The sequence below is a fragment of the Planctobacterium marinum genome, assembly GCF_020687805.1.
In the GTDB taxonomy this organism is placed as follows: Bacteria; Pseudomonadota; Gammaproteobacteria; order Enterobacterales; family Alteromonadaceae; genus Planctobacterium; species Planctobacterium marinum.
Genome location: NZ_JAJEWQ010000001.1, coordinates 1114602 through 1172272 on the forward strand (window position 1 = coordinate 1114602; position 57671 = coordinate 1172272).

The window sequence follows — 57671 nt, forward strand, 5'->3', positions numbered from 1 at the left end:
AATCCAAAGAGATCAAACTGTTGTTGACTTCTGATAACTCACTATAAAAAGCCTCAGCTGTAGCAACAGCATCTGAATCTGCAGTGATAGCTGCTGAAACAAAGCTTTCAGAAACACTTTTAAGTAAAGCTACTCGCTTTTCTGCCAATTGAAGTTTCGGATAATCATTTGATTCCAATGAACTCAATAATGCGCTGGAAGCTAAGCCATTAACTGTCACGCTGATCAAAAAAATCAAAAAACATATCACTCCAACAGTAGGAATAATATAAATACGTGCGGCAATACTATTGATTGTAAACTTTGGCTTGGCCATTTGATTTTCGTTCCTGAAATTGTCCCGGGAAAGGTAACAATCTTGAGGCACACCTAAAATCACAGATAGTTCAGAAAACATAGCCAAAAGTTCAAATTAAAGTAAAAGTTAAAAATCCCCCTTAAATTCGGTAACAATACAAACCAAAGTGCAATTTTTTACACTCATAATAATTTGAATTCAACTCAAGGAATAACGAACCAATACTAGAATTTTAAAAATTGTGATCGTTGCAACATAAATAAGATATCAACAATTTTAACTGTTAATATTTATGCAATAAAAAACAACGCCAAATGCGAATAAGTTAGGTAGGAAAATAAATCCAGGAACAGATAAGATGGGCTCAATTTGAATTTAAGCTTAATTCAGGCCAATATTGAGCTTATTAGCATTCAGGTTTAATATCCGTATTAGTTTGATAAGCTTTTCTGACTTCACCGGGTGGTTTTCCGATGATCTTTTTAAATGCACGCGAGAATGCAGCTTCTGACTGATAGCCTACGTCTAAAGCAATAGAGAGCACGGTATCTTTAGTCAATTGCAATCTGGCATATGCCAACGACATACGCCACTCGCTTAAATAATCCATTGGGGTGTTACCAACCAAACGCTTAAACTCCTGAACAAAACTCGTCCTGGACATCCCAATACTCTGCGCAAGCCCTTCCAAAGACCAGTGTTTTTCAGGAGAATCGTGGATTAAAGATAATGATTTCCCAATACGATCATCCTCTAAAGCACCCAGCCAGCCCAATTTTTTACCGTTTAAACTCTTTAGATATTGACGCATTGCCGTAATGACCAGAACCTCGGACAATCGGGTAACCACGGCTTCCGCTCCAACACCGATAATTTTCGATTCACCGTTTAACAAATGATTTAAACTCTCTACGATACTTATTGCTTCACGATTGTCAGCGTCTATTTTGATATATGTAGGTAGGATACCGAGAAGTTTAATAGTCAGCGGATGTTGAAACAGCAATACACCACAAATCATTTTTGTCTGCGCGCCACCACCACCAAACGTCAATGTCTCATAACGTGCAGAAACAGCTTTTATTGGTAAAGCATTTAGATTGGTATACTGTTGACAAGTACCATCAGAAAGTCGATGACCTTCGCCTTTAGGAAACAGTATAAAATCCCCCGTACTCAAATCAAATGTTTCACCTTCAATCTCAAAATGACTCTTTCCACTAAGCACAAGGTGAAACATCATACAGTTCGGCATGGCGGGCAAATCTATACTCCATGGACTGGAAAAACTAGAATCCGTAAAAAAAGCCCGCTCCATCTTTAAACTATCAAGAAGCTTTCCGATTGTTTCATCACTAATATGAGTTTCAATTCGTTTTTTATATTCGAACGTCATACTGCTTCCCAAATCCTTTCTGAGTTAAGAAAGTAAATGATTGAATAGTAGCTTCGATACGATGAATGAGAACGGTTATAACACCAACAGAAATCCAGTCATAATCGCGGCAACAGTTCGAATATTATTCCAAAAAGTCCATTTTTCAAGGTATATTTGCCAATAATTAGGGCTGTTGGTCTGGCCATGTTCTGACTGTAGCGTTTTATTTAATGGCACATTTTTAATGACGGTTACAAATGTTGTACCTAGCAAAAAAACCACACCAGCAACAATATCACCAGTATTTCCAAACAAAATAAAATACAGAGAAGCAATTGCTGATCCCATAAAAAACAACAAAAAGACAGGATTTATAATCTGCTTGTTTATTTCCACCATTACCACTGCACCATTGTCTGATCTTTTTAAAACATTCATAACAGTGTTTGAAAACACAAAATACAAGCCAATCATTGTTAGCATGGCAAGTTTCAATACTGCTTCTACAATCGGTATTCCATCAACTGCCATAGTGTTACCCTTCCTTTAGAAAATACGCAGCATTATCAATGATAAACTGACTGAAATTTTTTGGCTGCCTGCCAAGAGCCTCTGTAATTCCATTTTTTATACTCTCATTTCGTCCATCGAGCACCTCTGTGAATAGATAGCTGAGCGCATCTATAGTGTTTTTTTCAACACCACTCCTTGCCAGGTTATTTTGGTATGCAGACAAACTAACTTGCTCAAAAGTGATAACTCGGTTCATTCTTTGACTAAAGCGCTCCGCAATTTGTGCAAAGCTCAATAATTCTGGACCTGTAACTTCGTATAATTTGCCATTGTGTTTGTCCGTAGTTAACGCTGCCACTACTATCTCAGCGATGTCGTCAATATCGACAAAAGGTTCTTTTGTCTCTCCGACAGGTAAGGCAATTTTGGATTGCTGAATATATTGCCTGAATAACCCTTCACTAAAATTTTGGTTAAACCAGGCGGCACGAACAATTGTCCAGCTGATGCCTGATTGTTTGACTATATTTTCAGATAGTTTCGCCGCAGGCTCGCCTCTTCCGGAAAGTAGCACGACACGCTGTACCCCTTTAATCTTTGCCAGAGCAATGAATTGCGAAATATCTTCAGGAGCTTTGGGTACCGCCAGATCAGGGTAATAAGTTATATAAACTTGTTTAATTCCGGTAAGTACTTTGGCCCACGTTACAGGTTCGTCCCAATTAAAATAAACGTGCGATGATCGGGAAGCACATCTGGGAGAATATCCCATTTCCCGCAATTTTTGTTCGACCCGAACACCCGTTTTTCCTGTAGCGCCGATAATCAGATGTTCATTAGATAATTTAACCATAGCATTCAGTTCACTAAAAAAGACAAATAGTTATTTTATTTTACTGCTCCCCTATCAAAATTTATTGCTTAGAGTTCAACAAACATTGCAGAACGGTTGTTTAATTGAGCGAGTAGTATTTCAGTGTTTAATCCAGGCCCAAAATAGCGTCATATTCATTTTCGTCGCGACAGACCAGGTCCATGGTTTTTAGTACTAAAAGATAATCAGCACCGTTTTCAGGTACGCAGTGCAGGTCATGTATTTGCACTGGTTTAATAGCAACAGGCTCTTTTACAGCGCCTGATTTTGACAGGTTAAAACCACCCAACTCTGACATAATGTTTTCCTCGTTTTTAAATCATAAATCACAAGAAAAATATTAAATAATCAGAGACTTAAAGCAATATTATACGATTATTTAATAACCACCAAACCCTGACTCATAGCGCAGTATGGTGGCTTTTTGTTTAGGGGTTTTTCGAGCAGATTTGGGATTATCAAATACATTGCTAGTTGCTCACCAATAACAATGGTCTACAGGCCCTTATGACGTGTTTACAGACGAAATACCTTTACGGAAGAATCTAAAGAAACGGACACCTTGTCCAGCTCCTGACTTGAATGCGTCAATTGTTTTGCAATGCTGGCAGTTTCATTGGTTAACTCGTTGATACCTTCCACGTTTTCTTCCAGGTCAGCCACCACCGTCGATTGTTCTGTAGTGGAATTTGCCACCAGCACTGTTTGCTCCAGGATATCCATAACATTACTACTGATTTTCTGTAATGCCTGTTTAGCCTTATCCGCATATTCAACAACAAAATCGCTGCGTTCACGGCCTTTTTTAATGGCTTCAACAGCTTTGCCAGAGTCGTTTTGCAGACGATTAATCACCGTCTGAATTTCCTCGGTGGAATCAGTAGAGCGATTTGCCAATTTGCGCACTTCATCCGCCACAACGGCAAAACCACGGCCTTGCTCCCCAGCCCTGGCGGCCTCAATCGCGGCATTTAAGGCCAGTAGGTTAGTTTGTTCTGAAATCCCTCTGATGGTATCCAGCATTGCACTGATATGATTCACTGATACAGCCAGGGACTGCACCACATCCGTGACTCCGTGCAGTTCATCAGCCAAGCCTGAAATATAAACCCGGGTTTTAGCGACAATATCTTCGCCTTCGTGACACGTCAGTTTTGCTTTTTCGGCCAGGTCAGCACTAATAGCCGAATTGCTTTCCACCTCTTTTACCGTAACGCTGAGTTCATTAATGGCGGTGGCCACCTGTGAAGTACGATCTCGTTGAAACAGACAGTTGTCACCGGTGCTTTTTGCCAGTTCAGCGGTAGCTTTAGAGGATATGGTCAGCGCTTTTGAGTTTTGCTGAAGATTAATCACCGCATTTTTGACTCCTTTCAGGAACACATCAAAGCTGCTGGCAATTTGTGCCAGTTCATCATTGCCTTTTAATCCTATTTGTTCTGACACCGACATAGTGCTTGCTGCTCTGGCCATGGCTTCCCTGATGTGCCCCACCCGAATGCGCAGCTTATTGGCAACAAAAAAGCAAACCAATACACAAAATAAAAGCGACATCCCCAGAATCAGCACTGTGCTGCGCAATGATTTCTCGTATGCTTCGGTACTTTCAGCGTTTAGTTTTTTAGCCTGTTGCAGTAAGGTATCCAGGATGTCGTTGTTGGCTTTGCGCATCGCAATATAGGAATTGGCGTATTGTCGATAATAACCACTGGCCGCTTCCATATCTTCTCTGGACAAGGCATCCAACATGGGATTTAGCTCCGTTACCACCATATTTTCGAAAATATCTGTCAGTGCAAGCGCCTTCTGTTTGAGCCTCTCATCCACCTGAGTTTCCACGGCTCTTGCCAGTTCTTTACGCATGATGGGAATGTCTTCTATTTTAGTTTCTTCAACCCGGGTATGAATGCCTCTTGCATCTTTGAGTGGCGTCATTTGTAAGAACATCATATCTATTCCCACCCGCATACGTGGGATCCTTGATGCAATTGTAGCAACAGCCCGCATCGGCTCAGCGGTATTCAGATACAATTGCTCAGTATGGTGAATTAGCCGGGATTGATAGACTGCACCAATCACTCCAATGCCCAGCATGGCAGCACAAGGAATCAATATGGCCAATAACAACTGATTTCGAATGGTAATGTTGGATAAATTCATGGACACCTCACAACCTATACTAAAAATTGCAAATACCAGAGCCTGTTAAGTTTTGATTGTTTGTAAAACGCTGCTCTCAACAGAGAAAAAACAGCGCCCAACACTCACTAACTAACGGCTAAACAGAGCAGCACCAGGGCTGCCGCCGAGAAGATAAACCACAAGGGCAATACAAACTTGAACCAACGTGTCCATGAAATGCCCGCCGTGGCCAGATAAGCCAACAGGGTGCCAGAGGTGGGGGTCAGCAAATTGGTAATGCCGTTACCAAATAAAAACGCTGTGACGGTTTGCTGAGAAGTAACACCAGAAAGTTGCCCCAAAGGGCTCAGAATTGGAATACTTACGGCCGCCTGTCCGGATGTTGATGGGATCAACACATCCAGTAATAACTGGCTAACAAACATACCGGTAACAGCGGCGTATTTATTCCCTTCGCCAATGAAGCCAGACATCCAGTTCACTATGGTATCCAACACATAAGCATCACTGAGCACGATTGCCACTGCCGAAGCTACACCAATTAAAAAGCTGGCTAACAGCACTTTTTTCATGCCCTCAACAAACACTTGGGCGGCTTCCGATGGCTTGTAACCACTGATCAGGGCCAACAGAATACTGATCAGAATGTAATAACTGGTGATTTCCTGATGCTTCCATTGCCATTGATTGGAGGCGATGGCCAAAAAGATAATGCTGATAAACATCACTGCCAGCATCAACACATGACGAAACGGAATGGTAAAATGAGGGGTATCTATACTTATCTGAGAAACTGAATTAGCTTTGCGCAATTTATAGATCATAAAGCCAACACCCAGCATCAGAAACACCACAAAATAAACGCTGCGCTGCATTGCACCGCTAAAAATGGGCAATCCCACCAGTGGTTGCGCTATCGTGAGAGGCAGCGGATTCAGAATAGAGGCGATGTAGCCCACCTTCACTGAAATTGTCAAAATGGCAAAACCGTATATGGGATCCAGCCCAACCTTTCTGGATAGCGCCACCATAATGGGGATCACCAACAAATACTCAGATGCCAGCCCTAGCATGGTACTGCCAAAACTAAATACCGTCATCAGAATGATGGTAAGTGCAAATATATTACCCTTAACCAGTCCGATAAGTTTGTGTAAACCGTTATCAATAGCGCCAGATGATGTGAGAATGCCAAACATGCCGCCAATCACTAACACCATAAAGATAAGCCCGGAAGCCTTATCCAGCCCTTTGGGTATAGCCTGCAACAGATCGGCAACACTGGCCGGAGTAGCGCCCTCAATATCCTCTTTATCCCTCACCGACAATAAATGGCTTAAGGAGGTATCTTTTTCAATGAGCTGAAAGGTGCCGGGAATAACCACCTTACCATCGCGTTGATAGCTCCCCGAGTCCACCAGGTAAGTGAGCGCACCGGCAATAAGTAAAATAAATAACAGAATAACCAGCGGATTTCCTTTTACAGAAGGCTCCTTTGCTACCTGACTGTCAGTATCAACGGCACTTTGACTTTTCATTAGGGAAATCTCACTCATATCAATACACCCACCCGGGATATTTAAAACAACTATCTAAAATCACAAAACGAAACTTTGCGGATGGGTTTAAAATAACCCACCCGCCGTGGTTTCGGCTTTAAAAGCGATAACTCACCTTGGTATACATAAATCGACCAATGGCGTTGTAAGTGTTTTGATCAAAATTAATATTGGCATTGGTTCTGGATGTAGGTGGTTGTTTATCACCGATATTGTTCACCCCTACAGTCCATGTCCATTGCTCATCAAACTCATATACTGCATTAATGTTGTGATACACAGTAGTACGTATGTGCAGCTCCTCACCCTGGAAGGTTTCTGTTGTATCACCGATATGGCGCAGCGAGTAAGCTAACGTCATAGGCCCTCTCTCATATCTTGTCGAGAATGAACTGCGCCATTCAGGATAAGCTTCGCGGCTGCGCGCTTGCCCCAACTTGTCATCCACCACGGTTGAACCATCAGACAGTACCGAGGTTTCTTCATAAGTGCTTAATTTTGAAATGGTTAAACTGAAATCCCAGTCACCCTGCCAGAATGAATCGGTATAGCGGATCACGCTATCCACTCCAGCCACTTTGAGGCTGTTCAGGTTGATAGGACCGTCGATAATTTCCAAGATTTCGCCACTGCCATCACGGGTAATTGAGTCACAGGCCCGCCCGGTATTAGCACAGGTATCCAGAATGCTTTGTGCCCCCACAGTGGTAATAGAGTTATCGATTTCAATATCAAACCAATCCAGGGTAATGCTAAAACCGTCAATTGACGCCGGTTCGTAAACGATACCATAGGAAATGTTTTCTGACGTTTCAGGTTGCAGTAAACGATTGCCCCCGGTTCTTAATTGCACGTTGGAATCGGGCTGAACATAGGAAGCGGGTACACCTGCACACCCCACCGAGGAATTATTGCCGGAGCACGGATCAATTACCGCAGAAAAAGTAAAGCGCTCCCCTTCATATAACTCAAGAATTGACGGTGCTCTAAACCCCTCAGCCCAGGTGGCACGCAAAGAGACATCTTGGACGGGCTTGTATTGAATACCCGCTTTACTGTTCGTCGTGCTACCAAAGGTACTGTAGTCTGAATATCGGGTAGCAACAGATAACTCTAAATACTCTGCCATGGTAACTTCGCGCAATAAAGGGATCGCCAGTTCGACATAGGCTTCTTTCAGATTGTAACTGCCATCTGTGCCGTAGCGCGGCGATGAGGAGGTAGTTCGGTAAGTGTTGAGTAAGGGCGCATCATTAATTGTACTGTCAGGGGTATCCACCCCTTCTTCCCGACGGTATTCGATACCGGCCGCCAGAGCCACTTCACCGGCGGGTAACTCAAACAACACACCCGAGATGTTAGCGGTAAAATCCAGTTGTTTTGCTTCGTTCTCGTCTCTTCCGGTAAAATTGATGTAATCAATCACTTCATCAGACAACGGGTTAAACAAATTAATCGGTACACAACCCTGGGCCAAACTGCCTACATCAACATCAAAAGCAGATGCGTCACAGGCTTGTAAACCCAATGCCAGTTTATCTAAATGCAATTGATTGTATGAAGTAAACTCACCTTTGTTACTGGCCACCGACAAAAACGCATCCCAACTCCAGAAATCGCCCAGGTCCACCTCACCTTCAAGGCCAACACCAAAACGCAGCGTTTCCACAACCTGTGCATTAACCCGATAATCATTTTCAGTGATAAAGGAAGTATGCTGAAAATCACTGCCACTAAACTCCACACCAAATGGATTAACCAGCGGATTATTAGGGATAGAAAATCCTCTGGAGCCTCTTACCACAGATAACACAGGGGAAAACTGCTGGTCAGATTCGCGACGATTGTACAGTGCTTCGACGCGCATTTCGGTACTGTCAAAGGGTATGATGGCTTGCAGGTAAGTAGAGAACAACTCCTGTGGCCCTACTACGTAGTTATTATCGTAGCGATTGTAGGTGTCACCAGAAGTGGCCGCACGCCAGGAATCCAGGTCACTGCCATCCTGACCAGCGTTTCGGGTGATCCCAAGTGTCGGAATCTCGAAATCTAATACTGATGCTAAATTAGCTTCTCTGAAAAGCCCTTCTGGTGTTCCAGATGATAAACCGTTAAGAGGAACTGCTGTTAATTCCCGAGCTTGAGTGTAAACCGGCTCACTGTCTGAATAGCTCATCGAAAAGAGTACATTGGCATCACCGATGTCATTGCCCCAGAGCATATCCAGGTTCAGCGTTTCTTTGTCACCATGACTGGTTTCGCCATAATAAGTTGATATCTCGGCTCCCACATATTCATCATGGGTGTAAATGTTCATTACGCCGGCAATAGCATCCGCACCGTAAATTGCCGTAGCGCCGTCTTGCAACACTTCAACCCGCTTTACAATCGCCTTAGGAATGGTATTTAAATCAACAAAATCCCTAAAACCCCGGGTACCGGCACCATTTACCCATCGGTGGCCATTTACCAGAATCAGCGAGCGGTTTTCACCTAAACTACGCAAATTCAAACTACTTGAACCATGACTGGTGCCCGCTGAACCATTGCCGTTCAGACTGGCACCCACTGAGGGTAACTCCTGCAGAATTTCTCCCAGAGAAACAACACCTTTTTGATTCAAATCTTTCAGCGAAATATCCTGCACAGGACTGGGTGAATCACTACTTCTTTTGATGCGGCTCCCTGTCACCTGAACCCGCTCTGGTGCATCTTCATGGTTTTGACCATGCTCAGCAGCAGAAGTACTTTCCTGAGCGAATACGCTGTTGTTTAATCCCAGCAAAATACTCAGGGCAATGATACTCAACCGAGGTTTACGTACGTTCATTTTCTAACTCCGATTTGGTTGTGTTGTTTTTCTGTTCGTTTCACCGATTAAACCGAATATAGAAAACGCAAAAACCTCATGCAATAAAATTAATTTACATCATAACTTGATAACTTTTCGTTATACACAAAAAGTCAGTGAGCTTAAGCCAATCTCACTAATTAAGGATAACAATTACCCACAACCTCCATACCGGTCTCTCGTTAAACATTGAAACTCAACTTACACTGGCGATAACTTTTTATCATAAATCAATCAATATAAATCATATTATTGAATAGAAATATGAGAGGGCTAACCTAAATAGTACGATTAACAACCAGTGTTTTTCTTTATTAAAAATACTGGCATAAACGCAGTTATCGGCACTGAAAAAGCAACCATTGCAGGCCACAACAATAACCTGACAACGCACAGTGTGGAATGACTAAAACACCTGAATAAGGTGGCGTAAGACATTTTAGTTAGGTAGTAGCAAATGGAAAATAGTGTTATTCAAGACAGTGGTAATCCCCAATTTAACGAGGGGATGAAAAGCTTTGCAATCATCCAACCTGAAACTGATGAATCTGTCATTCCGCTGCTTATTGACAGTCCACACAGTGGCCGTGTTTTACCCGACAACTTTAAAACCAGTGCCTCTAACAACGCACTGTTATCCGGATGGGACGCCTGGATAGATGAGCTATTTGGTGATTGTAGCTATTTTGGCGCCACCCTTATCCATCAACACATATCCAGAATGGTGATTGATTTAAATCGCAAGTACGACGATATTAATCCTGAATTACTCAGCGACAACGCTGCAACAAGTGGACTGGCTATTAACCCTAGCGCATACAGCACAAGAGGCATGGGACTTATCCGTCAATTTGCATTGCCTGGCATTCCTGTCAGTGAGGGAAAGCTGTCCGCTCAGGAAGTAAAAAGCAGAATTGATGACTATTACTTCCCCTATCACAACGCGATAGAAAGCAAACTAACCAACTTCAGGCAACGATTTGGTGCTGCCTGGCATATTGATTGCCACTCCATGAAATCCATTGGCAATGCCATGAATATTGATGCGGGCCTGCCGCGTGCAGATATTGTGCTTAGCGACAGAGACGGCGCTACGGGTGATCCAGCGCTGATGAATTTAATGGCTTACCACTTTCGTGACCTGGGTTATCAGGTTGCATTAAATAACCCCTACAAAGGTGGCTACCTGGTACAAGCTTATTCTGATCCCCAAAACCGTATTTATTCAATGCAAATTGAATTAAACCGGGCCCTGTACATGAACGAACAAGCGTTCAGCAAGAAGCCTGAGTACGAAGCTCTCAAAGCTGATATCAATAACGTTTTACAGCAAGCCGCAACCTATGTAAAACAGGCGATATCTTAGCAATGTCACTCGCAAACCGATTAATAAGTGCAGTTATGCTTTTGCTCGCCTTCACTGCGAGTGCCAACCAGAAGGACATTACTTTTGCCTTCGCAGAGCAGCCCCCCTATGTAGTGCTAGACAAAAACGGATACCCCTCCGGAGACTATGTTGAGCTGGCAATGGCAGTAGCGAAAGCACTGAAACTCAACTTCGAGTTCTGGAGTTGCCCTTTTGAACGCTGCCTTGAGCTCATCAAAAATGCAAAAGCAGACATTATGATTGGCCTCGAAAAACACCCGGAAATGCAGCGCTATATGAGTTTTATCGCATTTTCAGATAGCCCCTCTGAAACCCTGTATGCATATTATCAAAAAAGCTCACAGCCCTTTTCTCTAAACCTTGACGATTATCTTGAAGTAAGGCCAAGAAACCTGCCAGGCGGAGCACTGTATTTTCATCATAATGGTAATAATATCAGCTATTACAAAAGCCTCAGCGCCACCACCATTCCTCAATACTTCAGGTTACTGGCTTCCGGTAAAATAGACATGATAGTCAGCGCCAAAAGCATAGGTGATTATCTGTTAAAACAACCTTTGGCAACACAGGATGTATACGCGTTCCCAATCAGTAACGCCACCTGGCAAACTGTGCCGATGATAGGCATAGCCCGTAATTCGCCACTTCATCAGCAAATGCAGGATCTACAAGAGCAGTTTAACAGACTACGTTCTAAAACCGTTGCGAAGAATGATTTTGCTTATGCTGATATAGGTCAGTAGCATCCGGTATTATTTCGTTGCTGGACGCAGGCATATCACTTAACATCGGCAAAGGCTGGAATCCCATACACCAGAAAAGCAGAGCGTATCACGAGACTTTTATGAAACTAAACAGCAACTTAAACCTCAAAAGTCTGGAAGCCTTTACCACAATCGTAGAGACAGGTTCGGCAACTGAAGCTGCGCGTGTTCTGGGCTTAACGCAACCGGGTATCAGCCGACAACTGGCCAGCCTGGAAGAAGTTGTGGGGTTTCAGTTGTTTTATCGTGAAAAGAGTCGCTTACTGCCCACCGAAGAAGCCCATATTCTCTATCAGGAAGTCAGCTTATTCCTCAATGGTGCGAACCGCCTGACAGAGCTGGCGCACAATCTGTTTTTCTCCAACTCGGGAACCTTGAGAATTGTTGCTCCCAGCTCTTTTATCACCGGTCCGCTGCAAGACATAATCGCCAAGTTCATCGTAAATAATCCAATGGTAAAGTTTGTACTGGATACACAAAGCCCGGCCTCCGCCAGAGAGCTGATTGCCAGACGCTCGGTAGATTGTGGTTTTGTACAATTACCCGAAGAACACCCCGGCATAAAGACCGAACCATTAATCGAAAGTAAGGCGGTTTGTGTATTGTCAAAAGACCATCCACTGGCCAGCCTGGAAAAGATCTCCATTGAAAATCTGCGAGGCCAAAACCTGATCGTACTGGGCAAAGGCAGAAGCTCGCGGGAACGCATCGACGTGGAATTCAGAAAGCTCAATGCCCGCATGAAAATCATCCTCGAAGCACACACTGTCGCCGTCGCCTGTAGCTTCGCCAAAAAAGAATTGGGTATCGCCCTGGTCAATGAACTACTGGCACAACAATACCTGAACGACGACCTCGTAGCCCGTCCCTTGCTGCCCACCATCAAATACAGCTACGGCTTCGCCACTTCTGAGCAAGGTAAAATGAGCCGCCTTACCGAATCATTTTTAAAATTCTGCCAGTCGGAGTTTAAAACAATGGGGCAAGTAGTACCTTAAAATCAACGTGGAAATGTTTATCATAACGAGCAACCGAGCACCTTTTAAAAAACTCAGCGTTTAATAGCCAAAGACGAAATCGCATACCTTTTTGAGATTTAACCCTATAACCTACTGAAATGATGACATCTAGCCTGTGGTGAGCCAACTGATAGGCTTTCCCGTGCTCAGCAGTTGTTGCAATTATTGCAACAACTGCATCTCTGGTTGACTTTTCCAGCTAAATTGGTGTCCGAATTTATTTAACCACTACACTCCCATCTGGTTGTACTCTTCGGCCGATAGGACAACAGCATTACCTTTTGTTCTAATTTCTACGAATTCAGATTGCACTTTTTTTCAGTAACTCGTCGAAATTCGCTACTGCTTCGTTGGTTTCAAATGTGAACTTCATGTACTCCCCATAAAGGTCCTCTACAGTACCCCATAAACGATAAATTCCAAATTCATTGATGTGAATAACAGCCCTAATCAAATCATATTTTGATTTGATTAATCATTGAAATCACATCACAATATGATTTGATTAATAAATTAATCGCATCAAGGGTGGTATATGTGGATATGGCAACAGGCTGATTGGCCGTCATTTAAATGGGATAAGAGCGCTATTGATGTATTGCTCAGAGAGGCGCGTTTTAAACAAGGCGTGCTGTTGGGCAAGATGAGTAGTCAATCGATACAGCCGGTACAATCCATGCTGGATACACTATTGGCCAATATCGTTCACTCCAGTGCAATTGAGGGAGAAAAACTTAACGCATTCTCTGTACGTTCATCATTGGCAAATAAACTGGGATTAACTGAAGAAAAGCCCTTCCCGACTACGCAGCAAACCGACGGCCTTGCAGAGATCATGCTGGATGCGGTAAACAACCTGGATACACCATTAACCCTTGAGCGTATTTTATACTGGCATACGCGATTGTTCCCAGAAGGCCATTCTTTGCTCAATCCAGTCGAGGGTGGCCGATTACGTGGTACCCAATTACGCGGAGATGCTCCCATGCAAGTGGTATCGGGTAGAATTGATAAACCAGTGGTGCACTTTGAAGCACCTGAACGAGAACGTCTTGATAAAGACCTTAAGCAATTTATTCAGTGGTTTAACGATTCAAGGCAAGACAAAGACCTCGATCCGTTGTTACGCGCTGCCATCACTCACCTGTGGTTTGTAACCCTGCATCCGCTTGATGATGGTAATGGGCGAATAACGCGATTGCTAACAGATTTAGCGCTTGCGCAAGCAGAGCAACAATCAGTGCGCTTTTATGCCATGTCGGTAGGCATCATGGAACACCGAAAAAGCTATTATGAAATTCTGGAACTAACCCAAAGAGGCAATCTGGATATCACCCCCTGGCTTACCTGGTTTTTCAACACACTCGATTCCACTTTTGACAGCGTATTACAAGATATAGAACGCACAGTGTTTAAAACCAACTTTTGGCGCAGTGTCGATATTGCCCAATTAGCTAAAGAGCAGGTAAAAGTGCTCAACCGAATGCTGGATGGTGATTTTGCTGATGGTATCAATACTTCGCAATATCACAAAGTAGCTAAGGTGAGTAAACCGACAGCCACACGCCATTTGGCCGCGCTTGTAGAAAAGCGCTGCTTGCAAAAATCTGGCGCTGGGCGCAGCACCCGCTATCAACTTATAAACATTGAGTTCCTGAAAAGGTGTTTATAGTAAAGGCGAGCACAGAACTAATTTGGCCAGAAGACTGAACTACTCTGAAGATATTTTGCTCTTTAAGGCAAAGTAGATTTACGTATTCAATAAGTCTATTGATAAGCAATCAGTATCTAAGATAGAAGAACACTTATTACAATTCCCTGACATTACAGATTTGAGGTTAAATATTTACTCTCAGACAAGTTGGAACTATTGATCAAGGCACATTAACCTTAACTAGCGATTTAACCTCACTATCAGAATTTCCCCAGTAACCTATACAATGACGGTGACTGAATGATTATTATAGTATTTACACATAGGGCAAGAAATGTTGCCTATTTCACACGATTGCCATAGCATAAAACGCTAAGTTAGACGGTATTCATGATTTACAAACAAGTTTAAAAATAAGGACGTTCAGTGATACCCAGCTACCAAGACTTTATGCGCCCACTTCTGGAATTTGCCGAGCAGGCAAATGGCGAGGAAGTTAAACTCAGTGACGCAGTAAACCAGCTTGCTGACAGATTCAACTTGACCGACGCCGAACGCGAAGAAACCCTGCCCAGCGGCAGGCAAAGCATTGTTGCTAACCGCGTAGGATGGGCCAAAACCTACCTGGCAAAAGCCGAACTGCTTGAAAGTATCCGCCGTGGCCACTTCGTGATCACCGAAAGAGGCAAACATGCCTTAGCCAACCCAAACACCAAAATTGACAATGACTATCTAAAACAATTTGATGAATTTGTGGCTTTCGCCAATAAAAGCAACGGATCAGAACCCAGCAATGATGCATTAACCACTGAATTTGCGGAGAGCCAAATAACCCCAGACGAAGCATTACGCAAAGCTTATAAAACCATCAATGAAGCTCTCGCTGCTGAAATACTAGATAAAACCAGAGAAGTCCCCCCCGACTTTTTCGAAAATTTACTTATCGAATTGTTAGTCGCCATGGGATATGGGGGTGCAGGCGACAGTGCGGCACATGCACTAGGAAAAACGGGCGACAACGGCGTTGACGGTGTGATAGATCAAGACCCTCTTGGCGTTGATCAAATCTACATCCAAGCCAAGCGCTATGCTGAAGGGAACAATGTAAGTGCTGGTGATATTCGAGATTTCTTTGGAGCACTCAACCTCAAAAAAGCCCACAAAGGTATTTTTATCACCACCTCCAACTTTACCGCCTCAGCAATACAAACAGCAAAAGACCTTGGCACCCGAATAGTGCTAATCGACGGCAAAGAGCTTGCCAGATTAATGCTGCGATATAACATTGGTGCCAGAGATGAGCAGGTCCTGCACCTTAAAAGAATTGATGAAGAATTTTTTGAAAATTAGGCCCTAACCTAACACAAAATCAATGGATAAATAGAAAATGATAGAACTTGGACAATTTAAAGAACACAGTAATAAGGTTTGGGAAATTGCGAATTTATTGCGTGGACCGTACAGACCTCCTCAGTACCGCAGAGTAATGATCCCTCTTACAGTTTTAAAACGTTTAGATTCTGTTTTACTTGAAACCAAACAGCAAGTTATAGAGCAATATGAAAAGCTGGTAAAAGCCAACCAAGATGAAGACACTATCGAGCAAATCATCTTCCAAAAATTTGATCTTAAGTTTTATAACACTTCAAATTTCACCTTTAAGACTTTACTGGATGATCCCGATAAACTTGCTGCTAACCTTAATAAATTTATTGCTGGTTTCTCAAAAAGAGCTCGTGACATCATTGAAAAATTCAGCTTTGCCGAAGAGATCGAAAAGTTAGACGATGCTAACCGTCTCTACGAGGTGGTTAAAGCAATGGCTGATATAGATTTGCACCCAGACAGAGTACCAAACGATAAAATGGGTAATGTCTTTGAAGATCTCGTTAGACGATTTAATGAACAGGCTAACGAAGAAGCTGGTGACCACTATACACCTAGAGAAGTGGTTAAATTGATGGTTAATTTGCTTTTCACCGGCGAAGAACAAATCCATAAAGCCGGTAAAGTAATTAAAATTTACGATCCAGCATGCGGTACTGGTGGCATATTATCTGAATCAGAACGCACTATCCTCGAAGACCTGAATAGCGACGCTAACGTTGAGTTGTTTGGTCAAGAATACAATGCTGAGTCATATGCAATTTGTGGCTCTGATTTGATGATCAAAGGCGAAGATGTCAACAACGTTGTATACGGAAACACGTTAGGCACAGGCAAGTTTAAAGAAGGTTATGCAGATGGTGATGGCCACCCTGATGAAAAGTTTCATTACATGGCTGCAAACCCTCCTTTTGGCGTGGAGTGGAAACCAGAGAAAGACAACGTAACAAAAGAACACAATCAATTTGGTTTCAACGGAAGATTTGGTCCTGGCTTACCACGCATTAATGATGGCGCATTGCTATTTTTGATGCACATGATGTCAAAAATGGAACGTCCACCAAAATCATACAAGCTCCCTGCACCAGGCGGTGTTGACGGTGGCAGAGGCTCACGCGTAGCCGTTATATTTAACGGTTCACCAATGTTTACAGGGGATGCCGGTGGCGGTGAGAGCAATATCAGACGCTACATTATTGAAAATGACATGTTAGAAGCCATTGTCGGCATGCCTGATCAAATGTTTTATAACACCGGCATTTATACCTATATCTGGATTGTAACTAACCGTAAAGAGCCTAGAAGACAAGGTAAAGTTCAGCTGATCAATGCCATCGACTATGCGTGGAAGATGAAAAAAAGCTTGGGTGATAAACGCAAGAAAATTGGCGAAGGTCCAGTCAATGGAGATGTGAACGAACCTGATCATATTTCTGAAATCACAAAGCTCTATGCCAACTTTGAAGATGGTATAACTCGAACTTTAAATCAAATAGGAACTAACTTAGATAGCCCGAAAGATAAAAAGCGTGATAAAGATAGAGATATTTTTGTTTCAAAAATATTTAATAATCAGGACTTTGGCTATTTTAAAGTTACTGTTGAAAGACCGCTAAGATTAAACTTTATTGTTAATGATGAGCGTATTGAACGAGTCAAAAACTCTGACTTTTTCTTAAACTTAGCTACTTCAGCTAAACGCAAAGATAAAGCAGCTATAGCTGATGAAATTGCTGCTGGAAAGGCTGACCAAGAAGAGCTGCTAAGAATTTTAAGTGAAGCTCAAAAATTGTACGCAAATGGTGAGTTAGTAAAAGATAGAAAAGTTATTGAGAACCAACTTAAAAAGCTGTTTGCTAGCTCAGAATTAAAATTCGATGCAGCAATGAAAAAGGCACTACTTGCAGATGGCGCTTTAGCAGAAAAAGACCCTACTGCCCAACCTTGTTTAGATTCTAAGGGGCAACCTGAGCCTGATTCTGACTTAAGAGATTACGAGAATATCCCATTTCCGGGTGGCATATTAATTAACGGCAAACGAGATGAAGTGAACCCATTAATTGATTTACCGCTTCCGCTTGATTACGAAACGAAGAAAAACAAAGGTAAAATAGACATTTCTAAGCTATTAGAACTAGCCCAAGAGCATTGCGAGAAGTTTTTAGCTAAAGAGGTTTTACCATACAGAGATGATGCCTGGATAGACTATTCCAAAATAAAAGTGGGCTATGAAATATCATTTAACCGTCACTTTTACGATTACATAGAGCCAAGACCACTAAAAGATATTGAAGGTGAAATTAAAGCATTAGAAAAAGAAATCATGAAAATGATTTCGGAGGTAATTTAATGGAACTCGCTAAATACAACAATTTAGTGCCCAGTGACATTATTGAGGGACTAGACCTTCCTGAGCATTGGAGGAAAATCAGATTTCGACATTTATTCACTTTCGACAGAGGCTTAGGCATCACCAAAGCTAATTTGAAAGACGAAGGAATACCATGTGTTAACTATGGTGAAATTCATTCTAAATTAGGTTTTGAAGTAATCCCAGAAAGAGATCAACTCAAATTTGTTGATAAAGAGTACCTCGAAACAAACGAGAATGCTTTGATAAATAAAGGGGACTTTGTTTTTGCGGATACCTCAGAGGATTTAGAAGGTTCGGGGAATTTTACTTATTTAAATAGTGATGAAACGACTTTTGCAGGCTACCACACTGTAATAGCGAGGCTTCAAGCTAATGAGCTACCTAGGTACTTAGCTTATCTATTTCATTCAGAACCCTTTCGAACTCAAATTCGTCAAAGAGTTACAGGTGTAAAGGTTTTTAGTATCACACAAGCCATATTAAAGTCTTGCTTTGTATGGTTGCCTCCCAAAGAAGAGCAGTTACAGATCATTAATTATTTAGATAATAAAACAAAAAAAGTAGATGCTCTAATAAAAAAGAAGTCAGAAGTAATCGAAAAGCTTTCTGAACAAAAAATTTCTTTAACACGTCAGTTCACTACGCAAGGTTTAAATGAAAACGTTACAAAACGTGATTCGGGAATACGATGGTACGGTAAAATGCCTGAACATTGGAAAATCAGACGGTTAAAGTTTTTAGCTAAAATCCAAAACGGTTGTGATTATAAACATATTGAAGTTTTTGATCATGAGTTTGGGTATCCAGTATATGGTTCTGGTGGAGCGTTCAGAAAAGCAAGCGAGTATATACATCAAGGACCATCTTTACTCTTTGGCAGAAAAGGGACTATTGATAAGCCGCTCTTGGTGTATGAAAAATTTTGGACTGTGGACACAATGTTTTATTCAATTATCGGAGAAGATGTTGACCCAGAATATTTATACTACATAGCTTCATGTTTCGAATTTAATTATATTGCGACACAAACAGCTTTACCGAGTATCACGCAGAGTGATCTGGGGAGCTATTTTGTTTGCTTTCCACCCTTTGAAGAACAAAAAGAAATTTCCCAATATATAAAAGGTTCAGTCACAAAAATTGACTCACTGATTGACGTAAATCAAAGAGCCATTGAGAACTTAAAAAGCTACAAAAAAGAGCTTATTAATGCAGCGGTCACAGGACTAATTGACGTCCGAGATTTGGTCTTAAATAGGGATAATTAGTGCCATGGCAGTGGATGCAAACAAATATTTCAGGGGATTGAAGGCATACTTAAACACCAATGCCTATGAAATAACTAAGCGAGACGGAGGGCGTGTTGTTTTAGAAGAAAAAATCTTCCTTGCAGGTGGTGCAGAGCGTAAGCAAAAAGTGCGTTTGGCATTTAGCGGAGAAATACTTGCGCTCAAACTGGATTTGAAAAATCAAAAAGGTAACACAGATCCCCTATTTCATTTCTTAGAAGACGATGCTCGGCCTTGGTCTAAACGATGTGACTTTGTTATTTTCCAGCTTTATCGCAATAAATTGTCGGTTTATTGTATTGAGTTTAAATCGGCTTCTTTACCTGAGAGCTTAGTTGACCAACTTTCAGCGACAGAATCTTGGTGCAAAGCCGTTCAGGCAATTATCAGTTTATACACCAATGAAAAGAAGCGCCTTCATCTTAAAAAGTTTGTATTTTCAACAATGGATGATCCCAGTCGTTTTGTTGATGATGAAGGTTATATTATTAGAGATCATAGTATTCGCCATTACCACTACGATGATTTGAATGGTATGAAATTAGAAGAGTTAGACAATCAATGCCCTGTGCTAGTTGGGTAAGGAAGTACGATGAAAAAACATACGGAAGCTCGATTTGAAGATGCAATAGAAGCCTGCCTACTAGAGAAACATCTTTACGAGCAGGGTAATAGTAAAGAGTTTGATACTGAAAAAGCACTTGAACCACAACGAGTTGTTCGCTTTGTTCAAACTACACAACCTAAGGTATGGTCTGCGCTAGAAACAATACATGGTGAAGGTACACCTAATTTAATCGTCGATACACTGGCCAAAGAGTTAAATACCCGAGGTACGCTAAAAGTTCTTCGACATGGTTTTAAGTGTTACGGCAAGAAAATTAAAATGGCGTTTTTTGCGCCAAATAACAACAAAAATGAAGAAACTTGGGCTTTATACAAAAACAATATTTTAAGTGTTACACGCCAGCTTTATTACTCTAACTTACACAGAAACTCATTGGATGTCGTTCTATTCCTCAACGGTGTGCCAATTGTCACTATGGAGCTTAAAAACGAGCTTTCAGGTCAGGACGTTGAACACGCTAAGCGACAATACAAGCATGATCGTGACCCTAAAGAGCTAATTTTCGAATTTAAAAAACGCACCTTGGTTCACTTCGCAGTTGATACCCAGCTTGTTTTTATGGCAACAAGGCTTAATGGTGATAAAACGTTCTTTTTACCCTTTAATAAAGGCTGTAACCACGGAGCTGGCAATCCTGAGAGCCAAAATGATTCTTATAAGACATCTTACCTGTGGGAGCAAACACTTAGCAAAGACAGCATATTAGATATTCTTGGTCGCTTTATGCATCTTCAAGTTGAGGAAAAGCGAGTTCTCACCGATAAAGGCATTAAGAAAGTCACTAAAGAAACCATGATTTTCCCCCGTTACCACCAATTGGATGCAGTTAGGAGCTTAATAAAACATGCTTACCAAGTTGGGCCAGGCCGTAACTACCTAGTTGAACACTCGGCAGGTTCAGGTAAATCTAATTCAATTGCTTGGTTAGCACACCGTTTAAGTAGTTTACATAACGAAGAAGAGAATAGAATTTTTGATTCGGTTATTGTGGTTACTGATAGACGAGTTTTAGATCAGCAGTTACAAAACACCATATATCAATTTGAACACAAACAAGGTGTTGTTGAGAAAATTGATGAAGATACACGACAGCTTGTAAATGCATTGGTTAATGGTACGCCAATAATCATAACCACTTTACAAAAATTCCCATTTGTTACGGAAACAATAGAAAAGCTGAATGAAGAAAACCAGCTAAATGGTGAGTTGCAGTTTAGCACTGCTGGAAAATGTTTTGCCGTAATTGTTGATGAAGCTCATAGCTCTCAATCTGGCGAATCTGCGATGGAATTAAAAGGTGTATTAAACAAGTATGGCGTTGAACAAGAAGCTGCGAAATATGTCGTTGAAAATGATTTAAGCGATGACGCTTTCGACAATTTTGAAGATGTTTGTCGAGAGATGATGAAACGTGGCAAGCAGCCTAACATTAGTTTCTTTGCTTTTACCGCAACACCAAAATACAAAACCAAGCATGTATTTAATGAGCCTAGCCCGGTCACAGGGGAAGTACCTTTCCACAAGTATTCAATGAGGCAAGCAATTGAAGAAAAGTTCATCCTTGATGTCCTTAAAAACTACACGACATATAAAGCATATTTCGGCATCGCCAAATCGTCAGAGAACGACCCTCATGTCGAGAGAAAAAAAGCAGCCAAAGCACTAGCGAGAAACTTAAATAGTCACCCGACCAATTTATACCAGAAAACTGAAGTGATGGTTGAGCACTTCAGACAGCATGTAAGACATAAAATTGGTGGCAGAGCAAAAGCAATGGTTGTAACGAGTTCTCGTTTACAAGCCGTCGAATACAAGAAAATGTTTGATCATTACATTCAAGAAAAAGGATATGATGATGTGAAGTCATTGGTCGCTTTTTCAGGCACTGTTTGTGATCCAAAAATTCCAAGTAAAGAATATACCGAAGTAGGACTAAATGGGGGTATTAAAGAAAGCGAACTTCCAGAGCAATTTGATACCGACGAATATCAATTGCTATTAGTAGCAGAAAAATATCAAACTGGCTTTGACCAACCTTTGCTTCACACAATGTATGTGGATAAGAAGTTGTCAGGCATACAAGCTGTTCAAACCCTTTCTCGCCTAAATAGAATGTGTGCGGGCAAAGAAGACACCTTTGTATTAGATTTCCAAAATAAAAGGGAAGATATTTTTAGGGCGTTTAAAGACTTCTATGAAGAGGTAAAAGCTGAAGAATTGACAGACCCACAACACTTGTATCGTCTTCAAGATCAAATTAATGAGGCTGGTATTATCTTTCAAGAAGAAGTAACTCGATTCTGTGATGTTTACTTCCAGCCAAGAAGGCAAGAAACGAAAACAGATCATGCTAAATTCAACAATATTCTTGATAAGGCCGTTGAGCGCTTTAAAGAATTAGATGAAGCTGAGCGATCTGAGTTTAAAGGATTATTAGTTGATTTTCGTAACCTGTATGCCTTTATGTCTCAGGTTATTCCTTACCAAGACTCAGACTTAGAGCAGTTATATACATACGCCCGTTTTCTTTTAACTAAGCTGCCCAGAAAAGCGAGTGGTCCAGATTATCACATCGAAGATGATGTTGAATTACAATATTACCGATTACAAAAAATAAGCGAAGGTCAAATAAACCTCAATAATGGTGAAGCTAAGCCCCTAAAAGGCCCTTCAGATGTAGGAACAGGTCAACAAGGCGAAGGTATGATTCGTTTATCTGAGCTTGTTGATTTACTTAATGATCGCTTTGGAACTGATTTCACTCAAGCTGACCAATTGTTTTTCGACCAGATTCAGCAAGAGGCTGTAGAAAGTGAAAAATTACAGCTTGCTGCACTAGCAAACAATATAGATGACTTCAGGTATGTATTTAATAAGGCATTTAGCAGCCTTGTTATAGACCGGATGGATGGCAATGAAGAAATTTTTAATAAACTAATGGGAGACGCTGAATTTAGAGGGCTAGCTTCTGAGCACCTGCTTCACAAAGTTTATGATTCATTGAAATCAAGCAAGTCCCAATCAAAAGAACCATTACCTCTTCAGTTTGGGAATAAAAATCTCTATCGCACACATCAGATTGAGTCACTTCACAATGTAACAAAGTTAGCGTCAATCACTATAACAACTGATATCCCATATGTTGATGATGTTGTGGGTCTGAGCGTTCTTGGCAATTACCAAGAATTGAAAGAAATTGGCGTATCAACACCAAAGCACTTGGAAGGTTATTTTGCATTGATTGAAGAGTTAGCGCTTTCGCTATCAGAATTAAATATCATTGATATTAACGAAGCCGATGAGGAAGAGAATTGTTTAATCTGGTCTCTCAGTTCTGTAAGTGAGGGCAGCTCTGTATTCGAAATTGTTCTCAATTATTATGAGCCTGCGATACAGTTGGCGGAAACAGCTTTAACAATAACAGGAGCAGGAGCTTTGATTCAGAGTTCATTCAAATCGATCAAAACAACGCTAAGTAAAAAGATGCTAGATAGTGAACTAGACGATTCAGAGCCAGAAGAAAAAGAGAATAAAAATATTATTATAACCGAGTATAGCTTTGTCGATGAATTAAAGGAAAAACGAAAAACCCACTAGTAAAATCAACTGGCGAGGCAATTGACTGAACTAAGAGTGATATTAATCACAATTAGTCCATGCACTAGATATATCAAGCCTTTAAATGATTACAGACAAAAAAATGAGGGCATCAGCCGACACTTTGTTCATTTTAATCCCCCCAATCGAATCACTTTTGTGATTTGGATAACAATACTAATCACATCAAAAGTGATATGATTAGTATAGAGTAAATCCGAGCCCCTTCCTCGCTAACAACGACTAATACCCCCATAAAAAACCAGGGCTAAAAGGCCCTGGTTTTTAGAAGAATTCGAAAAAGCGTATCGCTTATTCTTCTCTGTACGTCTCTACACTCGGGCAGCTACATACCAGGTTTCTGTCACCGAATACGTCGTCGATGCGGTTTACCGTTGGCCAGAACTTGTTGCGGGCCACGGCTTCGGCTGGGTAAGCTGCCAGCTGTCTGTCGTAGCTGCGGTTCCAGTTACTGTCGCAGATGTCGGCCAGTGTGTGTGGTGCATTGTGCAGTGGGTTGTCGATGGCATCCCATTCGCCGCTTTCCACTTTGGCTATTTCTTCGCGGATGCTGATCATGGCATCGCAGAAACGGTCCAGTTCGGCTTTGGCTTCAGATTCAGTTGGCTCAATCATCAGCGTACCCGCTACCGGGAAGCTCATTGTTGGCGCGTGGAAGCCGTAGTCATTTAAGCGTTTGGCCACATCCATTTCAGTCACACCGCTGGCTTCTTTCAGCGGACGTAAATCAATAATACATTCGTGGGCTACGCGGTCATTACGGCCACGGTACAAGACTTCGTAGTGTCCGGTAAGGCGCTTGGCGATGTAGTTAGCGTTAAGCATGGCCATTTCAGTGGCTTTTTTCAGGCCTTCGCTACCCATCATCTGAATGTACATATAGCTGATTGGCAGAATTGATGCACTACCCCATGGCGCTGCCGAAACGGCACCATTGCCTTTGTTGCCCTCTACCACATTGATTACGGCGTGGTCTGGCAAAAATGGCGCTAAATGGGATTTAACACCTATAGGTCCCATACCTGGGCCGCCACCACCGTGTGGAATACAGAAGGTTTTGTGCAGGTTTAAGTGGGATACGTCTGACCCAATCAGACCAGGCGAAGTAATACCTACCTGGGCGTTCATGTTGGCACCGTCCATGTACACCTGACCACCGTACTGGTGCACGATATCGCAGATTTCTTTGATGGTTTCTTCGTAAACACCGTGAGTAGACGGATATGTCACCATGATACAAGACAGGTTTTCGCTAACCTCTTCGGCTTTGGCCTTCAGGTCTGCCATGTCGATGTTACCGTTCTTATCACAGTCAACCACCACCACTTTCAGGCCAACCATGTTGGCAGACGCTGGGTTAGTGCCGTGAGCTGAGCTTGGAATTAAGCAAATGTCACGGTGAGCATCGCCACGGCTTTGATGATACTTCTGAATCGCGATCAAACCAGCGTATTCGCCCTGAGCACCGGAATTTGGCTGCATACACAGGTTGTCGTAACCGGTGATTTCAATCAGCCAGTTGCTCAGTTCGGTGATCATCTCCTGATAACCCTGGGTCTGATCGACTGGTGCAAATGGGTGAACGCTACCAAACTCTGGCCAGGTAACCGGGATCATTTCGGCAGTGGCGTTTAACTTCATGGTACATGAACCCAGTGAAATCATTGAGTGGTTCAGCGCCAGGTCTTTGTTTTCCAGTGACTTGATGTAACGCAGCATTTCAGTTTCTGAGTGATACTGATTGAAGACTTCGTGAGTCAGGATATCGCTTGTACGCTTCAGCGCTTCAGGAATTGATTTGCTGCCCTGAGACACAATGCGTGCATCCAGTGCGCCCACTTCCAGACCGTGATTTTCACCACAGAATACGTTGAACAGGTCTTCAACATGACGGCGAGTGGTGGTTTCATCAAAACTCACCCCCAAAGCGCCGTCTACGTCGGTTCTTAAGTTAATACCGGCATTTAACGCGTTAGCAATAATACTGGCTTTTTGCTCTTCGCTGACGTTAACACTGATGGTGTCAAACCAGGTGTCGTTGCGTAGCTGGAAGCCTTTTTGAGTTAAACCTTCAGCCAGAATGTCAGCAAAGCGATGAATACGGTTGGCGATAGTTTTCAGGCCTTCCGGACCGTGGTATACCGCATAAAACGACGCCATGTTGGCTAACAATACCTGTGCTGTACAGATGTTAGAGTTAGCTTTTTCGCGACGGATGTGTTGCTCGCGGGTTTGCAGCGCCATACGCAGTGCGGGACGACCGCGGGTGTCTTTAGAAACACCGATAATACGGCCCGGCAGTGAGCGCTTGTGTTTGTCACTGGTGGCAAAAAATGCGGCGTGTGGACCGCCATAGCCCATAGGTACACCAAAACGCTGTGCTGAACCTAACACAACATCAGCACCCAGCTCGCCAGGCGCTTTAAGCAGTACCAAACTCATGATATCCGCAGCAACCGCCACAATACCTTTATTGGCCTGAACGGCAGCAATCAGGTTGGATAAATCGGTAATTTCACCAGTAGTACCGGGATATTGTAACAAGGCACCGAAATAATCACCGTCAGCGGCTTTTTCAGCAGCGGCGATTTCCACTTCAAAACCGAACATTTCAGCACGGGCGCAAACTACGTCGATAGTTTGCGGATGCACGTTGTCAGCAATAAAGTAGGTATTAGATTTTTTGTTTTTGGAAACGCGTTTAGCCAGTGCCATCGCTTCAGCGGCGGCAGTCGCTTCGTCCAGCAGTGACGCAGAAGCCAGCTCAAGACCCGTTAAGTCGATGGTAAGTTGTTGGAAGTTTAACAGTGCTTCTAAACGGCCTTGGGCAATTTCTGGCTGATAAGGCGTGTAAGCTGTGTACCAACCTGGATTTTCCAGCACGTTACGCAAAATAACGTTGGGTACCAGCACATCGCTATAACCCATACCGATGTGAGAGCGGAATAGCTTGTTCTTTTTAGCTACCTGCTTGAGATTAGCCAACGCCTGCGCTTCGGTTACCGCCTTGCCCACGTCCATGGGTTCAGGTAAACGGATTGAACCAGGCACCGTTTGTTGCATCAAATCGTCCAATGACTCTGCACCCACCGTGGCCAGCATTTCGGCGGTTTCTGCCTCGCTTGGGCCAATGTGGCGGCGAATAAAATCTTCGGTTTGTTCTAATTGAGATAATGAGAGAGATTGCTCAGACATGATGCTACTTCAGTTTCCTATGGGTCAGACCCGTTTTGTTAAAGTTTCAAATTTGAAGGTCAGAGCCATTTAAAAAGTAGCTCTGACCTTGTCATTTTTTTACGCGCTTACTAAGAAAAAGGGCCAGAGATGTTTAAAAACGGCTCTGACCCCATAATCACTTGACGATTAATCTTCGTCGATGCTGGCTTCGTAGCCTTCGGCATCCATCAGGTTTTCCACTTCGGCTTCGTCTTCGGCTTTGATTTTGTATAACCAGCCGTCGCCGTATGGGTCAGAGTTAACCAGCTCTGGAGAATCTTCCAGGTCTTCGTTAACCGCTACGATTTCGCCGCTGATTGGTGCGTATACGTCAGAAGCTGCTTTTACAGATTCAGCTACCGCAACGTCGTCACCAGTGCTGACTTCGTCACCCACATCTGGCAGATCGACAAATACCATATCACCCAATAATTCCTGGGCGTGTTCAGTGATACCTACAGTGAAGACACCATTACCTTCGGGGCGAACCCACTCGTGAGTAGTGGCATAACGTAATTCAGCAGGAATGTTACTCATTGTTTTTCCTCGGATAGTTCTTTAATAATTTGATGAATTAATCGGTTCTATAACGGTTCAGTTTAGCAAAAGTTAAATTATAAAACTGACTTACCGTTGCGCACAAAACTGGGTTTTACCACATTTACTGTAACCCACTTTTTGCGCATTTCCACTTCAACTGTATCGCCAACGGTTTTAGGGACACGCGCCATCGCAATACTGTGCCCTAAAGTAGGTGAAAATGTACCTGAGGTAATAACGCCCTCACCGCCTTCGGCTTTTACTTTTAAGCCTGCGCGCAGCACGCCTTTTTCAGTCATCACCAGGCCCACCAGCTTTTCATTACTGGTAGCTTTTAATTCGGTTAATGCGGCACGGCCTACAAAGTCACGGTCTTCCGGTTCCCAGGTAACTGTCCAGCCCATGTTGGCGGCAAGAGGAGAAATGGTTTCGTCCATATCCTGACCATACAGATTCATGCCAGCTTCCAGACGCAAGGTATCACGCGCCCCCAAACCACAAGGTTTTACACCTGCCGCTAAAAGCTTGTCCCACAATGCTGCGGCCTGGTCTTCAGACACAATAATTTCGTAGCCAGCTTCGCCGGTGTAACCCGTAGTAGCAATAAATAAGTCTTCAGCCTGAACACCGAAAAACATTTTCATGCCTTCGACGGCTGCTTTTTGCGCATCAGATAAAATGCTGCCCACTTTTTCTTTGGCGTTTGGCCCCTGCACCGCGATCATCGCCAGCTCAGGACGCTCAGTGATAGATACGTCGAAACCTTCAGCGTACTTGTTCAGGTGGTTTAAATCTTTTTCTTTGGTAGCAGAGTTAACCACAACGCGATAATCCTGCTCGTTGAAGTAATAAACAATCAGGTCGTCTACTACACCGCCCGCTTCGTTAAGCATGCCGCTGTACAATGCTTTACCCGCTACCTGTAATTTATCAACGTCGTGAGTCAACAGATAACGCAGATACGCTTTAGCATCGGCACCTTTTACATCCACGATGGTCATGTGAGATACATCAAACATACCGGCGTCCTGACGCACAGCGTGATGTTCTTCGATTTGTGAACCGTAATTAAGGGGCATTTCCCAACCGTGAAAGTCCACCATCTTAGCGTTGGACTCAAGGTGTTTGGCATGTAGCGGAGTTGTTTGCAGCATGGCTTGTTCTCTCGTTGTATTCTGCTTTGCTTGAGGGCATTTAGTGGCGCAAATTATAGGCGCTTAACCGGCAGGCAACAAATTGCTTTTACAAATACACTTATAATAATTTTAAATACATTTAAGCCATGACATTTAACTATTTAATAGCTTTAAATCGAATAGTGTTTCAAAAAAGAACAAAAAGCCCAATGTAAGAAGGACTAAGTGCAATTTGTTGAAATAAAAATAGTATAGGAGGAATAAACAGGAGCCGGTATTCGTCTATTTTTTAAACGAATAAAAAAGCACGCAAGATAATACGTTAACCAACGTTTTCGATAATTAAGTGACACACTTGCTAACTGCGAGCTTTTTGGCGTCCGGCACAGGCCGGACGTTTTTTCTTTATTAATGGGGTTATTTTTTCGGGAGTAGAGTTGTTGACACTCTTATTCAATTGGCGCTGAACTGAATTGACGCGTTTTGCCCCAGTAACTCCAATGATTCTGAACTGGACCAACTGGTATCCGGAAAAAAGGAAGTACTAAAGCCGCCTTTTCCGTCTCTGGAAACCTGCAACAATCTGTCACCGTGTAACTGATATTGGGTTTCTCTTTCCAACCAGGCGCTGACACTCATCACGATATAAGCCCGGCCTTTACCATTAAACGAGATGCGCGAACGCAGCGGCGTGCCATCTTCTGCTACCGTTACCAAAAACTGCCCTTCAAATTTGTCCACATAGCTTCGTGTTTGTTTGTCATCAATAATGGCTTCCAGTGGCAAGTCAAATTGCAGTATGGTTTCGCCTTCTGTCGCTTCATCTGATTCCATCACCCCGACATATTCACTGGTTAATATGGCGCGCTCTAAACTGTTGGCGGCTGAAATCATATTTTGAAAATCAATAGCATCAAGATTTTCCAGGGCCATCATTGTGGGTGTGTTGATCTCTTCGTTTTCGGTTTTTGCCAGTTGTTCTTCTTCTACCTTCACCAGCAACCCCTGGGAGTAGCGAACCTGCAAGCCACTGCCGTCATCAGATAAGGCCAGACTGGCCTCGCCGGTTCTGATACGCTGCTCTTTGCCCTCACCTCGAATATTCTCAATCTGATTACTAAATTGTGCATTAATGGGTGTAGTTCCCTGCAATTCGGTAAGGCGCTGTTGTAATAATTCCAGCGAGCTGGCGTGGCTATAAACGCTGAATCCGAACAACGCTATGGCAGCAAAAATGGGCGACTTTTTCATGGGTTCCTTTGATATTTTATTGGCAACGCAACATTAGTGTGGAGCTGAGTGTAAAAGTTCCCTGTTTTTAAAGGAAGCCTCAGGTACAATTGCTAACAATTTTGCCGACTGCCAATCAAGGGTCAGATTTTGCGATGAAACAACTGTCACTGGAAAACCTGCGTACATTTGTGACTGTGGTAGAGCTGGATGGCTTTTCCAGAGCCGGTGAGGTTTTGGGGCGCTCTCAGCCTGCGGTGAGCTTGCAGATCAAAAAGCTGGAAGAGCAATTGGGCACCCGGTTGTTTCAAAAACAAGGACAACGTCAGGTGGTGAATCACGCCGGACAAAAACTCTATGAGCTGGCAATTCCTCTGCTTAAACAAAACGATCAGATCTTTCAGTTTTTTGCGCAAAAACCTGTCAGCGGTAATCTGAGACTGGGCATTCCCAGTGAATTCGCCACGCAACTTTTGCCCTCTATTATTGGTTCATTCAACAACATGTACCCGGATGTCACGCTGGAAGTGACCTCATCACTTAGCGCCTCGTTATTGCAAAAACACCGCAGCGCGCCCTTTGATTTACTCCTGACTATTGCTACCGATACGCAAAATGAGGCCAGTGATTTTACTTTGTCGGATGATCTGGTGTGGGTGGGCTCAGATAAACACCCCAGGAACAGCAATTCTGTAGATTTGGTAGTTGCCCCCGAAGGCTGTCGTTATCGACAACGGCTGTTGGTGGGGCTGACGCAAGCAGGGTTGCACCACCATATCCGCTATACTATTTCAGATATCACCGGCATCAGTGCAGCGATTCAGGAAGGCCTGGGGATCACGGCACTGGCCCGAAGCACCGTACCCAATCACCTCAGTATCATTGAAGATAGCACCTTGCCGCAGTTGGGTAAGATCGCTATTCAGCTTACCGTACGCCAGCAACGTAACAAGGATGCGGTCAATAAGCTGGCGGAATTTATTCAAAGTCGCCTTGCCGTAAACCTCAGCCACTAAGCGCATTTACACATTGAATCTCAGGCCATGGATTGTTACGCTACTGCAATAACTATTAGTGTATCAAGATGAGTAACCGAAACCCTCTGGCGCTGGACAACCAGCTTTGCTTTGCCCTGTATTCCACGTCTCTGGCCATGACTCAGGCATATAAACCTTTGCTGGACCCATTGGGACTGACCTATACCCAATACACCATTATGCTGATTTTGTGGGAACAGGATGGCGTCACCTTAAAGTTTGTGGCGGAACGTCTTGGACAGAAATCAGGCTCTCTGACCCCGGTAATTAAACGAATGGAGTCACAGGGACTGGTTAAACGCATACGCGGAAAAGAAGATGATCGCGCGCTCAGCATCGCACTCACCGAAAACGGTAAACAACTTAGAGCAGATGGATTGGCGGTTAACCGTTGTCTGGCTGAGACTTGCGGTATTTCACTTGAAGAAGTTGCAGCGTTGAAAACACAGCTTCTTGCCCTGAAAGATCGCATAGCAAAAAATTAACTTGCATAATAATTGTTATTGCGATAACTTAAACACGTAAAGGCTCTCCGGAGCTTTTTTAACCAAAATATTGTTATCGCAGTAATGTTTATTTAACTAACCTAAATGGCAGGAGATCCCATGAATCCAGTTTATACAACTTCAGCAACTTCAACCGGTGGCCGTGATGGTCAGTCAGTGTCTGAAGACAACCGTTTATCTGTCACCCTGAGCACACCTAAGGAGTTGGGCGGCGCCGGTGGTGACGGTACTAATCCTGAGCAATTATTTGCAGCAGGTTATTCTGCCTGTTTTATTGGCGCCATGAAATTTGTCGCCGGTGCAGAAAAATTGAAATTGCCAGAGGACTTGTCGGTAAAAGCCACCATAGGTATTGGTCAAAATGATAAAGGCGCTGGATTTGCCATTAGCGCAGCCTTGTCTGTCAGCTTGCCAGGAGTAGAAAAAGAAGTGGCTGAAGCATTGATTGCCAAAGCCCACCAGGTTTGCCCATACTCCAATGCCACTCGCGGTAATGTGGATGTGCAGGTAACTCTGGCAGCATAAAAGGTAAACCCAAACTACAAAAAAGCGGCGTCGAAAAACTTGTAGAAATACCACTTTTCAAGTTGAAATCAGGTCGCTTATCGTAGTTTGGGCACCTTCATCACGGGAGCAGTATCCCGCCTATTCAGTTTTATTCAGGTCAATTTCACCCTCGTCAGCTTAGCCTGTATTCAATTGAAAAACTGACTGAAAAATAAATAATTTTTTAAAACTACCGATAAGAGAAATATGACAGTCAGTTAACCGAACTTGCAACCAGGAGGGTCTACTGATGAACAAAACCTCACAAAACCTTGCCTTCAGGCGCAATGTTAACGATGTCAAACAGAAATTATCGAGCCTATTCGGGCCTGTTAAAAAGCAGCATCACCGCTCCCATGTTAACGTTAAAGACCCACTATCGAGGCTCGGACGGTTAACTATTTCAACCTTAGGTGAGCTGGCTTTTCGGTCACTGCAACTGGGCGTATGTTGTTTAATGCTGTTGGCATTACTTCGGGTATTGGCCCAGTCGCTGGTATTTCGACAATCAAGTAGATAACGATCTGCTTATTCTGAACCGCCCGTTCGGTGGCCATTGGCATCCAGAATCATCTCTCCGTCTTCTTTGAAGTAAGGCCCTTTTGGCCAGTCGTCTAACAAAGACAACACGGTTTCACTGGGACGGCATAAGCGCACACCCTTTGGAGTCGCTACGATGGGGCGATTTACCAACACCGGATATTCCAGCATGGCTTCCAAAATCACCGCATCTGAAACACTTTCCTCCAGTAAGCCTAACGCTTCTGCCGGAGACTTAGTGGTGCGCAGTGCCGTTCGGGGGGTTAACCCGGCGGCGGCAAACAGCGCCTGTAATTGAGGCCGGGTCCAGCCCTGTTGCAGATACTCGACAACAACGGGTTCATAACCTGCGTCATGAATGATTTTAAGTACGTTTCTTGAAGTACCACATTCAGGATTGTGATGAATAACTACCATGAATCCCCCTCTGTTTGACTGGGTTTACATATTGCGTTGATTAACTCGCTGCATCAGTTTTTCAGCGGTTTCCACCCGCTCAGAATAACGATCAACAAAGTAATCTTTATTACCACGTAGCAATAAGGTGAACTTCATCAGCTCTTCCATGACATCCACGATGCGGTTGTAGTAACCCGACGGTTTCATGCGATCATTATCATCAAATTCTAAAAAGGCTTTTGCCACTGAAGACTGATTGGGAATAGTCACCATGCGCATCCAGCGCCCCAGTTGTCGCAATTGCTGTACGACGTTGAAGGATTGTGAGCCACCGCACACCTGCATCACCGCCAAGGTTTTACCCTGCGTGGGGCGCACCGCGCCTAAAGACAAAGGAACCCAGTCAATCTGGCTTTTGAAGATACTGGTCATGGAACCATGACGCTCCGGCGAGCACCACACCTGCCCTTCAGACCAGGTCATCAGCTCTCTTAATTCCTGAACCTTGGGATGATCCACTTCTTCTGTGTCGGTTTGAGGCAAGCCATGGGGATCGAAAATCTTCACTTCTGCGCCAAAGTGCTCAAGAATTCGGGCACATTCAGCAATCACCAGGCGGCTAAAAGAACGCTCCCTGAGCGAACCATGCAGCAATAAAAACCTGGGAGGGTGCGGTAAATCGATCGGTTTCACCTGTTCAAATGTGGGGGTTTGCACTTGCGCCATATCCATATTTGGCATGTTTTTATCCGTGATATTCACTATTTAGCTCCCAATTTGGCCAGTTCTGATTTTAAAGTCTCCGGACTATGATTTAGCGCGGCGACTTCGGCCAGCGACAGCACCCGGGTTTTGATCTCTTCGATACATTCCATAAATGCCTGCTTAATTTCTGCTTCACTGCCCTGCAGTTTTGACGGATCGGATAATCCCCAATGGACTTTTACTGATTTTCCAAACCACACCGGACAACTCTCTCCGGCGGCAGAGTCACATACGGTGATCACCACATCAGGCGCAAAATCTTCAAACTCATCCCAGGACTGGCTTTGCAAACCCTCGGTTGCATAGCCAGCTTCGCTAAGATACTTAATAGAAAGAGGATGAACCTCACCAACGGGCTGGCTGCCGGCACTACGGGCTTCAATCAGGCCATGAGCAAGTTCATTGGTTATCGCTTCTGAAAGGATGCTTCGACAGCGATTATGGGTGCAGATATAAAGAATTTTCATAGTTAATCCTGTGGGCAACAATTTATCTGAGATTGCAGGCGTTGCAGACTGGTTGCATAAAAGTCAGGGTTGTCACTGGCTGCCAGTGCCAGTACATCTTTGGCCCAGGAGGCCAAATTTGGGTGTAACCGGTAATAAACCCATTTACCACGGCGCTCGTCCTGTACAATTTCACAGCGTCGCAGATCTGCCAGATGTCGGGATATCTTGGGTTGTTCCAGATCCAGCGCATGCATCAAATCACATACGCAAGCCTCTCCCACCTGCTGAATTAACAGCAATGATTTCAGGCGGGTTTCATCCGCAAGGCATTTGAAAAATTTTAATGGATTCATGACTAAACACATATGTTTTTTTACATATATGAATATTCACATATATTGAAACTTGCGTCTACGAAAAATTTTGCAGCAAAGGTCAGATCGCTCTAACGGAACGCGCTTTTATGTGCTGAATTTCTGCTTCATCAATGCCCAGGCTTTGTAAAAACCGGGTATGAGCCTCTGGTTCAGCACGTTCAAATTCCCGATGCCATTGCCACATAGCAGCATCATCCATACCGCAATTGCGTAGAATGGCTACCCACTGCGCTTTACTCAGGATTTGTCCTGACTCTTTTAATTGAGAGTTGTTTAACATAGCAAGCAGCCGGTGTTGTTGCTGTTTTAACTGGCTTATTTGCTGACTGATGAGCTGGCAGCGCTGGCGTAAGATTTCACTGGTATCGCCCCCTTTCTCCAGCAACAAGCTGATTTCATCCAGTTTGAGACCGGTACTCCTGTAATGACAAATCTGCTTTAATCGCGCTCTGTCCCGCTCAGAATACAAGCGATAACCGGCATTGCTTCGCCCCGATGGCGATAACAATCCAATGCGATCATAGTGAAGCAGTGTCCCTCTGGATAAACCATGTTCACTGGCCAGTTTGCCTATACTATACATTCTGCTCCACGTTCTTTTAGATCTGGATAAAGGATGGAATTTCGCGCCTTGTCACTGTGTAACCTGTCAGCCTGATAGTATTGCAGTACTAAGGCTTTATTATCGTAGATTATATCTGGATTATTCGTCGTAAAGTCAGCCCAATTAGTGCCTGCCTGCGTGGTCATACGACTGGCTATCAATTGCACCATAAACCAGCTTAACGTTTTGTGAAACTTGTCTTTTGCGCCCAGCGACGCGGCATAAGCTTTGATGCCAGTTAACACTTTTTCAGTGGCAATTTCCTGAGGATAGCGCTGTAACATCAAAAATGTCAGTCGGATATGACCAAGATGGTCAAATTGCTCTGCAGGCAAACTACAGTTTTGGAATTGTTGAACGAATATCTCTTCGTCCCGGGTAAATTGATAAGGCTGATGCATAGGGTTTTCTCTCAATAAAAACTCCATGCTGAACTGTATAGCGGTGATCAGGTAAACTGAAAATAAAGAAATCCGATAAACACCAGGGTAAATGCCGCGGCCATGGGATACTTATAGCGTTTAAACATTTTGCCAGCAGCCGGACCAAAATAATAAACCAGTAGCGCTAAACCAAAATAGCGGATACCGCGAGCCAGGAGTGTGGCGAGCAGGAACAACATGAATGGATATTGCGCTACGCCCGCCCCCAACATTGCCACCTGAAAGGGAATGGGCGTTACACCTACAGCCAGAATATAAACAAAGCCCTGAGCTTCGATGGCACTGATCACCTGGTTAAAGCTTTGTTGATCGCCAAATAAGCGATAAAGTTGCTCTGCCCACTGCTCGTAAAACAGCATTCCCACCAGATACCCGGTGATGGCACCAATAACACACCCCAGTAAGGCACAAGCTGCCAGCCAGTTTATTTTTTCCCGGTTGTTGTGCATCAAAGGGATCAGAATGGCTTCCAGTGGTACCGGAATTAAAATAGATTCCAGAAACGAAACTAACACCAACACCGGATAAACCATTTTAGAACGTGCTAAAGACAAAAGTTTATCGGCAAGATGAGTATTTACCTGGTTCATAAAATTTCAGAGCCCAAAATCAGCACCTCCAACGAGGTTAGGACGCCACCCTGAAGCGACTCACACCACACCATAGCAACAAACACAAACCACCAGCTATAACGCCGACAACCAGAGAATTTATCAAAGATACAAGCCCGGCCCAAAAACCGCTAGTGCCCACTACGCCAGACACAGTTTGCATTAATGCTTCTTCCATGTGATGCAAAAATGGGACATCGTGCACTAAAATACCCCCGCCCACCAAAAACATCGCCAGGGTCCCCACCACAGACAAGGTCTTCATCAAAAAGGGCGCAAAGGCCAATAATCCCCGCCCGATGGCGGTTTTAAGTTTGTTGCCCGATTCCAGCAAATACAGTCCTAAATCATCCAGTTTCACTATACCGGCTACAAGGCCATATACGCCTACGGTAAATGCCAGCGCCAGCCCACTTAATACCAATATTTGTTGCAGCATAGGCTCATGCTGCACCGTGCCTAACACGATAACAATAATCTCGGCTGACAAGATAAAATCAGTGCGTATTGCCCCTTTAATTTTTTTCTGCTCAAAAGCCTTTAAGCTCTCTGCTGAACTTTTTGCCGCCTGCAATAACGCCTGATCATGCTCTTTGTCCTGCTGAGCGTGGAACAGTTTATGAAAGACTTTTTCAAAGCCTTCAAAACACAAATACAAGCCGCCTATAACCAGCAGTACAATAATAAGCGGTGGATAAAAGGCACTGATAAGCAGTGCCGAGGGTACCAGAATAAACTTATTAAGGAATGAGCCTTTTGCCACTGCCCACACCACAGGTAATTCCCGCTCGGATTTCACGCCTGATACCTGTTCAGCGTTCAGAGCCAGGTCGTCTCCCAGTACGCCAGCGGTTTTCTTTGCAGCCACTTTGGACATCACCGCCACGTCATCGAGAATAGTGGCAATATCGTCAATTAACGCTAATAAACTACTTGCTGCCATTGTGTTGTTCCTTTCAGACTTTTACCCAGACCAGCATGAGGTTGTTGGCGGGCATATTAATTATCTCTTTGAGTGTCAGACCCTGTCCCTGAACCCAAGTTTTGAGTTCATCAATATCCCGATAGCCACCGTAACCTTGCGCGATCAGTTGTTGATGAAACGCTCTGTTGCTGTCACTGCTGAACTGGCCCTGCTCAGTGAATGGCCCATATTGACAGAAAACCCCACCGGACGGTAAATGTTTTGCTACCAGTTGCATTAGCAGCCGGATTTCTTCCTTTTGCATAATATGGGCGGTATTGGCGGAGTAAACAGCATCAAATAATCGCTCAGGCCATTCATCCTGCCCGATACACAAGGCAACTGGTGGCCTCAAGGTTTCGCAGTGTGCCTCTGCCAGCCAGGCGTTGATACCGGGATGGTTTTCCGGAACGTCAGAGGTTTGCCATATCAGGTGTGGCAGTTCGGGCGCAAAATAACTGGCATGCTGTCCGGTGCCAGAGCCAATTTCCAACAAATGTTGTTTCCCGGCGAGATATATTTTTAATTGGGTAAGAATGGGAAGGCGATTGTTTTCACAAGCCTGACTAAAGCGTTTTTGCATGGCGGCTGAGGTTTCCCGCTTGATTATTAGATTGCAACTGAGGATAACGCATCAACAGGCACACCACTATGAAATTTAAAATCTTCATCGGGAGAGCTGATCAGTTGTGCCTCCACTTTACCAAAATAGTCGATGCGTTCAGATATATCACACCCGGCAATATCTTCAGCCAGCGTGAGATAATCCTGATAGTGTCGGGCCTCGGAGCGCAACAGGGAAATGTAAAACTCACCCAGGCGCTCATCCACTAAGGGCGCCAGTTTCGCAAAGCGTTCGCAGGAGCGGGCTTCGATATAAGCGCCGCATATCAGTTTATCAATAAAGGCATCTGGTTCGTGGTTTTTGGTGTGACTTAACATGCCTTTTGCATAGCGACTTGAACTGACGTACTCATACTCGTATCCCAGATCATGGATGATTTCTAAGACCTGATAAAAGTGGTGTAACTCTTCTTTTATTAGTAACACCATTTTGTCGATAAGCGACTGACTAAAAGGCTTATCGCCTCGGGGCACCATGGATTTGTTGAGGCGACTGTGCTCCGCCAGCGTCCGCCAGTCACCTTGTTTGCGATAGGTAAAATCTTCAAAGGGCTTGAGCCAACTTAACAGTGCCTGAGTACTTTCAGGATCCACTGCATATTTACGAATGAGCAACATGGCAGATTGTGCTGCTTTTAACTCGCACACCAGATGATCTAACAAGACGGTATGTAAATTTTCAGGTTTAGTGGCTTCATCCAGCCAGCTTTGCGGAGTTTCACAATGTAAAAAGCCATAAATAGGAGCTAATAACTCCTGGTATTTCTCAAGCATGTCTGCCTCAACGACGCCGCTGTTACACCAATTCAAGAGTTGCTCGACTCTGTGGGAATTGAAATGGTACTTCAGCCCAAATACAAAGGCGGCAACTTTACCTTATGGCTTGCTCAATTTCCACCGATGCCCGCACCAGCCCACCATTGGATAAAAACTCACCCAAACCGAATAAACCTGTTGACGATTAAGCTCTGGTCGATGAAAATCTCAACAACCGCTAACATTTTGTTAACGTCATAATAACAAGAGGTTAAAATGGTACTGAATCATTTGTGGGGCATATACGCTCATCCCAAAGAAGAATGGCATACCATCGAAAAACGCCATGAGAGCCTGAAGTTCAGCCTTTCTCACATCGCCATTATTACTTTTATCCCGGCTATAATGGCCTGGTTTTCTGCGAGACACCTTGGCTGGAGTATTGGTGTCGGTGACCGCATCTACCTTAATACCAATGAATCCCTGTTATTGGGAATTATCATTTACTCAGTCTTGCTGGCAGGTATTTTCGGTTTAACTTACATCATTCACTACATGGGTAAGCATTATGATTCCAAACCTACCTGGGCACAATCATTAGAACTGGCTTCATATACCGCCACCCCACTATTTATGTCGGGACTGGCGGCATTTTATCCGGAACTGTGGTTTTTCAGCTTTATTGCCATGGGCGCACTGGCTTACTCTATATACCTACTTTATGTGGGTACACCGATTATCATGCGCATCCCGGTTGAAGAAGGATTTGTTTACGCCAGCTCAATTGTAACAGCCGCGATTTTACTGTTGGTTGCCACTATGATTGCCACAGTCATTGCGTGGGGGTGGTTGTTTCATCCTGTCTATTATTAGACAGCTCACCCCGGCCACTTTGCATGGCCGGTGGTAATGCTAATCCAGATACTCCAGCAAAGTATCCAGACCGCCAAAGCGAATTGCCACACTGGCCTGCTGACGCACTACGGGTTTAGCATGATAAGCCACACCAAAGGCGGCCGCTTGCATCATTACCAGATCATTCGCACCGTCACCTACAGCAATAGTTTGCGCCGCCGGTACGTCGAATTTTTGTGCCAGGCTTTCCAGCGTTTGTGCCTTAACATTAGCATCCACTACTGCACCGATCACTTCGCCGGTCAGTTTACCATCTTCCACTTTCAGCACATTTGATACCGCGTCAGCCAGGTTCAGGCGCGCTTTCAGGTAATCAGCAAAAAAAGTAAAACCGCCGGAAGCAATGGCGATTTTCCATTGATGACGATGCAGATGACTGATGAGCTTAGAGACACCTGGCATCAGCGGTAAGCGATCGCGAATACCTTCCAGTAAACTTACATCGACCCCTTTGAGACAAGCAACCCGGTTATACAGGCTCTCCTTGAAATCCAGTTTGCCCTGCATGGCCAGTTCGGTGATCTCGGCAACTTTATCGCCGAGTCCTGCCAGTTTAGCAATTTCGTCGATACACTCCACCGCAATCAGGGTGCTGTCCATATCCATCACCATTAAACCACCCTGAGTAAGTACCGGTGGTGTATCCACAAGGGCGATTTCAACATGCAACTGGTTGGCAATGTCATCCAGTTTTGCATTAATGTCGGACTTCGTTCCCGTCACACAGGCTTTGGCAACAACCCCTATACCGGTCGCTCGTGGGCTAATATGCCATCCGGCAAAGGCCAACTCCGCTGTCAGCGCATTTTGTACTTTCACCAGCTTTTCCAGATTCAGCCCTTCGCCTAAAACCACCAGCTTCTGCGACCGGACAGGTAAATTAGGTAAGATTTCGCCGGTGATATCCTGGTGTTGCAGTGAATCAGTATTAACTGAGGCTTCTGCAGAAAATTTTAACTGGCTATCAGTCAGGTTATATAGTGTGGTTCTGGCATTGGCCAAAAGCTCTAACAGGTGAAAATCAAAAAGGTTTTGCTGAGACAAATTAGCGAGATACAATTTTTCAGGTCCTGGATAACTTTTTGTGAAATTCTACCCTTTAACCGCCCTAAAGTGATACTCTCAGATTCATAATAAATAAACATGACCCAGAACTAAACAGCCAAAACGCCTATGCCACTGGTAGAAATTCTCAGCGAACAACAACGTAAAAAACGCGTCTGGAAACGGGTATTTAACCTGCTGATCGCAGTGTCACTGTTGCTTGTGGGATTTTATCTGTACGTGGTGGAGCGCAACTACCAAACCGAAAAATGGCACGACTGGGTACACATCACCGGCGAGCGGTTGCTCAATCAATATACCGAGTTATTATCGGTGGCCATCAACGACAAAGATAATGAAGCTATCACCACCCTGCTAAACAGCATCGCCAGTCAGGCCGGTGTGATAGAAGTGGTATTATTTGCGCCTGATGGGCAAGCGGTGTTCAATGAGCAATGGCAACCGGCTCAACAGTTGTTATACGACAACCGGGCGCTTTCACCACAAATCTACATTGCTGATTTGATAGTTAATGGCAAACCTCAGGGCTTTTTACGTATAACCTTAAGTCGCAAAACACTGATGACGCAATTACTGCCGGTGATTCAAGCCAATTACCGTCCGTTTGTATTTGCCGCAACCCTGTTGCTGATAATTGGTTTTATTGTGGGCCGTAAATTTACGCTGTGGCGAAACAGAAATTAATAACACGCGCATTCACCTGCTGAGATAACACTGTTAACGCAGAAATAATCGCTCAAAATTGTCTGTTGTTTGCCTGCTTATGCTATCAACTTCCTGGTTAAACAGCGTTGCCAAAACAGCGGCAATTTCAGGCAAGTGCTCCGGCGAATTGCGCAACCCCTGCTTACCGTGTAAAGGCATAGAAGGCGCATCGGTTTCCAGCAACAAATGCTCCAGCCCCACTGCCAGCAAGGCGTTTCGGGTTTTATTAGCCCGTTCATAGGTGATAGTGCCCCCGACACCTAACATAAAACCGGCTTTAACATAGTTTTCAGCTTCATAGCTGCTACCGGAAAAAGCGTGAATAACGCCGGTAACATCAGGATAGCGTTTCAGTAAACGCAAAATGTCGTTATGGGATTTACGGTGATGCACTATCACCGGCAGGTTAAAGTGTTGCGCCAGTGTCAGGTGTTGCTCAAACACCCGCAATTGCAAAGCCGGTTCAACAGCTATGTGAAAGTCCAGTCCGGTTTCACCGATGGCGATGCGTTTAGGATCGCTTTGGGTATCTTGCAGCAGTTGCTCCAGCGCTTCCAAATCTGCACTACTTTGCTCATTGAGAAACCAGGGGTGTAAGCCCAGTGCGTAGTAAAAACCCGCTTGTTGTTGTGCAATTGATTGGAGATGTGAGAAGCGCGAAGCCTGAGTACCAGGCAGCAATAGCCCTGTCAGACCTTTGGCTTGCGCATTGCGCCAAACCTGAGGGCGGTCGGCGTCAAATTCTGCAAAGTCCAGGTGACAGTGACTATCAATCATTTGATAGCCGTTATGGCATCAGACGCTGTTTTTGCCAGTTGCCATCCACCAGATTAAAGCAAATACGGTTGTGCAGACGGTCTGCCCCGCCCTGCCAAAATTCGATTTCATGGGCTTTCACCCGATAACCGCCCCAAAATTTAGGTAAGGTTAAATCGCCTTTAGAGAAGCGTTGTTTGGTTTCTTCCAGCTTTTGCAGCAGCATTTGGCGAGAGGATACAGGCCGACTCTGGGCCGATGCCCAGGCTGCCAGTTGGCTACCTTTAGGTCGGCTCAGGAAATATTTGGTGGCTTCGGCAATGCCGACTTTCTCTGCGACACCACAGATTTTCACCTGACGCTCCATATAGTGCCAGGGAAAGTGCAGACTGATCTTATTATTGTGGGATAGTTCCTGGGCTTTGCGGCTTTCGAGATTAGTATAAAAAACAAAACCGTCAGTGCTGACGTCTTTCAGCAACACTATACGCTGTGAAGGTTGTCCACTGCTATCTACTGTCGCCACTGTCATGGCCGTTGGGTCGGGAATACCGGCATCAATAGCATTTTGCAGCCACAGCTCAAAGATCTGAAACGGATCCTCACCCAATTCACTGAGATCAGATTGGTTATTGCAATAATCCCGTCGAATATCAGCTAAAGACATGGTGTAACCTCTGTTTAAATCGGCTAATTCTAATTGTCGTCGTATCCTAAACTACGCAAAGCCCGATCATCATCAGACCAATTAGATTTAACTTTAACCCATAATTCCAGAAATACTTTATTATCGAACAGGGATTCCATATCCTGACGGGCTTCCACCCCAATGCGTTTGAGCTGTTGACCGCCCTTGCCAATCACCATTGGCTTTTGCGAATCCCTTTCAACCAAAATCAAGCCATTGATTTGAAATACGCCGTTTTCTGCCATTTTAAACTGTTCAATTTCTACGGTAACAGAATAAGGCAGTTCATCACCGGTAAAGCGCATCAGCTTTTCACGAATAATTTCAGCCGCCATAAAGCGTTGCGAGCGATCTGTAATGTAATCTTCCGGGAAATAATGCTCTGACTCAGGCAGCGTTTTAAATATTTCGCTTCTCAATTCCTCAACCGCAGTGCCTTGTTTGGCAGATACCGGAATAATCTTTTCAAATTTGTACTTTTCCACCAGCTGTTTGAAGTGCGGTAACAGCTCGTCTTTGTCTTTGATTTTGTCGGTTTTATTGACGATTAACCAACATGGCACAAATGAGTGCTTAATTTTTTCCAGCACCATTTCATCATCTTCGGTCCAGCGAGTGCCTTCAACAACGAACAGGATCAAACCCACATCCGTCAACGAGCTGCTGGCGGCGCGATTCATTAGTCGGTTGATGGCGCGTTTTTCGTCCTTGTGCAAACCGGGGGTATCAACAAAAACGGCCTGTTTATTGTCTTCGGTATCAATACCCATGATGCGGTGGCGGGTGGTTTGTGGCTTACGCGAAGTAATACTGATTTTTTGGCCAAGTATTTTATTTAGCAGTGTGGATTTCCCGACATTGGGGCGACCTACAATCGCCACCATGCCGCAATATGTTTCATTCAATTTCTAGCTTCCTGATGACTTTCTGAGCTGCGTCCTGCTCGGCTTTGCGTCTGCTGGCCCCCTCGCCTTCAATCAGGTGATTCAGTTCCTGTACTTTACAGCTCACAAAAAAACGTTGATTGTGGGATTTACCCTTTATCTGAGTGACTTCGTATTCCGGCAACGGTAAATGTTTCGACTGTAAGTATTCCTGCAGGCGGGTTTTGTTGTCTTTAGGGTGGTAGTTAGGATCCAGTTTTTCCAGTTTTTTGTGCAACCATTGCAGTACCACTTCTTCAGACTGCTGCATTCCGGCTTCCAGATAAATGGCGCCGATCAGTGCTTCTACTGCGTCTGACAAGATTGAATCCCGCGAGAATCCACCGCTTTTTAGCTCGCCAGGACCCAGCAGGATCACTTCCCCCAGCTCCATTTGACGGGCGATAGTCGCCAAGGTTTCGCCTTTTACCAGGGTAGAGCGCATCCGGGTCAATTTACCTTCAGGCTGCTCCGGGAAACGATTGTACAAATACTTGGCAACAATAAACCCAAGGATTGAGTCACCCAAATACTCCAGACGTTCATTGTGTTCATTGGCGGCACTTCTGTGCGTCAATGCCTGCACCAACAAACTGCGATCCTGAAACTGATAACCTATTCTTTTGGTCAGTTGATTAAAACGGATATCATCCATTTACTGAATTCCACCTACCCTTTCAAATCTTACGCCGGTAGGCACGAAGCTGGGTAACCAACTGCCTTCCTCGCGTTCGAACTCAAAACTAATCCAGATTGCTACCGCTTTACCTACCAGGTTTTCTTCAGGCACAAATCCCCAGAAACGGCTGTCGCGGCTGTTGTCGCGATTGTCACCCAACACAAAATAATGCCCTTCCGGTACTACCCATTCATTGATGGCGGTTCCGGGTTGGTCAAAATAGGCCATTTCCATTGATGGACGATCCGGATTTTGCAGAATCTGGTGTGTCTTGCCATCAATGGTTTCACTGAATTTATTCAGACGGCTAAAATGAAACTCAAACTCATTGTTGTTTTCAAACTTCAGATCCACAGGCTTCAGAGTACATACATCGCCATCGGCACACGCCTGCTGGATGTAAACGCGTTTATTGCGATACACCACGCGATCACCAGGCAATGCCACTACCCGTTTAATATAGTCCACCATGGGATCTTCCGGGTATTTAAACACCACAATATCACCACGCTCCGGTGTGCCAACGTCGTAAAACTGCTTTCTGGCGACCGGATCTTTCAGACCGTAAGTAAATTTCTCCACCAGGATGAAATCGCCCACTAACAGTGTTGGCATCATTGAGCCGGAAGGGATCTGAAAGGGTTCATACAAAAATGAGCGCAATACCAGCACAAACGCGATCACCGGGAATATCTGCTGAGCTGTATCAACCACCGAAGGAATAGGTGCGATTTGCTTAAGGGTTTCATCGTCGATGGCGTTGCTGGTATTTGCCCGGGCAATGGCCAGTTTCTCTTTGCGTTTAGGTGCCCATAAAAGGGCATCTGCCAACCAGATCAGTCCACTGCCTACCGTCAGTATCACCAGAAATATGGAAAAGTAATTCGCCATCTAACTATCAACCTTTAATACCGCCAGGAAGGCATCCTGCGGCAGCTCAACATTGCCTACCTGCTTCATACGCTTCTTCCCTTCTTTTTGTTTCTGCAACAGCTTCTTCTTACGGCTGACGTCACCGCCATAACATTTCGCTGTAACGTTTTTACGCAACTGTTTTACTGTACTTCTGGCAACAATGTGGTTGCCTATCGCCGCCTGAATGGCAATGTCGAACATCTGTCTTGGGATCAGCTCTTTTAGCTTGTCCACCAAATCACGACCGCGATACTGAGCGTTTTCTTTGTGGGTGATGATCGCTAAGGCATCAACGCGCTCGGCGTTAACTAGAATGTCCAGGCGCACCATATCTGCTTCCTGGAAGCGCTTGAAGTTATAATCCAGTGACGCAAAACCGCGGCTGGTAGATTTCAATCGGTCGAAGAAATCCAGTACCACTTCCGCCATAGGCAAATCATAAGTAACCGCTACCTGATTACCGTGGTACACCATGTTAGTTTGCATACCGCGTTTTTCCACACACAAGGTAATCACATTACCCAGATACTCCTGTGGTACCAGGATGTTAGCCTCTACGATGGGTTCGCGGATGTTTTGAATGTCGTTCACTGCAGGTAATTTGGAAGGATTATCCACCTGCAATATCTCGCCTCTGGTGGTTTCTACTTCATAGATTACTGTTGGTGCTGTAGTGATAAGGTCCAGATCGTATTCACGCTCCAGTCGTTCCTGAACGATTTCCATGTGCAACATACCCAGGAAACCAATACGGAAACCAAAGCCCAAAGCGGTGGAACTTTCTGGTTCATAGTACAAAGACGCATCATTCAGACTCAGCTTTGCCAACGCATCGCGGAAATCTTCGTAGTCGTCTGAACTAATGGGGAATACACCAGCGTATACCTGAGGTTTTACCTTTTTAAACCCTGGTAACGCTTTGTCGGCGGGATTTTTGGCCAGGGTAATGGTATCGCCCACTGGCGCACCGTGAATTTCTTTAATTCCGGCGACAACAAACCCTACTTCGCCGGTTCTTAACACGTCGGTATCTGTGGCTTTTGGCGTAAAGATACCCACTCTGTCTAACTGGTGCACCTGACCGTTAGACATAATCTTAATTTTATCGCCTTTTTTCAGCTCACCACTGACCACCCGCACTAAAGACACAACCCCCTGATAGTTATCAAACCAGGAATCAATAATCAGCGCTTTTAGCGGGCCATCAACGTCGCCTTCCGGCGGTGGAATTTGGTTAACAATCACTTCCAGAACTTCATCAATGCCGACGCCGGTTTTCGCTGAGCAGCGCACCGCGTTCATGGCTTCGATACCGACAATATCTTCGATCTCTTTGGCGACTCGTTCAGGATCAGCTTGCGGTAAATCGATTTTATTTAATACCGGCACCACTTCCATATCCATCTCAATGGCAGTGTAACAATTAGCCAGCGTCTGTGCTTCTACGCCCTGTCCGGCATCCACTACCAGTAAGGCACCTTCACAAGCGGCCAATGACCGGGATACTTCATAGGTAAAGTCCACGTGTCCGGGGGTGTCGATGAAGTTTAACTGATAAGTTTCCCCGTTCTGAGCCGTGTAATTCAGGGTCACGCTTTGCGCTTTAATGGTAATGCCGCGCTCTCTTTCCAGGTCCATTGAGTCCAAAACCTGCGCCGCCATTTCGCGCTCAGTCAGGCCGCCACAATGCTGGATAAGACGGTCGGATAACGTGGATTTGCCGTGGTCGATATGGGCAATGATCGAAAAGTTACGAATATGCTTTAGTTGCATTGAATAAAATACTACCTACAAAAAACGTCGGTTTCCGGGGAACGATTCAATAATTTTGACAATCTCAACCCGGAAAAAGTCAATATGGATTTTTTCAGGCGGCGATTTTACTAATTTCCGCTCAGGAAAGCGAACTTAACCGCAAAGAAAGCGTTAAAAATCGTGTCAAAATTGAACAAATTGAGGAATTTACGGTGTCGCGACGAATTTTACCGGGGTTTCGTCCGGTTGATACACCTGGATAATCTCAGGTTCTCTGATTTCAAAGCGCTGCGTACGAATGCCCTGGCGCAACACAATAAACCAGCTGACACAGGCAACGACACAAATTAGTATCAGCCAGATTTCCCCTAACGCGGGAAACAAGGCCGTTAGCAAGGTGGCACTCAGTAGCAAAATAACAATGGGCATGACATAAATTGCAAAAGCCAGTTTCAGCAGCAACGATTCAGGCAGACCTATTTTAACCTGCTGCCCTGGTTGCAAGGGATGATGAGTGTGTAACCTGATATTTTCAGGCTTAGGCGCCAAATAGCGGGCCAGTAAACTAGTGCCGCAGTGGCTGCTTTGTTCGCAATGGTTACAGGTATTCTGCACCCGGGTAGATACCTCAGCAACACCATTGTGATAGCTAACAACCTGAGCGATTTCTTCCTGCATAGTGTAGTTCCCGGTTACGAGGAGCGCACAGGGCCAACAGAAGAAGCAATCATATTGGCGGTTTCCGGGGGAATTTTCCCAATTACCGTCACCATAATATTGCCATTGCTGATGGATAGCAGGGTGTCCGAACCATGAAATAGCCAGCCCCCTTCTTTAACGGTGCCATCGTCTTTGCTGATATACACAGAAACATCCACCAGACCATCACTTAACATCAGGTATTCCACCACGTCCCGTGATGAAACCAGACGACGACGGTCTTTTTGAATAATTTCCATGCCCTTGGGAATAAAGTTTAGTTGCCAGGAAAACTGTAGATCAGGATTGTTTGGTAAATTAGAAATTTCAGGCAGACGGGATTGCTCGATCTTTTCAAAGTATTCATCAGGCGCTTCGGTCACGTCCAGTGAAGTAACCTGCAATTGCTCCAGCAAGTCCCCCTGAGCGTTATTCACGTCCATTTTGAGCAACAGACCGGTTTCCTGATCCAACCAAAGAGTGGTGTTGTAGCGGCTTCCATCTTCGCTGACGATACGAATTTGCTGTGCCGCTCGTCCGGATACGCGGGTGCGTCCCACCACCACAAAACTGTAGGCTTCAGCCAGCTTGATCGGCGATTCAAAAAACGTCAGTGGCACCGGGCCATTGATATGGCTGCTCTGCAGACTAAAGGCCACGCTGTTGGGTTCAAAGAAACTGACCTTGTCGCCGATGCGAAAAATTTCACTTCCCGGGCCATTTAACTGGCTCAGATGCTCCATGGAAATACCATCGACTATGCCGTGTCGCCAGATATAAGGCCGGGTTTCTGCGTTGCCACGGGTAACCACAAACGACAGGGTGAAATTGAGATTGTGTAAGGCATCACGGAATTTTTGCAGCCAGACCTCGGCGCTGTTGGCAGGGTAACTTACCCCGTCAATCACCTTTCCCTGTAATGCCATTGCAGGCAAATTAAGCAACAGGGACATGACCAGCAAAATACGAATTAACATTGATTCTCCATGGAGTAGAAATGACAAAGGCCGACAATATCGGCCTTATAGTATATTCGGAACAACTAAGCGTTGACTATAGCTGACAACAGAAAGCTTACTTTGGCTCCTGCTGTTGGCTGTCTTCATCCGTTTCCGCTTCGATTACCGTTTCATCATCGGCGGTTTTCAGCATCATACGTTGTTGATGGTCTGCCAGTAATGCATTGAGCTTACGGCGCTGCTCTGCAACATTCGCTTTAGGCACTGCGCGGTCCTGAGACAAGCTCACCGGTGACATACCGCTTGGAATACCAGAGATTGCTTTTACCGGCGCAATGTTTAAATCAGAATCCTGGGAAGTTTGATTGAACTGCTGATAACCCAGAATCACGGCTACCGCCACCGAAGCGGCTATTGCAAATTGCCCACCCTGACGGAATAAAGGCACAACATTTCCCCAAACAGGTGACTTTTTGTCTTTTTGGGTTTTCAGGTTAGGAGCAACAATCGCCGGCTCGTTTTCAATTGCCTCAGCCACAGCGTCTGCGATGTTCAGATTCAACGAATCTGGTAACTCGCCTCGCAAACCATCTTTGATCAGATGGTAACTCTGCCAACGGGATGCTAATTCAGCGTCGCTCGCCAACTCGTCCAGCAGTTTGCTGTCAGTTTGCTCGCCATCCACCAGGGCAGATAAGTTTTCAATTTTAGACTGCGTCATATTGCCTCTTCGCTTTTATTTTGCTTCCGATATTCCACTGCGCTGTTTTATTCAGTCGCACAATTCTGCCATACCAACCCTAATGGGCGTCAAGTAATGGCTGAATTTCCTTATCTATTGCTTCACGAGCCCGGAAAATTCGCGACCGCACTGTCCCCACCGGACACTGCATTACGCTGGCGATTTCCTCGTAGCTCATGCCTTCAATTTCTCTTAAGGTAATTGCCATTTTTAAATCTTCTGGCAATTGTTCTACCGTACTAAATAAAATCCGTTTAATTTCATCTGAGAGCATTTCCCGTTCAGGGGTTGAATTCTCTCTCAAGGCTTCACTGCCATCGTAAAAGTCTGCTTCCGCTGCGTCAACATCATTTGCAGGCGGTTTACGCCCCTGCGCCACTAAATAATTTTTGGCGCTGTTCACTGCGATGCGATACAGCCACGTATAAAACGCACTTTCACCCCGAAATCCAGGGATGGCTCTGTAGGCTTTGATGAAGGCTTCTTGCGCCACATCCGCCACATCGCCGGAATTCTTTACATATCGTGAGACCAGATTGACGACTTTGTGTTGGTATTTCTGTACCAACAAATTAAACGCATTCTTGTCCCCACGCTGGACTCTTTCAACCAACTCTTGGTCTGTAAACTGCTCACTCATTAGAGCCCGGTCTCCTAACTACTCTTTCCGTTACTCGCTGTTGGCTCCAACAAGCACTTAAGTAGACTGCGATGAAATAAAAAAGTTCGAAACATTTTTAAAAAATTTGAAAAATCGCCCCCATAAAGGGCTGGTCAGCCTTCTATTTGGGCTAAAAAGCTATTCTACAAGTTTTGTCACGGAGAAACAGGCTCCTTTAGGGGCTTCAACTGAAAATTTGTTATTTTTGTCTGTTTCACTTGTAAGATGTTAGTATTTCATGATTTTTCTTAACAGAGTTGTTTCGGGTATATGAGCGAAACCAGTCAATACAGTTGTGATGTGTTAATCGTCGGCAGTGGTGCTGCCGGCCTCAGTCTGGCACTAAAGCTCAGCGCTGACCTGAACATCATTATCGTCAGCAAGAGTAAATTGTCTGAAGGCTCCACTAAATATGCCCAGGGTGGCGTTGCTGCCGTATTTGATGAGAACGACAGTATTGAGTCTCATATTCAGGACACTATGATTGCCGGTGGAGGTTTATGTGACGAAAACACCGTACGCTACACTGCAGAACACGCCAGAGAGTGCATGGAATGGTTAATTAATACCGGTGTGCCCTTCGACCAGGAAGAAGACTCACAAGGCAATACCCGCTTTCACCTTACCCGCGAAGGGGGTCATTCGCATCGTCGCATTTTGCACGCCGCAGACGCCACAGGCAAAGCCATTCAAAAAACTCTGGGGCAACAAGTAAAAGAACATCCCAACATTGAAGTGATGGAGCGCTTTAATGTGGTGGATCTGATCAAAAGCAAACAAAACACGAAACGGGTGTTGGGTGCCTACGTCTGGAACCGCAATGCCGAAAAGGTAGAAGTCATTAAAAGTCAGTTCGTGGTTTTGGCCACAGGTGGTGCCAGCAAAGTCTACCAATACACATCTAATCCGGATATTGCCAGCGGTGATGGCATTGCCATGGCCTGGCGCGCCGGTTGTCGGGTGGCTAATATGGAATTTAATCAGTTTCATCCCACCTGCTTATATCACCCCGAGGCAAAGAACTTTTTAATTACCGAAGCACTGCGCGGCGAAGGGGCCTGGCTATGCCATAAAGACGGCACCCGCTTTATGCACAAGTTTGATGAACGCCTGGAACTGGCTCCCCGGGATATCGTAGCCCGCGCCATCGACTTTGAAATGAAACGCCTGGGTGCCGATTGCATGTACCTGGATATCAGCCATAAACCGGCTGAATTTATCATTAAGCACTTTCCCACCATTTATCGCAAATGCCGTTCTTTAGGTATCGATATCACCAAACAGGCGATTCCGGTGGTGCCTGCCGCTCACTATAGTTGTGGCGGTGTGATGACCGACCTGAATGCCAAAACTGATTTGGATAACGTGTACGCCATCGGCGAAGTGGCCTATACCGGATTACACGGTGCCAATCGCATGGCCAGTAATTCACTACTGGAATGCGTGGTATTCGCCTGGGCTGCGGCGCAATCTATCATGGCACAAAAACAAATCAGTCTGCCTGACGAACCGATTCAGGCCTGGGATGAAAGTCAGGTGTGTGACTCTGACGAAGAAGTGGTGATTCAGCACAACTGGCACGAGTTGCGCCTGTTTATGTGGGATTACATGGGCATAGTACGTACCGACAAGCGACTGGAGCGTGCACTGCGCCGCATTCAGTTGTTACAACAGGAAATTCAGGAATATTATGCCAACTTTCGGGTCAGCAACAATCAGTTGGAACTGCGTAACCTGGTGACTGTGGCAGAGTTAATGGTGCACTGCGCCCTGGCCCGAAAAGAAAGCCGTGGGCTGCACTATAACCTTGACTGGCCAGATGCCTTGCCTGAGGCTATACCAACAGTTTTAACACCGGGGCAACTGCCGGAATATCTGAATTAACGTTTACGGCTCACTTTCTGCTGAGCAACACTGGCTAAATCAGACATCGCCGTCGGATTAAATGCCACCATGCCAGTCCGCATTCGCTACCTGGGCATTAACGCTAATGCCGCCTGAGGCATTTTATCTGGGTGAATTTCAACGCCCAGTTTTTGTGCTTCTTTTGCGATAATGGCTCCCACCAAATCAGGTCTGTCCGGATTTTGTTTTCTGATCTCAGCCACCACATTGTCAAAAAAAGACGCGAATTCTCCAGGCGATACCACCAGCAATAACCTGGCTGGTTGCTCAGAATCATTCCAAAAACCGTGTAATGATCCTCTGGGTAAAACCACCAGGCCTCCCTTCTCCACCGGAATGATTTTATCCTCCTGCAAAAAATCCACTTTACCTTCCAGGACATAAAAGTGTTCGTCTTCATTGAGATGCACATGTGGTGGTGCCCCAAACGACTTTGCGGGTAATTCAAGTTCCAGTATTGCCACTTCAGAGGGGCTATCATCAGCTTTGGTTAAGAGCAGGGTTTTGTGACCCGGGAAAGGAATTGCTTCAACCGCGCCAGGTGGCACCACTTTGGGCGCATGAGCAAAAGCGCCCTGGCAGATGATGAACAAAATTAAACAACTGATCTTTTTCATACCGATATCCCAAAGTCTGATATTGCACAGTAAGAATCAAATACGGCTAATTCTGGCAACACCTTAGCTGATTAAATTTCAACCGACAAGAACAGCGTCAGCTATCCAACGCGTTTAAGGTCTCGGTAATTTCACTGAATCGCGAAACAAATTCACGGTGGATAGATTCACAAAGCCATTGCGGATTGTCAAAATCAGGGGTTTTCTGAATCACTACTTCAAAAATGGCGTATTCAGGCATGGTGCTGGAATTCACCCACTGAGTTGCCGCCAATTTATGCCCGTAATCACGCTGAGTGTCTTTGGTTTGCCCCAGCAACCAGAGTTCAAACTGCACTTTTTGATGGTTTAATACAATGGCCAGTTTGAGCTTGCGCTTTTTCAGAAAGTCATTTTGTATATAAAAATAGGTAAAATCGATGTAGCCATGCATGACACTCGCCACCGACATCTCAGCCTTATAGGTTTTGTGAAACTCAGTTCTGATGCGTTGTAACTCCGCAACCAGCCTTTGGTGTGTTGCCTGAATCTCGCCGCTGGCAAATACCTCTTTATAAGCCTGAATTCGGTTATTGAGACTGTCTTTGTTCATCTTCCCTGCTCCTGTTACAAACCAGTTAATTAAGAGGTAATCTGTAGCTCACCACAAGCATGTACACTGTCGCCACTGATTAATCTGAATGCTGTGCAGTTGGCATCAGCATATGAACACAAAGTAATATTCGCTGGTAAAAACACCGGTTTACGAAAGGCGATATTTGCCACCACCGGGTCACTGTCGTTATCTTTTAGTAATGTACTCAAGGCCCTGGCTTTTAACAACATTCCGTGAGCAATGTGACGACGAAAACCAAAAAGTTTAGCTGCCAAAGGAAACAGATGAATAGGGTTATAGTCCCCCGAGGCCGCTGCATACTCACGCCCAGCCGAAGATAACAGATGCCATTCAGTGTTTGTCATGAGCGAGCCAGCAGCGGTATCGCTTTCTGCTACCTTTTGCTTGGTTGCTTTTCCCTTTTGCGCAGACTGAACCACCAAATTGCTAGCCTTGCCCTGATAAACCAATTCATTGTTTGACAGTGCCTCCAATACAATATCAAACAGTACGCCCTTGGTGTGTTGTCGATAATTGTCCAAACGGCACTGCAATTGGTACGTTTGGTTCACGGGTAACGGCTTATATAAAGTCACCCTGTTTTCAACGTGCACCAGTCCCAGCGGTGAAAAAGGAAATTGTTGATCGGACAGGAGGTTCAGATACATGGGCATCGCTGCCACCTGTAGCCAGGTAGGTGCTAAATACGATGACGACTGCCAGCCAACCACCTGATTAAATTGGGTTACTTTGCCAGGCTTTGGCGTTAACTGGGCCGTCAGGCATTCACTACCAGTAAGGGTATCGGCCCCCGTCACTGTATTGCCTTTGAACAGACTCTGCAGCAAACGAAAGCGATTTAACGTCAGCGAGTTTCCACTGAGGGTATTGATGGCCACAAGGTTATTTCCTGATGATCTGATTAACGATGCGACAAAGGTGCCGCCAGTCAGCATCGCTGACACTGTCTTTGAACAACATCCGGTGCTGACGGGGAGACGTCATGGGGCTTTCCAGCACCAACCAATGCCACCAGCCGTTAAATCGGGAACGGGAAGAGATTTGCCAGCTGATATCAGATTGGGGTTGCAACCAAATCACCCTGCCATCCTCATCAACCTGGAAGATTTGCTCTTGGTCCTTTTGACAAAGCTTAGGCCAAAAATAAAGGCCCAGGCACAGCGTAAATAAACTCTGTATCCACTGTTGATACACAAAAATATCCGACTTCCAACTCCAGACAGAGGCTACCATCAACAGTAAAATCACCCCGTTCAGGTAGCGCCGGTAATGGGAGTCTCTTACCTGTATCCTAAACTTTGACACGGTTCAGAATAATACTCACCATGCGTGCTAACTCGTTGTCATCACATTTCTGATGCCCCATAAACCAGGCATAAAGATCCGGATCATCACAGGTAAGTAAGCGTTCGAACAGTTCTTTGTCCTGATAACTCAATTCTTCAAATGCCTCATCAGCAAAGGGCATAAACAAGACATCAAGTTCTAACATGCCGCGGCGGCAGGCCCACTTCAGACGGGAAAATCGTTTCTTCTCAAATTCCATACTATTTAACATCTATTCAACACTGGCGGGATTCTAACAATTAACGTCGCGAAATGCTTGCATGTTGATACATCATCCCAATATATGATCGCCATAAAACACAGTTTCAGATTAGGGCATTATGGCAACATTAACTCCACTCAGCACATTTGGCGTTTTAAAGTTTGCAGGACCAGAGGCTAAAACTTATCTGCAAGGCCAGATAACCAGCGACATAAGCAAACTTACTGAAGACGCGGTACAGTTTACCTGTCAGTGCGACTCCAAAGGAAAAGTGATCAGTAGCTTTTATCTGTTAGCTCAGGATGACGCCTATTTATTGATTGGATTTACACAAAGTCTGCAGGCCAGTCTGGCGGCATTCAAAAAGTTTGCGGTATTCGCCAAGGTGGATATTACCGATATCAGCGATGATGTCACTCTGTATGGCTTTGATGGTGACGGTGCTACCCGGCTGGATAACGATGCAATCGCTGCTCAGTTGCCCACGGAAAAAATGCAGCTTACCCGAATCGCGGACAAGCTCGTTTTTAAACTGCCGGACAACAGCGCCAGATTCATCTGTCTGACGTCCCAATCGCTGCCCGCAGAAAACCATACCGGCTCAGAGCAAGACTGGCTAGTGGCCGATATACAGGCCGGTATTCCCCACCTGCTGGGCAATGTCAGTGCTGAATACATTCCGCAGATGTTAAATCTGCAGGCACTGGACGCCATCAGCTTTACCAAAGGCTGTTATATGGGCCAGGAGACGGTTGCCAGAGCCAAATACCTGGGTAAAAATAAACGCGCCGGCTATATATTACAGGGCCAATTAACGGATAAGGTGCCGCAAGACGACACCATTGAGATGCAATTGGGAGAAAATTGGCGGCGAGCCGGCACAATTGCTAATATAGTCAGCAGTGAGCAAGATGGTACTACCTGGGTATTTGCCGTTTTGCCAAATGATATTGAAAATGACGCCGTGTTGAGGTTTAAGTCTATGCCAGATTCCAGACTCAGCATCCACTCACTCCCCTATTCAGTCGAATAGAATAAATCCTGACAGGATCACAATGAATATTGAAAACAATCATGTAGTTACCATGCATTATCTCGTCTCCACCAGTGATGGCACTGAGTTGGACAGTTCTTTTGATGGCGAGCCATTAGTCTTTATCCACGGTATGGGCTTTTTAATTCCAGGTCTGGAAGATGCGTTAATCGGTAAAACCGCCGGTGAAAAATTTGATGTTGCGGTTGTAGCAGCTGAGGCCTATGGCGAAAGACACGATGCACTGGTTCAGGTAGTGCCAAAAACCATGTTCGAAGGTATGGAAGTAGCTCCGGGCCTGCAATTCAGAGCCACCACAGACCACGGTGAGCAATCGGTAATGGTTATTGATGTTACTGACGAAGGCGTTGTTATCGATGGCAACCATCCGTTAGCGGGTCAGGATCTGTCTTTCTCGGTTGAAATAGTGTCAGTCAGAGAAGCCACTGCCGAAGAGCTGGAACATGGCCATGTTCATAGTGAAGGTGGCTGCGGACACCAGCACTAATCCACACGATACATTAATGAGTATAAAAGCCGCATTACACAATGCGGTTTTTTCATATTAGCCCCGGCTAAATCCAGGTTAATATGAGACAGCATTTCTCAACATAAAGACAAACCGGAACAACAAAATGCAAAAAAGAATGAAAAACCGGATCCTGCAATCATTGCCCCTGCTACTGAGCTTGGGTTTAGCGCCTTTAACGACAGTCGCACAGGAACAAGCCAGCACGGCAGCAGAAGAAAGCAAAGAGTGGGACGTTTTAAATCCCCCTTTTGAATTGCAACAAACCAAGGTCAAAACAGATGAAGTCACCTGGTCCAGTCTGGATGTGACACCGGATGGTAAACGCTTTGTATTCGATATGTTGGGCGACCTCTATATCGCAGACATCCAGGGCGGTAATGCTACCAGCCTGACTCAGGATTTTGCCTGGAATATTCAGCCCAGTGTGTCACCCGATGGCAAAAAAATCGCGTTTATTTCCGACCGCGGCGGAATTTCCAATCTGTGGACCATGAACATAGATGGCACCAATCTTAAAAAGCTGAGCAACGAAGACGCCAATATTCTGCACTCTCCTAAGTGGAGTCCTGATGGCCAGTATATCGCTGTGATGAAAGGCATCATGTCTTCCCGCAGTATCCCAGCCGGAGAAATCTGGTTGTATCACTATGCCGGTGGCAAAGGTTTACCGGTAGTCAAACGGGCCAGCGGTAACAAAGAACAAAACAACATTTCCGATCCGGCTTTTTCACCAGATGGGCAATACCTGTATTACACTCAAAACACCGTCGGTGGACACGGTTTCTCATACAATCGCGATCCGCTAAAAGGTATTTTTGCTGTTAAACGCTACGATCTGGAAAAGGGTGAAACTGAAACCTACATTTCTGGCACCGGCGGCGCCGTCGTACCAACGCCCTCTCCGGATGGCAAATATGTGGCCTTTATTCGCCGCGTTAAAAACAAAACCGGCTTATTTCTGAAAAACAACAAAGACGGCACTGAAACGTCACTGTTTCTAAACCTTGAACGCGATATGCAGGAAGGTTTCGGGTCTGAGGGTTATTTTGCTTATTATGACTGGATGCCGGACAGCCAAAGCCTGGTATTCTGGACAGGCGGAAAATTCCATAAAATTAATGTCAATGATCAATCACTGGAAACCATTCCGGTAAATGTTGATGCCACATTGCAATACGCCGACGGCATTCGCTTCGATGTGGATGTGGCACCGGAGCAATTTGAAACCAAGATGCATCGCTGGTCGCAAAAGTCACCGGATGGCAATAGCATTCTGTTTCAGGCACTGGGCAAACTCTATGTTAAAGACATGGCATCAGGTAAAACTATGCGCCTGACGGACCAGGACAGTCATGATGAATATTACCCGCGCTATTCCCATGACGGTAAAACCATCGTTTACACCACCTGGCATGATCTTGAGTTAGGCTCTGTGCGCACGGTACCTGCTACAGGTGGCCGCAGTACAATTATCACCCAA

At 44.8% G+C, this 57671-nt stretch carries 58 protein-coding genes (2 of these 58 cut by a window edge); 19 read left to right on the forward strand and 39 right to left on the reverse strand.

The features are described 5' to 3' along the window. From LJ740_RS04935 to LJ740_RS04970, 8 genes are all read right to left on the reverse strand, one after another. A protein-coding gene (locus LJ740_RS04935; RefSeq protein ID WP_229527932.1) for a methyl-accepting chemotaxis protein crosses the window boundary here: on the reverse strand, positions 1 to 316 show its beginning. The gene continues 1313 nt to the left of window position 1, outside the view; 316 of the gene's 1629 nt are visible here — the first part of the coding sequence; the start codon lies at positions 314 to 316; its stop codon lies beyond the left edge, outside the window. Between the two features lie 388 nt (positions 317 to 704). After that, entirely contained in the window at positions 705 to 1694 is a 990-nt protein-coding gene (locus LJ740_RS04940) for an AraC family transcriptional regulator (protein ID WP_229527933.1), read from the reverse strand. A 75-nt stretch (positions 1695 to 1769) separates the two neighbouring features. Continuing rightward, positions 1770 to 2207 (reverse strand): anthrone oxygenase family protein, encoded by a 438-nt coding sequence (locus tag LJ740_RS04945; RefSeq protein ID WP_229527934.1) that lies wholly within the window; start codon positions 2205 to 2207, stop codon positions 1770 to 1772. A 4-nt stretch (positions 2208 to 2211) separates the two neighbouring features. After that, entirely contained in the window at positions 2212 to 3042 is an 831-nt protein-coding gene (locus tag LJ740_RS04950) for an SDR family oxidoreductase (protein ID WP_229527935.1), read from the reverse strand. A gap of 127 nt (positions 3043 to 3169) precedes the next feature. Further along, complete coding sequence (locus LJ740_RS04955) at positions 3170 to 3361, reverse strand: hypothetical protein (RefSeq protein WP_229527936.1); 192 nt, start codon at positions 3359 to 3361, stop codon at positions 3170 to 3172. Positions 3362 to 3579: 218 nt separating this feature from the next. Continuing rightward, a complete protein-coding gene (locus LJ740_RS04960; protein ID WP_229527937.1) occupies positions 3580 to 5223 on the reverse strand; it encodes a methyl-accepting chemotaxis protein in 1644 nt (547 codons plus the stop codon). 107 nt (positions 5224 to 5330) lie between these two features. Further along, complete coding sequence (locus LJ740_RS04965; RefSeq protein WP_229527938.1) at positions 5331 to 6761, reverse strand: YfcC family protein; 1431 nt, start codon at positions 6759 to 6761, stop codon at positions 5331 to 5333. A gap of 100 nt (positions 6762 to 6861) precedes the next feature. Then, complete coding sequence (locus LJ740_RS04970) at positions 6862 to 9594, reverse strand: TonB-dependent receptor domain-containing protein (RefSeq protein ID WP_229527939.1); 2733 nt, start codon at positions 9592 to 9594, stop codon at positions 6862 to 6864. Positions 9595 to 10072: 478 nt separating this feature from the next. Here LJ740_RS04970 and LJ740_RS04975 point away from each other — a divergent pair, with 478 nt between their 5' ends. The 3 genes from LJ740_RS04975 to LJ740_RS04985 all read left to right on the forward strand — a co-directional run bounded on the left by LJ740_RS04975 (position 10073) and on the right by LJ740_RS04985 (position 12764). Beyond that, positions 10073 to 10981 (forward strand): N-formylglutamate amidohydrolase, encoded by a 909-nt coding sequence (locus LJ740_RS04975; RefSeq protein WP_229527940.1) that lies wholly within the window; start codon positions 10073 to 10075, stop codon positions 10979 to 10981. Positions 10982 to 11016: 35 nt separating this feature from the next. Next, positions 11017 to 11745 (forward strand): transporter substrate-binding domain-containing protein, encoded by a 729-nt coding sequence (locus tag LJ740_RS04980; protein ID WP_229527941.1) that lies wholly within the window; start codon positions 11017 to 11019, stop codon positions 11743 to 11745. 101 nt (positions 11746 to 11846) lie between these two features. Beyond that, positions 11847 to 12764, forward strand: a complete 918-nt coding sequence (locus LJ740_RS04985) for a LysR family transcriptional regulator (RefSeq protein ID WP_229527942.1) — start codon at positions 11847 to 11849, stop codon at positions 12762 to 12764. Here LJ740_RS04985 and rhuM read toward each other — a convergent pair. Beyond that, positions 12736 to 12984 (reverse strand): RhuM family protein, encoded by a 249-nt coding sequence (gene rhuM, locus LJ740_RS04990; protein WP_267498167.1) that lies wholly within the window; start codon positions 12982 to 12984, stop codon positions 12736 to 12738. The genes LJ740_RS04985 and rhuM overlap by 29 nt on opposite strands. 336 nt (positions 12985 to 13320) lie before the next feature. Between rhuM and LJ740_RS04995 the strand changes: the two genes are divergently transcribed. From LJ740_RS04995 to LJ740_RS05020, 6 genes are all read left to right on the forward strand, one after another. Further along, positions 13321 to 14457 carry a Fic family protein gene (locus LJ740_RS04995; RefSeq protein ID WP_229527944.1) on the forward strand — a complete coding sequence of 379 codons (1137 nt, stop codon included), beginning with the start codon at positions 13321 to 13323 and terminating at the stop codon, positions 14455 to 14457. 432 nt (positions 14458 to 14889) lie between these two features. Next, the gene (locus LJ740_RS05000) at positions 14890 to 15789 is read left to right on the forward strand and encodes a restriction endonuclease (protein WP_229528046.1); all 900 of its coding nucleotides are present in this window, start codon (positions 14890 to 14892) and stop codon (positions 15787 to 15789) included. A gap of 37 nt (positions 15790 to 15826) precedes the next feature. Next, complete coding sequence (locus tag LJ740_RS05005) at positions 15827 to 18175, forward strand: type I restriction-modification system subunit M (protein ID WP_229527945.1); 2349 nt, start codon at positions 15827 to 15829, stop codon at positions 18173 to 18175. Continuing rightward, positions 18175 to 19467, forward strand: a complete 1293-nt coding sequence (locus tag LJ740_RS05010) for a restriction endonuclease subunit S (protein ID WP_229527946.1) — start codon at positions 18175 to 18177, stop codon at positions 19465 to 19467. The genes LJ740_RS05005 and LJ740_RS05010 overlap by 1 nt, the downstream gene beginning before the upstream one ends. A 4-nt stretch (positions 19468 to 19471) precedes the next feature. Next, positions 19472 to 20071, forward strand: coding sequence for a hypothetical protein (locus LJ740_RS05015; RefSeq protein WP_229527947.1), 600 nt, complete (start codon positions 19472 to 19474; stop codon positions 20069 to 20071). A 9-nt stretch (positions 20072 to 20080) separates the two neighbouring features. Then, entirely contained in the window at positions 20081 to 23713 is a 3633-nt protein-coding gene (locus LJ740_RS05020; RefSeq protein WP_229527948.1) for a type I restriction endonuclease subunit R, read from the forward strand. A 312-nt stretch (positions 23714 to 24025) separates the two neighbouring features. On the opposite strand, the gene gcvP is transcribed toward LJ740_RS05020, so the two are convergent. From gcvP to LJ740_RS05040, 4 genes are all read right to left on the reverse strand, one after another. Then, positions 24026 to 26929, reverse strand: a complete 2904-nt coding sequence (gcvP, locus tag LJ740_RS05025; RefSeq protein WP_229527949.1) for an aminomethyl-transferring glycine dehydrogenase — start codon at positions 26927 to 26929, stop codon at positions 24026 to 24028. A gap of 168 nt (positions 26930 to 27097) precedes the next feature. After that, the gene (gcvH, locus tag LJ740_RS05030) at positions 27098 to 27487 is read right to left on the reverse strand and encodes a glycine cleavage system protein GcvH (protein WP_229527950.1); all 390 of its coding nucleotides are present in this window, start codon (positions 27485 to 27487) and stop codon (positions 27098 to 27100) included. Between the two features lie 77 nt (positions 27488 to 27564). Beyond that, positions 27565 to 28644, reverse strand: coding sequence for a glycine cleavage system aminomethyltransferase GcvT (gene gcvT, locus LJ740_RS05035; RefSeq protein WP_229527951.1), 1080 nt, complete (start codon positions 28642 to 28644; stop codon positions 27565 to 27567). Between the two features lie 435 nt (positions 28645 to 29079). Beyond that, a complete protein-coding gene (locus LJ740_RS05040) occupies positions 29080 to 29877 on the reverse strand; it encodes a hypothetical protein (protein ID WP_229527952.1) in 798 nt (265 codons plus the stop codon). A gap of 134 nt (positions 29878 to 30011) precedes the next feature. Between LJ740_RS05040 and LJ740_RS05045 the strand changes: the two genes are divergently transcribed. The 4 genes from LJ740_RS05045 (at position 30012) to LJ740_RS05060 (ending at position 32465) form a co-directional block, all read left to right on the forward strand. Continuing rightward, on the forward strand, positions 30012 to 30872 hold the full coding sequence (locus LJ740_RS05045; RefSeq protein WP_229527953.1) for a LysR family transcriptional regulator: 861 nt from the start codon (positions 30012 to 30014) through the stop codon (positions 30870 to 30872). 68 nt (positions 30873 to 30940) lie between these two features. Next, positions 30941 to 31378 (forward strand): MarR family winged helix-turn-helix transcriptional regulator, encoded by a 438-nt coding sequence (locus tag LJ740_RS05050; protein ID WP_229527954.1) that lies wholly within the window; start codon positions 30941 to 30943, stop codon positions 31376 to 31378. Between the two features lie 120 nt (positions 31379 to 31498). Beyond that, entirely contained in the window at positions 31499 to 31924 is a 426-nt protein-coding gene (locus LJ740_RS05055; RefSeq protein ID WP_229527955.1) for an organic hydroperoxide resistance protein, read from the forward strand. Positions 31925 to 32195: 271 nt separating this feature from the next. After that, on the forward strand, positions 32196 to 32465 hold the full coding sequence (locus LJ740_RS05060) for a hypothetical protein (protein WP_229527956.1): 270 nt from the start codon (positions 32196 to 32198) through the stop codon (positions 32463 to 32465). An 8-nt stretch (positions 32466 to 32473) separates the two neighbouring features. Here LJ740_RS05060 and arsC read toward each other — a convergent pair whose 3' ends face one another. The 10 genes from arsC to miaE form a co-directional block, all read right to left on the reverse strand. Next, complete coding sequence (gene arsC, locus LJ740_RS05065; protein ID WP_229527957.1) at positions 32474 to 32902, reverse strand: arsenate reductase (glutaredoxin); 429 nt, start codon at positions 32900 to 32902, stop codon at positions 32474 to 32476. A gap of 24 nt (positions 32903 to 32926) precedes the next feature. Then, positions 32927 to 33616: an arsenical resistance protein ArsH gene (gene arsH, locus LJ740_RS05070; RefSeq protein WP_229528047.1), complete on the reverse strand. Its 690-nt coding sequence runs from the start codon at positions 33614 to 33616 to the stop codon at positions 32927 to 32929. 29 nt (positions 33617 to 33645) lie between these two features. Then, entirely contained in the window at positions 33646 to 34116 is a 471-nt protein-coding gene (locus LJ740_RS05075; protein ID WP_229527958.1) for an arsenate reductase ArsC, read from the reverse strand. Positions 34117 to 34118: 2 nt separating this feature from the next. Further along, a complete protein-coding gene (locus tag LJ740_RS05080) occupies positions 34119 to 34451 on the reverse strand; it encodes a metalloregulator ArsR/SmtB family transcription factor (RefSeq protein WP_229527959.1) in 333 nt (110 codons plus the stop codon). An 82-nt stretch (positions 34452 to 34533) separates the two neighbouring features. Continuing rightward, positions 34534 to 35058, reverse strand: coding sequence for a MerR family transcriptional regulator (locus tag LJ740_RS05085; RefSeq protein WP_229527960.1), 525 nt, complete (start codon positions 35056 to 35058; stop codon positions 34534 to 34536). Beyond that, the gene (locus LJ740_RS05090) at positions 35046 to 35495 is read right to left on the reverse strand and encodes a hypothetical protein (RefSeq protein WP_229527961.1); all 450 of its coding nucleotides are present in this window, start codon (positions 35493 to 35495) and stop codon (positions 35046 to 35048) included. The genes LJ740_RS05085 and LJ740_RS05090 overlap by 13 nt, the downstream gene beginning before the upstream one ends. 32 nt (positions 35496 to 35527) lie before the next feature. Next, the gene (locus tag LJ740_RS05095) at positions 35528 to 36112 is read right to left on the reverse strand and encodes a YqaA family protein (protein WP_229527962.1); all 585 of its coding nucleotides are present in this window, start codon (positions 36110 to 36112) and stop codon (positions 35528 to 35530) included. Positions 36113 to 36149: 37 nt separating this feature from the next. Continuing rightward, positions 36150 to 37076 carry a DUF808 domain-containing protein gene (locus LJ740_RS05100; RefSeq protein ID WP_229527963.1) on the reverse strand — a complete coding sequence of 309 codons (927 nt, stop codon included), beginning with the start codon at positions 37074 to 37076 and terminating at the stop codon, positions 36150 to 36152. 13 nt (positions 37077 to 37089) lie between these two features. Beyond that, positions 37090 to 37680, reverse strand: coding sequence for a DUF938 domain-containing protein (locus LJ740_RS05105; RefSeq protein ID WP_229527964.1), 591 nt, complete (start codon positions 37678 to 37680; stop codon positions 37090 to 37092). 26 nt (positions 37681 to 37706) lie between these two features. Continuing rightward, positions 37707 to 38495, reverse strand: coding sequence for a tRNA isopentenyl-2-thiomethyl-A-37 hydroxylase MiaE (gene miaE / locus LJ740_RS05110; protein ID WP_229528048.1), 789 nt, complete (start codon positions 38493 to 38495; stop codon positions 37707 to 37709). Between the two features lie 258 nt (positions 38496 to 38753). Here miaE and LJ740_RS05115 point away from each other — a divergent pair, with 258 nt between their 5' ends. Continuing rightward, complete coding sequence (locus LJ740_RS05115; RefSeq protein WP_229527965.1) at positions 38754 to 39350, forward strand: Yip1 family protein; 597 nt, start codon at positions 38754 to 38756, stop codon at positions 39348 to 39350. Between the two features lie 39 nt (positions 39351 to 39389). Here LJ740_RS05115 and serB read toward each other — a convergent pair whose 3' ends face one another. Continuing rightward, positions 39390 to 40451: a phosphoserine phosphatase SerB gene (gene serB / locus LJ740_RS05120; RefSeq protein ID WP_229527966.1), complete on the reverse strand. Its 1062-nt coding sequence runs from the start codon at positions 40449 to 40451 to the stop codon at positions 39390 to 39392. A 114-nt stretch (positions 40452 to 40565) separates the two neighbouring features. On the opposite strand from serB, the gene LJ740_RS05125 reads away from it, so the two are divergent. After that, positions 40566 to 41141: an AhpA/YtjB family protein gene (locus LJ740_RS05125; RefSeq protein ID WP_229527967.1), complete on the forward strand. Its 576-nt coding sequence runs from the start codon at positions 40566 to 40568 to the stop codon at positions 41139 to 41141. A gap of 33 nt (positions 41142 to 41174) precedes the next feature. On the opposite strand, the gene LJ740_RS05130 is transcribed toward LJ740_RS05125, so the two are convergent. From LJ740_RS05130 to rpoE, 10 genes are all read right to left on the reverse strand, one after another. After that, positions 41175 to 41939: a TatD family hydrolase gene (locus LJ740_RS05130; protein ID WP_229527968.1), complete on the reverse strand. Its 765-nt coding sequence runs from the start codon at positions 41937 to 41939 to the stop codon at positions 41175 to 41177. Between the two features lie 10 nt (positions 41940 to 41949). Next, positions 41950 to 42585: a pyridoxamine 5'-phosphate oxidase gene (gene pdxH / locus LJ740_RS05135; RefSeq protein ID WP_229527969.1), complete on the reverse strand. Its 636-nt coding sequence runs from the start codon at positions 42583 to 42585 to the stop codon at positions 41950 to 41952. Between the two features lie 29 nt (positions 42586 to 42614). Next, positions 42615 to 43490 (reverse strand): GTPase Era, encoded by an 876-nt coding sequence (era, locus tag LJ740_RS05140; protein WP_229528049.1) that lies wholly within the window; start codon positions 43488 to 43490, stop codon positions 42615 to 42617. Between the two features lie 13 nt (positions 43491 to 43503). Beyond that, the gene (gene rnc, locus LJ740_RS05145) at positions 43504 to 44184 is read right to left on the reverse strand and encodes a ribonuclease III (protein WP_229527970.1); all 681 of its coding nucleotides are present in this window, start codon (positions 44182 to 44184) and stop codon (positions 43504 to 43506) included. After that, a complete protein-coding gene (gene lepB, locus LJ740_RS05150; RefSeq protein WP_229527971.1) occupies positions 44185 to 45099 on the reverse strand; it encodes a signal peptidase I in 915 nt (304 codons plus the stop codon). Next, complete coding sequence (gene lepA / locus LJ740_RS05155; protein ID WP_229527972.1) at positions 45100 to 46896, reverse strand: translation elongation factor 4; 1797 nt, start codon at positions 46894 to 46896, stop codon at positions 45100 to 45102. A gap of 189 nt (positions 46897 to 47085) precedes the next feature. Next, positions 47086 to 47556 (reverse strand): SoxR reducing system RseC family protein, encoded by a 471-nt coding sequence (locus LJ740_RS05160; RefSeq protein WP_229527973.1) that lies wholly within the window; start codon positions 47554 to 47556, stop codon positions 47086 to 47088. 14 nt (positions 47557 to 47570) lie between these two features. Continuing rightward, positions 47571 to 48554, reverse strand: coding sequence for a MucB/RseB C-terminal domain-containing protein (locus tag LJ740_RS05165; protein WP_229527974.1), 984 nt, complete (start codon positions 48552 to 48554; stop codon positions 47571 to 47573). Between the two features lie 97 nt (positions 48555 to 48651). Continuing rightward, a complete protein-coding gene (locus tag LJ740_RS05170; protein ID WP_229527975.1) occupies positions 48652 to 49257 on the reverse strand; it encodes a sigma-E factor negative regulatory protein in 606 nt (201 codons plus the stop codon). Between the two features lie 79 nt (positions 49258 to 49336). After that, the gene (gene rpoE, locus LJ740_RS05175) at positions 49337 to 49918 is read right to left on the reverse strand and encodes an RNA polymerase sigma factor RpoE (protein WP_229527976.1); all 582 of its coding nucleotides are present in this window, start codon (positions 49916 to 49918) and stop codon (positions 49337 to 49339) included. Positions 49919 to 50209: 291 nt separating this feature from the next. Here rpoE and nadB point away from each other — a divergent pair, with 291 nt between their 5' ends. Next, positions 50210 to 51823, forward strand: coding sequence for an L-aspartate oxidase (gene nadB / locus LJ740_RS05180; protein WP_229527977.1), 1614 nt, complete (start codon positions 50210 to 50212; stop codon positions 51821 to 51823). 86 nt (positions 51824 to 51909) lie between these two features. Here nadB and LJ740_RS05185 read toward each other — a convergent pair whose 3' ends face one another. The 5 genes from LJ740_RS05185 to LJ740_RS05205 all read right to left on the reverse strand — a co-directional run bounded on the left by LJ740_RS05185 (position 51910) and on the right by LJ740_RS05205 (position 54635). Next, positions 51910 to 52461 carry a cupin domain-containing protein gene (locus tag LJ740_RS05185; protein WP_229527978.1) on the reverse strand — a complete coding sequence of 184 codons (552 nt, stop codon included), beginning with the start codon at positions 52459 to 52461 and terminating at the stop codon, positions 51910 to 51912. Between the two features lie 97 nt (positions 52462 to 52558). Then, on the reverse strand, positions 52559 to 53053 hold the full coding sequence (locus LJ740_RS05190; protein ID WP_229527979.1) for a DUF7000 family protein: 495 nt from the start codon (positions 53051 to 53053) through the stop codon (positions 52559 to 52561). A 29-nt stretch (positions 53054 to 53082) separates the two neighbouring features. Next, the gene (locus LJ740_RS23265; protein ID WP_229527980.1) at positions 53083 to 53955 is read right to left on the reverse strand and encodes a MaoC family dehydratase; all 873 of its coding nucleotides are present in this window, start codon (positions 53953 to 53955) and stop codon (positions 53083 to 53085) included. Positions 53956 to 53959: 4 nt separating this feature from the next. Beyond that, positions 53960 to 54382: a protein YgfX gene (locus tag LJ740_RS05200; protein ID WP_229527981.1), complete on the reverse strand. Its 423-nt coding sequence runs from the start codon at positions 54380 to 54382 to the stop codon at positions 53960 to 53962. After that, a complete protein-coding gene (locus LJ740_RS05205) occupies positions 54369 to 54635 on the reverse strand; it encodes an FAD assembly factor SdhE (protein WP_229527982.1) in 267 nt (88 codons plus the stop codon). Before LJ740_RS05205 ends, LJ740_RS05200 begins: the two co-directional genes overlap by 14 nt. A gap of 109 nt (positions 54636 to 54744) precedes the next feature. On the opposite strand from LJ740_RS05205, the gene ygfZ reads away from it, so the two are divergent. The 3 genes from ygfZ to LJ740_RS05220 all read left to right on the forward strand — a co-directional run. Next, on the forward strand, positions 54745 to 55659 hold the full coding sequence (gene ygfZ, locus LJ740_RS05210; RefSeq protein ID WP_229527983.1) for a tRNA-modifying protein YgfZ: 915 nt from the start codon (positions 54745 to 54747) through the stop codon (positions 55657 to 55659). A gap of 22 nt (positions 55660 to 55681) precedes the next feature. Further along, on the forward strand, positions 55682 to 56167 hold the full coding sequence (locus LJ740_RS05215; protein WP_229527984.1) for an FKBP-type peptidyl-prolyl cis-trans isomerase: 486 nt from the start codon (positions 55682 to 55684) through the stop codon (positions 56165 to 56167). A gap of 127 nt (positions 56168 to 56294) precedes the next feature. Continuing rightward, positions 56295 to 57671, forward strand: partial view of an amidohydrolase family protein gene (locus LJ740_RS05220; protein ID WP_229527985.1) — the start only. 1956 nt of this gene lie beyond the right edge of the window; 1377 of the gene's 3333 nt are visible here — the first part of the coding sequence; its start codon is at positions 56295 to 56297; its stop codon lies beyond the right edge, outside the window.

What these genes read in the sequence shown, in the direction of transcription:
- miaE (WP_229528048.1), bottom strand. Translation starts at nt 38,495, where the DNA reads ATGCTTGAGAAATACCAGGAGTTATTAGCTCCTATTTATGGCTTTTTA.
- LJ740_RS04960 (WP_229527937.1), bottom strand. Translation starts at nt 5,223, where the DNA reads ATGAATTTATCCAACATTACCATTCGAAATCAGTTGTTATTGGCCATA.
- LJ740_RS05040 (WP_229527952.1), bottom strand. Translation starts at nt 29,877, where the DNA reads ATGAAAAAGTCGCCCATTTTTGCTGCCATAGCGTTGTTCGGATTCAGC.
- LJ740_RS05075 (WP_229527958.1), bottom strand. Translation starts at nt 34,116, where the DNA reads ATGAAAATTCTTTATATCTGCACCCATAATCGCTGTCGAAGCATCCTT.
- nadB (WP_229527977.1), top strand. Translation starts at nt 50,210, where the DNA reads ATGAGCGAAACCAGTCAATACAGTTGTGATGTGTTAATCGTCGGCAGT.
- LJ740_RS04980 (WP_229527941.1), top strand. Translation starts at nt 11,017, where the DNA reads ATGCTTTTGCTCGCCTTCACTGCGAGTGCCAACCAGAAGGACATTACT.
- lepB (WP_229527971.1), bottom strand. Translation starts at nt 45,099, where the DNA reads ATGGCGAATTACTTTTCCATATTTCTGGTGATACTGACGGTAGGCAGT.
- LJ740_RS04995 (WP_229527944.1), top strand. Translation starts at nt 13,321, where the DNA reads ATGTGGATATGGCAACAGGCTGATTGGCCGTCATTTAAATGGGATAAG.
- LJ740_RS05050 (WP_229527954.1), top strand. Translation starts at nt 30,941, where the DNA reads ATGAGTAACCGAAACCCTCTGGCGCTGGACAACCAGCTTTGCTTTGCC.
- gcvP (WP_229527949.1), bottom strand. Translation starts at nt 26,929, where the DNA reads ATGTCTGAGCAATCTCTCTCATTATCTCAATTAGAACAAACCGAAGAT.
- LJ740_RS04970 (WP_229527939.1), bottom strand. Translation starts at nt 9,594, where the DNA reads ATGAACGTACGTAAACCTCGGTTGAGTATCATTGCCCTGAGTATTTTG.
- LJ740_RS05010 (WP_229527946.1), top strand. Translation starts at nt 18,175, where the DNA reads ATGGAACTCGCTAAATACAACAATTTAGTGCCCAGTGACATTATTGAG.
- LJ740_RS05100 (WP_229527963.1), bottom strand. Translation starts at nt 37,076, where the DNA reads ATGGCAGCAAGTAGTTTATTAGCGTTAATTGACGATATTGCCACTATT.
- LJ740_RS05045 (WP_229527953.1), top strand. Translation starts at nt 30,012, where the DNA reads ATGAAACAACTGTCACTGGAAAACCTGCGTACATTTGTGACTGTGGTA.
- LJ740_RS05055 (WP_229527955.1), top strand. Translation starts at nt 31,499, where the DNA reads ATGAATCCAGTTTATACAACTTCAGCAACTTCAACCGGTGGCCGTGAT.
- LJ740_RS05080 (WP_229527959.1), bottom strand. Translation starts at nt 34,451, where the DNA reads ATGAATCCATTAAAATTTTTCAAATGCCTTGCGGATGAAACCCGCCTG.
- LJ740_RS04955 (WP_229527936.1), bottom strand. Translation starts at nt 3,361, where the DNA reads ATGTCAGAGTTGGGTGGTTTTAACCTGTCAAAATCAGGCGCTGTAAAA.
- gcvH (WP_229527950.1), bottom strand. Translation starts at nt 27,487, where the DNA reads ATGAGTAACATTCCTGCTGAATTACGTTATGCCACTACTCACGAGTGG.
- lepA (WP_229527972.1), bottom strand. Translation starts at nt 46,896, where the DNA reads ATGCAACTAAAGCATATTCGTAACTTTTCGATCATTGCCCATATCGAC.
- LJ740_RS05170 (WP_229527975.1), bottom strand. Translation starts at nt 49,257, where the DNA reads ATGACGCAGTCTAAAATTGAAAACTTATCTGCCCTGGTGGATGGCGAG.
- era (WP_229528049.1), bottom strand. Translation starts at nt 43,490, where the DNA reads ATGGTGGCGATTGTAGGTCGCCCCAATGTCGGGAAATCCACACTGCTA.
- LJ740_RS05125 (WP_229527967.1), top strand. Translation starts at nt 40,566, where the DNA reads ATGCCACTGGTAGAAATTCTCAGCGAACAACAACGTAAAAAACGCGTC.
- LJ740_RS05130 (WP_229527968.1), bottom strand. Translation starts at nt 41,939, where the DNA reads ATGATTGATAGTCACTGTCACCTGGACTTTGCAGAATTTGACGCCGAC.
- LJ740_RS05020 (WP_229527948.1), top strand. Translation starts at nt 20,081, where the DNA reads ATGAAAAAACATACGGAAGCTCGATTTGAAGATGCAATAGAAGCCTGC.
- rnc (WP_229527970.1), bottom strand. Translation starts at nt 44,184, where the DNA reads ATGGATGATATCCGTTTTAATCAACTGACCAAAAGAATAGGTTATCAG.
- LJ740_RS05185 (WP_229527978.1), bottom strand. Translation starts at nt 52,461, where the DNA reads ATGAAAAAGATCAGTTGTTTAATTTTGTTCATCATCTGCCAGGGCGCT.
- LJ740_RS05160 (WP_229527973.1), bottom strand. Translation starts at nt 47,556, where the DNA reads ATGCAGGAAGAAATCGCTCAGGTTGTTAGCTATCACAATGGTGTTGCT.
- ygfZ (WP_229527983.1), top strand. Translation starts at nt 54,745, where the DNA reads ATGGCAACATTAACTCCACTCAGCACATTTGGCGTTTTAAAGTTTGCA.
- LJ740_RS05215 (WP_229527984.1), top strand. Translation starts at nt 55,682, where the DNA reads ATGAATATTGAAAACAATCATGTAGTTACCATGCATTATCTCGTCTCC.
- LJ740_RS05190 (WP_229527979.1), bottom strand. Translation starts at nt 53,053, where the DNA reads ATGAACAAAGACAGTCTCAATAACCGAATTCAGGCTTATAAAGAGGTA.
- rpoE (WP_229527976.1), bottom strand. Translation starts at nt 49,918, where the DNA reads ATGAGTGAGCAGTTTACAGACCAAGAGTTGGTTGAAAGAGTCCAGCGT.
- gcvT (WP_229527951.1), bottom strand. Translation starts at nt 28,644, where the DNA reads ATGCTGCAAACAACTCCGCTACATGCCAAACACCTTGAGTCCAACGCT.
- LJ740_RS05095 (WP_229527962.1), bottom strand. Translation starts at nt 36,112, where the DNA reads ATGAACCAGGTAAATACTCATCTTGCCGATAAACTTTTGTCTTTAGCA.
- LJ740_RS05060 (WP_229527956.1), top strand. Translation starts at nt 32,196, where the DNA reads ATGAACAAAACCTCACAAAACCTTGCCTTCAGGCGCAATGTTAACGAT.
- LJ740_RS04965 (WP_229527938.1), bottom strand. Translation starts at nt 6,761, where the DNA reads ATGAGTGAGATTTCCCTAATGAAAAGTCAAAGTGCCGTTGATACTGAC.
- LJ740_RS04975 (WP_229527940.1), top strand. Translation starts at nt 10,073, where the DNA reads ATGGAAAATAGTGTTATTCAAGACAGTGGTAATCCCCAATTTAACGAG.
- LJ740_RS05115 (WP_229527965.1), top strand. Translation starts at nt 38,754, where the DNA reads ATGGTACTGAATCATTTGTGGGGCATATACGCTCATCCCAAAGAAGAA.
- LJ740_RS05105 (WP_229527964.1), bottom strand. Translation starts at nt 37,680, where the DNA reads ATGCAAAAACGCTTTAGTCAGGCTTGTGAAAACAATCGCCTTCCCATT.
- LJ740_RS05005 (WP_229527945.1), top strand. Translation starts at nt 15,827, where the DNA reads ATGATAGAACTTGGACAATTTAAAGAACACAGTAATAAGGTTTGGGAA.
- arsC (WP_229527957.1), bottom strand. Translation starts at nt 32,902, where the DNA reads ATGGTAGTTATTCATCACAATCCTGAATGTGGTACTTCAAGAAACGTA.
- LJ740_RS05085 (WP_229527960.1), bottom strand. Translation starts at nt 35,058, where the DNA reads ATGTATAGTATAGGCAAACTGGCCAGTGAACATGGTTTATCCAGAGGG.
- LJ740_RS04985 (WP_229527942.1), top strand. Translation starts at nt 11,847, where the DNA reads ATGAAACTAAACAGCAACTTAAACCTCAAAAGTCTGGAAGCCTTTACC.
- LJ740_RS05000 (WP_229528046.1), top strand. Translation starts at nt 14,890, where the DNA reads ATGCGCCCACTTCTGGAATTTGCCGAGCAGGCAAATGGCGAGGAAGTT.
- LJ740_RS04945 (WP_229527934.1), bottom strand. Translation starts at nt 2,207, where the DNA reads ATGGCAGTTGATGGAATACCGATTGTAGAAGCAGTATTGAAACTTGCC.
- LJ740_RS04950 (WP_229527935.1), bottom strand. Translation starts at nt 3,042, where the DNA reads ATGGTTAAATTATCTAATGAACATCTGATTATCGGCGCTACAGGAAAA.
- LJ740_RS05165 (WP_229527974.1), bottom strand. Translation starts at nt 48,554, where the DNA reads ATGTTAATTCGTATTTTGCTGGTCATGTCCCTGTTGCTTAATTTGCCT.
- pdxH (WP_229527969.1), bottom strand. Translation starts at nt 42,585, where the DNA reads ATGTCTTTAGCTGATATTCGACGGGATTATTGCAATAACCAATCTGAT.
- LJ740_RS04940 (WP_229527933.1), bottom strand. Translation starts at nt 1,694, where the DNA reads ATGACGTTCGAATATAAAAAACGAATTGAAACTCATATTAGTGATGAA.
- arsH (WP_229528047.1), bottom strand. Translation starts at nt 33,616, where the DNA reads ATGGATATGGCGCAAGTGCAAACCCCCACATTTGAACAGGTGAAACCG.
- LJ740_RS05015 (WP_229527947.1), top strand. Translation starts at nt 19,472, where the DNA reads ATGGCAGTGGATGCAAACAAATATTTCAGGGGATTGAAGGCATACTTA.
- LJ740_RS05205 (WP_229527982.1), bottom strand. Translation starts at nt 54,635, where the DNA reads ATGTTAAATAGTATGGAATTTGAGAAGAAACGATTTTCCCGTCTGAAG.